We start from the raw sequence: 54,743 nt of genomic DNA, 5'->3' as shown, positions 1-54,743 counted from the left end.
GGGTTCACCACCAGCGCGGATTTCACCGATCCCGATCGGATCATATCCGCCGCCGCCTGAATGCCAAACGTGGCCGAGGAACAGGCGACATTCATATCAAAGCCAAAGCCCTTGATCCCCAGCGCCTGCTGAATTTCGATCGCAATCGCCGGATAGGCACGTTCGTGGTTCGAGGCGGCGCAGATTACCAGATCCACATCCTCGGGTGCGCGCCCGGCTTGCGCCAGTGCCTTTTTGCAAGCATCCACGGCCATCTCGGTCATGATGCCGGGTTCATCATCACTGCGCTGACGCAGCAACGGGTGCATCACGTCGGGGTCAAGTACTCCGGTCTTGTCCATCACATAGCGGTTGTGGATGCCCGAGGCCTTGACGATGAATTCTTCCGAGGAATGTTGCAGCGGTTCCATGTCACCTGCGGCAATCGCGTCGGCATGCTCGGCATTGACCTTGTCGGCATAGGCGTTGAAGGCGGTGACGAGTTCTGCGTTGGTGATGATGTTCTCTGGCGTGAATACACCGGTGCCTGTGATTGCTGGCGTGTGCATATGTGAACCTGCGTTTTTCGGATTTGCTCAAAATGCCGCCAATATCCGGTCAGTTCAAGAGAGATTGACCCAAGGGAATGCCAAAGTTGGCGTCCGTATGCGCTTCAATTCTTGAATAGTTCATTTTTTGAAGTATATGCGGTCGCGAGGTCTTTAAGGGATTCGGTCCATGACATTCGATGACAGTGCGCTGGTAAAACGGCTCAGTCCTGAAATGCAGGCCATGATGGGCGTGTATGCCTTGTACTGGAAGCTTGAAGAAAGCTTTGACTCGTTGGAAATCGAGCTGACCCATCAGGAATGCCACATGTTGATCAAGCTAGACCAGCCCAAGCGCATGGGGGTTCTGGCGTCGGATATGCTGACGGTGCCCTCCACGATCACCTCTACGGCGGACGCGTTGGAAGCATCGGGGTATCTATCGCGGCAACGCGACCCTGAAGATCGCCGCGCCTGGTTGTTGGTGCTGACCGACAAGGGGCTTGAAATGCGTCAGGCCCTGGTGGCCGAAGCGGGTGCTTTGTTTCACCGCGCGTCGGGGTTGGATGCTGATGAGACGGCAGAATTTGCGCGTCTGGCCCGGAAAATCCGGGAAAACATATTGAAAACGGGAATACCCGAGGGGTTGAAGAAATGAAATTGATCTCTGTTTTGGGCATTGCCCTTGCCCTGCTGGCCACCTCTGCCACGGCGCAAGAGACGGCCAAACCAGTCAAGCTGATGGTTGTGCAGGAAACTACACCGGGGTTTTCGCGTCAGTTCTTTGGTCGTGTGGCTGCGCGCCAAACGGTCGATCTGGCGTTTCAGGTGGCTGGGCAGATCATGGACATGCCCGTGACCGAGGGGTTCGTGATCCCCAAGGACGAGTTGATTGCCGAGCTAGACCGTGAGCCGTTCCAGCGCCGCTATGACCGGGCTGTGTTGCAAAAAGAACAAGCCGATCGAACGCTGGCACGCTTGTCCCGTTTGCGCGGTACGGCGGCCAGTCAGGTTGCTGTGGATGACGCCGAAACAGCGGCACAACTAGCCGATATCGCTGTGCGCGATGCGCTTTATGATCTGGAACAGGCGACGCTGACCGCGCCCTTTGACGCGCTGGTCTCAAGCCGCGCGGTGGAATCCTTTACAACCGTATCGGCCGGAACCCCCATCGTTCGTATCCACGACATGTCCGAGCTGCGGATCGAAGTGGATGTGCCCGAAATTCTGTTTCAACGCTCGGGCCAGCAGGATGACATCACCATCACCGCCAAATTCCCTGTCAGCGATGAGGTGTTCCCGCTGCAAATCCGCGAGTTTGATGCTGAATCTTCGAGCGTTGGTCAAACCTTCCGCATTCAGTTCGGCCTGTCCCCGCCGGAAGGGCTGCAGATTCTGCCGGGGTCTTCAGTGACGGTGAACGTGCAGGTACAGGATCAACGCACAGGCATCGTGGTCCCGGCGACCGCGATTGTGGCGGATGCCGAAGGAACGCTTGGCATTTTCGTCTTCACGCCGACAGGGGCCGATGAAGGCACGATCACGCGAGTACCGGTGACGATCGAACCCACGGAAAGTGGGGATGTGCGCGTTCTGAGCGGGCTTAACAATGGCGATGAGGTCGTGGTCGCAGGCGGTGGAGCATTGACCGACGGGCAGACGGTGCGCCGTTTTGCCGGTTTTGCGAATTAAAGAGGGCAGGGTCATGAACATCGCGCGCGCATCCATTGATCGGCCGATCTATACGTGGCTGATCATTCTGATCGCTCTGTTTGGCGGCATCTGGGGGTTCCTGTCGCTGGGTCGGCTGGAAGACCCGGCCTTTACGATCAAGAACGCGGTCATCGCCACGCAATATCCCGGTGCCACTGCCGAACAAGTGGCGCTTGAGGTCTCGGAACCTCTGGAATCGGCGATCCAGCAGATGGGAGAGGTCAAAACCATTACTTCGGTCAACCAACCGGGGTTCTCGCTGATCGAAGTTGAGGTGAAGTCTACCTATGACGGAACCGAATTGCCCGAAATCTGGACCAAGCTGCGCGCTAAGGTCCGCGATGCGGCTCGCGCGTTGCCGTCAGGTGTCAGCCAGCCGCTGGTGAATGACGGGTTTGGTGACGTGTTCGGGCTGTTCTATGCGGTCACCGCGGATGGATTCTCGGATGCTGAAAAGCACGAGTTGTCGACCTTTCTGAGGCGCGAATTGCTGACCGTGGAGGGCGTAGCGGATGTCGAGGTGATGGGCCTGCCGGAAGAAGCTATTTTCGTGGAGCCCGACCTAGCCATCTCGGTCAATCAGAATGTGCCGTTGCAGGCGATCAACGATGCCATCGTCAATGCGGATTCGGTGAATGCATCGGGTTCGCTGCGGTCAGACAATGACCGTACCACGGTCCTGACTGCTGAAGGGTCCGATACGGTTTCGGCCATCGCGGGGCTGTCGGTTGGCTCGCAAGGGCAGGTGATCAACCTGTTTGATATGTCCAATGTCTATCGCGGGCGCCAAACCGACCCCGAGGTCATCATCCGCTTTAACGGCGCCGAGGCGTTCACGCTGGGCATCGCGGGCCTGTCGACCGAGAACATTGTCGAGGTCGGCAAGCGCGCCGATGCGAAATTTGCCGAACTGGACGGGCAGATTCCCTATGGTGTCGAAATCCTGCCGATCTATCAGCAACATGTTGTGGTCGAGCAGGCCTCGAACGATTTTCTGGTGAACCTGGCTTTGTCGGTGGCGATTGTAGTGACGGTTCTGGCCATCTTCATGGGCTGGCGCGCCGCGATTGTGGTGGGCTCGACCCTGCTGCTGACCGTGGTGGGAACGCTGCTGTTCATGGCCATCTTCTCGATCGAGATGGAGCGGATTTCGCTAGGCGCGTTGATCATCGCCATGGGGATGCTGGTCGACAATGCCATCGTCGTGGCCGAGGGGATGCAGATCGCCATGCTGCGCGGCAAAAACGCGCGCGATGCGGCGGATGAGGCTGCGTCCAAAACACAAATCCCGCTGTTGGGTGCGACGATCATCGGTATCATGGCGTTTGCTGGTATCGGTCTCAGCCCGGACGCATCGGGTGAGTTCCTGTTCTCGCTGTTTGCGGTCATCGCGATCTCATTGCTGCTGAGTTGGATTCTGGCACTGACGGTGACGCCCATGCTGGGGCACTATTTCTTCAAACAGGGTAAAGAAGGCGCGGTGGATGCTTATGGCGGACTGATGTTCCGTATCTACGGGACCGTCCTGCGCTGGGCTTTGCGGTTCCGTTGGCTGGTGATCGCCGCCTTGGTGGGGGTGACGGTGGCCTGTTTCGCCGGGTTCGGTCTGGTCAAGCAGCAATTCTTTCCGGATTCGAACACGCCACTGTTCCTTGTGCATTATAAATTGCCGCAAGGTACTCCAATTTCCCGCACCGCTGATGATATAGCCGTGTTTGAGGAATGGCTGACCAACAGGGATGAAGTCGTGTCGGTCGCAACTTTTGTCGGACAGGGCGCGACCCGGTTTTTGCTGACCTATTCGGCCGAAAAGCCGAACCCCAGCTATGGTCACCTGATCATCCGAACCGAAACCCTTGAAGACATCCCGCAACTGCGCGCGGATCTGGAAGAATTCGGCTCGGCCCAGTTCCCTGAGGGTGAGTTTCGCACCCGCCGTTTGATCTTTGGTCCGGGTGGCGGCGATCCGATCCAGGCGCGGTTCTCGGGCAGCGATCCGGTGGTTCTGCGGCAACTGGCGGACGAGGCCGTGCAAAGAATGCGCGCCGCGTCCGAGAATGCCCTGCACGTTCATCACAACTGGCGCGAAAAAGAGCTGGCGGTTCAACCGATCTACGCGACCGAGCGCGCCCAAACCGCCGGTGTCAGTCGCGAAGACATCGCAGCCACGTTGCAATTTTCAACTGATGGCATCACCGGCGGGGTGTTCCGTGAACGCGATCGCCTGATCCCGATCATCCTGCGCCGCGCAGCGGATGGCGATTACTCGATCGTGGATCAGGTGGTGTACTCGGACCAGTCAGAACGCTTTGTTCCGATCGAGCAGATGGTGGACGGGTTCGAATACAAGGCCTTGAACACGCTGGTACATCGGCGGGATCGGGTCCTGACCATCACTGTTGGTGCAGATATCCCGGCAGGGTTCACGGCGGCTCAGGTCCATTCCGAAGTCCGGGCGGCCATCGAAGACATGGATTTGCCCGCCGGATACCGGATGGAATGGGGTGGTGAATTTGAAAATGCCGGTGAGGCCAATGAAAGCCTTGGACGGCAACTGCCCTTGAGCCTGCTGATCATGGTCTTGATCTCGGTGCTGATCTTCAACGCGATCCGGCAGCCGATCATCATCTGGCTGCTGGTGCCGATGTCGGTAAATGGGGTAGTCATCGGGTTGCTGGGCACCGGGTTACCATTTACCTTTACGGCGCTGCTTGGGCTGCTGAGCTTGTCGGGGATGCTGATAAAAAACGGCATCGTTCTGGTGGAAGAGATCGACCTGGTTCGCGCAACCGGTAAGGGACTGCACGAGTCGATCGTCGAAGCCTCGGTCTCGCGTTTGCGCCCGGTGATGCTGGCGGCGATAACGACCATTCTAGGGATGGCACCGCTGTTGACGGATGCGTTCTTCAAATCGATGGCGGTGACGATCATGGGAGGGTTGGCCTTTGCCACGATCCTGACCATGGTGGCCGCGCCCGTGTTCTACATGGTGTTCTTCCTGCCGGAATACCGGCGCAAATCAGCGCCGCAACCTGTTGTTTAAATGAAAAACCCCCGGTCAGAGACCGGGGGTTTTGCTTTTTTCTGTAACCGGGTGGTGGGGTTAACCCTGCAGGGATTTGACCTCGACATCGCCCTCGGCCTGCGCCTTGATCGCCAAAGCTGCGGCATGGCTAGCGGCCGCAGTGGTGAAATAGGGGATCTTGTCATACAGCGCGATGGAGCGGATGGACTTGCTGTCTTCGACCGCCTGTGCGCCTTCGGTGGTGTTCATTAGCAGCTGCACCTGACCGTCTTTGAGCATATCGGCCACGTCGGGTCGGCCTTCATAGACCTTGTTTACCACGTCGCAGTCGACGCCTTGCTCTGCCAGCCAGGCTTGCGTGCCGCGCGTTGCAACCAGTGAGAAACCCTGTTCGGTCAGCACCTGCGCCGCCTCAAGCATTGCGGGTGTCTTGTCGGCATCCTTGATCGAGATAAATGCGCGGCCCTCGGACGGCAGCACCATACCAGCGCCCATCTGCGCCTTGAGGAAGGCGCGCGGGAAGTCGCGGTCCCAGCCCATGACCTCGCCGGTCGAGCGCATTTCGGGGCCCAGAATGGTATCAACGCCGGGGAAGCGGGCGAAGGGCAGCACGGCCTCTTTCACCGAGAACCACGGCATGTCCGGGTCGGCCAACGTCATCTGGTCGGCAATCTTGGTGTCCTGACCTTCCTTGTACGCGGGGCGCATCGGGAAGGTTGAGAGCTTCTCACCAGCCATGATACGCGCTGCGATGGACGCAATCGCGCTGTCGGTCGCCTTGGCGACGAAGGGCACGGTGCGTGAGGCGCGCGGGTTCACTTCGATCAGGTAGATCTCATCGTCTTTGATCGCGAACTGAACATTCATCAGACCGACCACGTTCAGAGCCTTAGCCAATTTGAACGCCTGATCCTTGATCTGATCGAGGATCTCCTTGGACAGCGAGTAGGGCGGCAGAGAACAGGCCGAGTCGCCCGAATGCACGCCGGCCTCTTCGATATGCTGCATGATACCTGCCACGTGCACATCGGTGCCGTCGCACAGCGCGTCCACGTCCAACTCAACCGCGCCCGCCAGATAGCTGTCCAGAAGAACGGGGCTGTCGCCCGAGACGACGACGGCCTCGTTGATATAGCGCCGCAGCTGATCCATATCGCGCACGATTTCCATGGCGCGCCCGCCCAGAACGTATGAGGGGCGGATGACCAGCGGGAAGCCGATCTCGTCTGCAATCTCAAGCGCCTGTTCGTCGGTCGAGGCGATGCCGTTCTTGGGCTGTTTCAGGCCTAGTTCGTTGACCAGCGCCTGGAAGCGTTCGCGGTCTTCGGCAAGGTCGATGGCGTCGGGCGTGGTGCCGAGGATCGGAATGCCTTCGGCCTCAAGCGCGTTGGCTAGTTTCAGCGGGGTCTGACCGCCGAACTGAACGATCACACCGTGCAGCGTGCCGTTTTCCTGCTCTTTCGTCAGGATCTCCATGACGTGTTCGAAGGTCAGCGGCTCAAAGTACAGGCGGTCCGAGGTGTCATAGTCGGTGCTGACGGTCTCGGGGTTGCAGTTGACCATAATGGTCTCATAGCCCTGTTCGGTCAGCGCGAAACAAGCGTGGCAGCAGCAATAATCGAACTCGATCCCCTGACCGATCCGGTTGGGGCCACCGCCGAGGATGACAACCTTTTTACGGTCGCTTGGGCGGGCTTCGCATTCGACCTCGCCCATCATGGGGGCCTCATAGGTCGAGTACATATAGGGTGTCTGCGCCTCGAACTCGGCGGCGCAGGTGTCGATACGCTTAAACACGGCGGTGACGCCTAAGTTGAGACGGGCACGGCGGACATTGCTCTCATCTCGGCCGGTCAGGCTGCCCAGACGGGCATCGGTGAAGCCCAGCATTTTCAGCTTGCGAATACCGTCCTCGGTGACGGGCAGGCCATCTTTGCGCACCTGACGCTCGGCTTCGATGATCTCGCGGATGCGGGCCAGGAACCACGGGTCGAACTTGGTGACGCCGAAAATCTCGTCGTCGGTCAGACCATGGCGCATGGCCTGCGCGATGGTGCGCAGGCGATCCGGTGTCTGCTGGCTGATGGCCTTGATCACAGCGGCTTTGTCGTCGGCTTCATCCCATAGACCAACGTTCAGACCGGGGATTTCAATCTCATCAAAGCCGGTCAGGCCCGATTCCATCGAGGCCAGCGCCTTTTGCATCGATTCGTGGATCGTGCGGCCGATGGACATGGCCTCACCCACCGACTTCATCGCGGTGGTCAGGTAGGGTTCCGAGCCGGGGAATTTCTCGAAGGCGAATTTCGGGATCTTGGTGACCACATAGTCAATGGTCGGTTCGAAGGACGCAGGCGTGACCTTGGTGATGTCGTTGTCCAGCTCGTCCAGCGTATAACCCACGGCCAGTTTCGCGGCGATTTTCGCAATCGGGAAACCGGTCGCCTTGGACGCCAGCGCAGACGAGCGCGACACGCGCGGGTTCATCTCGATCACGACCATGCGGCCATCGACGGGGTTGATCGCCCATTGCACGTTCGATCCGCCGGTCTCGACCCCGATCTCGCGCAGCACGGCAATCGAGTGGTTGCGCATGATCTGGTATTCTTTGTCGGTCAGCGTCAGGGCCGGGGCCACGGTGATCGAGTCGCCCGTGTGCACGCCCATGGGATCGACGTTTTCGATGGAACAGACGATGATGGCATTGTCGGCGGTGTCGCGCACCACCTCCATCTCATATTCTTTCCAGCCCAGCAGGCTTTCGTCGATCAGGATCTGACCCACGGGGGACGCATCCATGCCTGTGCGGCAGATATGAATGTAATCCTCGCGGTTATAGGCCACGCCGCCGCCGGTGCCGCCCAATGTAAAGGCGGGGCGGATGATGGCGGGCAGACCGACGGTCTCCAGTGTCTCAAGCGCCAGCGCTACGCCCGCGTCCAGATCTTTTTTGCCGTCCGCGTCCTTGGGGGCGGTTACAATCTCGGCTTTGGGGTTTTCGATGCCCAGCCTGTCCATCGCCTCGCGGAACAGTGCGCGGTCTTCGGCCATCTCGATGGCGTCACGCTTGGCACCGATCATCTCGACGCCGAACTTGTCCAGCACGCCCATCTCTTCCAGCGCCAGCGAAGTGTTCAGCCCGGTCTGTCCGCCCATGGTAGGAAGCAGGGCGTCGGGGCGCTCTTTCTCGATGATCTTGGCAACAACTTCGGGGGTGATCGGCTCGATATAGGTGGCGTCGGCCAGACCTGGGTCGGTCATGATCGTGGCGGGGTTCGAGTTCACCAGAATGACCCGGTAACCTTCTTCGCGCAGCGCTTTACATGCCTGAGCGCCGGAATAGTCGAACTCGCATGCCTGACCGATGACAATGGGCCCCGCCCCGATGATCATGATCGACTTGATGTCGGTTCTTCTCGGCATGGCCACGTTCCTTCAATTGTTCGCGAGTCAGGGCACCCCCAAGCGCCCAAATTGTCCTGCGTTATAGGGACAGCGCGAAAAGGTTCAAGGGGTATCGGAAACAGGGGTGAAATTGCCGCTTTCCCCTCTTTCCCTCGGCACCGTATTCTCTATACCGCGCAGCACGGCAAATGAGGATGCAGGTGCGTATTCGTTTCGATCAGGGCCCGGCCGGGCAGGGGACCACTTTTGACCGGCCCACGCAGGTGATCCGCGCCGACCGCGCGGAAGATGTGCCCCACGCGTTGGAGGCGCTGGATTCCGCGCGCGCGGATGGTGCGTGGTTGGCCGGTTATGCCAGCTATGAGCTTGGTTATGCGCTGGAGCCGAGGTTGTCCGCGCGGATGCCCGAGGGCCGCCGCCTGCCATTGCTGTGCTTTGGCGTCTTCGACACGCCAGCCCAAAGCGACCTGCCTGCGCCTGCGGGTGGAGTGACCGGTTTCGCGCCTCGCTGGGACGAGGCGCGCTATACCCAAGCCTTCGCGCGCGTGCATGAGGCCATCGGCGCGGGCGATATCTATCAGGCCAACCTGACCTTTCCGATTGACCTGATGGTCGAAGGCACCAGCGCCGCTTTGTATGCCGCGTTGGCGGCAGGTCAGCCCGTGGGCCACGGCGCGCTTGTGCAGCAGGACGGTTTGCCTGACTTGCTCAGCCGCTCGCCCGAGCTGTTTTTCCGTACCGATGCCGACCGTTTGATCGAAACGCGCCCGATGAAAGGCACCCAACCGCGCAGCGAGGATTTGGCCGAAGACGCCCGCCGCCGCGATTTCCTGTCGAGTGACGCAAAGAACCGGGCCGAGAACCTGATGATCGTCGACCTGCTGCGCAACGATATCAGCCGTGTGGCGCTGCCCGGTTCGGTCAACGTGCCCGAACTGTTCAAGGTTGAAACTTATGCGACCGTGCATCAGATGATCTCGCTGGTGCAGGCGCAGCTGCATCTGGGGGCCGAGCTTTCGGACATTCTGATGGCGCTTTTCCCCTGCGGCTCGATCACGGGTGCGCCCAAAATCCGCGCGATGGAGATTCTATCCGACCTCGAACCTTGGCCGCGCGACATCTATTGCGGCGCGATTGGCTGGGCCGCGCCGGATGGGCGGTCGGAGTTTAACGTGGCCATCCGCACGCTGATGGTCGAGGGCGGCAAAGCCACCCTGAATGTGGGCGGCGGCGTGGTCTGGGACAGCACTGCCCCATCCGAATATGAGGAGGCGCTATGGAAAGCCCGCTTCGCCCGCCAGATGACCCTGACTTTCGCTTGATCGAAACGCTGGCCTTCCGGCCGGGGCAGGGGTTTGTGCGCCGTGATCGCCATCTGGCGCGCATGGCGCGATCGGCTGAGGCGTTGGGAGTGCCGTTTGATCGGGCCCGCGCCGTGGCCGCTTTGGAAGATGTCGCGGGTCCATCCGCTCTGCGTTGCCGGCTGACGCTAGATATGGCAGGCGCTGTGGAGGTGACGACCGGTGCGCTGCTCGAGAACCCGCCGTTCTGGCGTGTGGCAATCGCGGATCAGCGTTTGCGGGCCTCGGATGTGTGGTTGCAGCACAAGACCACACAACGCGCGCTTTATGATGACGCCCGCGCATCGCTGCCACCGGGAATTGACGAACTGCTGTTCCTGAATGAACGCGACGAACTGTGCGAGGGCACGATCAGCAATCTGTTTCTGCACATGCCTGATGGACGCGGCCTGACGCCCGCACTGTCCTGCGGCGTGCTGCCCGGCATACTGCGCGAAGAGGCGCTGAAAAATAAACAGGTTACTGACGCCGTGTTATCCTTGACCGACCTGAAGGATGCGACAGAAATATATGTCGGAAATTCCTTACGAGGCCTGATCCGGGCGGAGTTGGTAGAACTGTGAGCAAACAATTCGAGTGGGCCGAGAGCGCGCCTCAAACGCTGCGGCTGCGTGTCGAGTTCGGACTGTTCTTCATCGCTGTCCCGGTGCTGATCGCGGTATTCTTTCCGCCCAGTTGGATGTTCCCGTCGCTGTTCAGTTTCACCGCACTTGGCATCTTACTGCTGCACTATACACCGGGCTTTGAATGGGCCGAACTGCGATACAACCATGGCAACTGGTCCTGGACCGAGGTTGCCCTGTTTGCCGTTGCGATGACTCTGTTTTGCGTGGCGGTCGTGATGATCGCCCGCCCCGAGGCCGCCTTTTTTCTGCTGCGCGAACGGCCCGAGATCCTGCTGATGATCTGGGTCTTCTACCCTTTCATCTCGGCCCTACCGCAAGAGCTTCTGTTTCGGTCGCTGTTCTTCCGCCGCTATCATACAATCCTGCCGGGCGAGCGCGCGGCCTATCTGCTGAACGCCGCGCTGTTTTCGCTGGCGCATCTGATGTACTGGAGCTTGATCGTCGCTGTCATGACATTTGCGGGTGGGCTACTGTTCACTTGGGCCTATCGCAAACGCGGCTCATTTTTCTATGCGGTGCTGTTGCATGCGATTGCGGGCAATATCATCTTTGCGGTCGGTCTGGGCATCTATTTCTACTCGGGCAACGTGCAAAGGCCGTTTTGAGCGGGATACCTGCCTTGACTTTCGCGGCCCGACGGGGTGTATCGGCGCGACGAATTCTGCGCCCGAAGGGATATGATCCATGCACGCCTATCGCAGCCACACCTGCGCCGCTCTGACCGCCGCCAATGTCGGTGAAACCGTCCGCCTGTCTGGCTGGGTGCATCGGGTCCGCGACCACGGTGGCGTGCTGTTCATCGACCTGCGCGATCACTTTGGTGTGACGCAAGTTCTGTGCGACGGCGACAGCGCGGCCTTTGCCGAGTTGGAAAAAGTACGCTCCGAATGGTGTATCCGCATCGACGGAACCGTCAAAGCGCGTGACCCCGAACTGGTGAACCCAAAACTGCCCACAGGCGAGGTTGAGGTCTACGTGCGCGAGCTGGAAGTTCTGGGCGCGGCCGACGAACTGCCGCTGATGGTATTCGGCGATCAGGAATACCCTGAGGAAACCCGCCTGCGCTATCGTTATCTGGACCTGCGCCGCGAGGTGATGCAGCAGAACATGACCCTGCGCTCGGACGTTGTCGCCTCGATGCGCCGCCGCATGTGGGATCAGGGCTTCCGCGAATACCAGACGCCGATCATCACGGCGTCCTCTCCCGAAGGCGCGCGCGACTTTTTGGTGCCCTCGCGCCTGCATCCGGGCAAGTTCTATGCGCTGCCGCAGGCCCCGCAGCAGTTCAAACAGCTGATCATGGTGTCGGGCTTTGACAAGTATTTCCAGATCGCACCGTGCTTCCGCGATGAAGACCCGCGGGCCGACCGCTCGCCTACCGATTTCTATCAGCTTGACCTTGAGATGTCCTTTGTCGAGCAGCAGGACGTGTTCGACACGATCCAACCGGTTCTGACCGGTGTTTTCGAAGAATTCGGTGGTGGCCGCAAAGTGGATCAGGAATGGCCGCAGATATCCTACAAGGACGCGGCCCTGTGGTACGGCAGCGACAAGCCCGACCTGCGGAACCCTATTAAAATGCAAGTGGTCTCCGACCACTTCCGCGGGTCTGGCTTCGCGATTTTCGCGAAGCTGTTGGAGCAGGAGGGTACCGAAATTCGCGCTATCCCGGCGCCGACCGGCGGCAGCCGCAAGTTCTGTGACCGTATGAATGCGTTTGCGCAGAAAGAGGGTCTGCCGGGAATGGGCTACATCTTCTGGCGCGATCAGGGCGATGGGATGGAAGCCGCAGGTCCACTGGCCAAAAACATAGGCCCCGAGCGCACCGAGGCGATCCGTCAGCAACTGGGCCTGGGTGTCGGGGACGCGGCGTTCTTCCTGGGTGGCAAGCCGAAGGCCTTTGAAAAGGTGGCTGGTAAAGCTCGTGACGTGATCGGTGATGAGCTGGGTCTTACCGAAAAAGACCGCTTTGCCTTTGCCTGGATCGTCGATTTCCCGATCTATGAGCAGGACGAAGAAACCGGCGCGATCGACTTTGAACATAACCCGTTCTCGATGCCGCAGGGCGGTATGGAGGCGCTAAACGGCAACCCTCTGGACGTGCGCGGCTATCAGTACGATCTGGCCTGTAACGGGTATGAGTTGGTATCGGGCGCGATCCGGAATCATAAGCCTGAGATCATGCTGAAAGCTTTTGAGCTGGCAGGCTATGGCGCGGATGAGGTGAAATCTCGCTTTGGTGCTTTGTTCAATGCGTTCCACTATGGCGCGCCGCCGCACGGTGGCTGTGCCGCGGGTATCGACCGGATCGTGATGCTGTTGGCTGATGAGGCCAACATCCGCGAGGTCATGATGTTCCCGATGAACCAGCGCGCCGAAGATCTGATGATGGACGCACCGTCCGACCCTAGCTCGGATCAGTTGATGGAGCTGGGATTGCGGATCATCCCGCAGGAATGACAAGAAAACCCGTCGCAACGCTTGCGGCGGGTTTTTTCTTTGGTCGGATGTTTCGCGAAGAGGTCAAAGCTGTCCGGTTTGCTCCAGTGGATCGTTGACCAAGGCTCGGGCGGCGCGAATGTTGCGGGCCGCCGTGCGGGTCTGGCAATAGATCCAAAGGCTCAGCAGCGTAGCCGTCGCGAAATAGGCTGTTGCCATCTCAGATCGCCTCACGCTGTTCCAGGCGAGCTTGAACGATCCCGGCGACCTGAGCGGCCAATGCGGTGACGGGCGTCCCTTCGGCGCGGGACGCGGCCAAGCGTTTGGCCGCGTCTGCCAGCACTTTGTCATCGGCATCGCGGGCAACCCCCCGCAGGAACTGGGCGGCATAGTCCAGCGTGCGGTGATCATTCGGGCCAGCCAGCACATCGGCGATATGGGCCATGTCATCCTGATAGGCCAGCGGATCGGGGTTAATGACCTGATCCCGGACAGCGTTCAAGCTGCTGGGGCGGCGATCCTCGGGCAGGTGCTGCAGCACCATGGATTGAAAGTAAGAAAGCGATTTCAGCGGCTTGGCCAGAAAACCGTCAGCCCCGACCTGCATGGCTGCGTTTTCGGTGTAGCTGTCGCCGGACATCGCCAGAATGGCCCCGATACGCGGCGATGCTTCGGTCAATTCGGCAATCAGCTCGGCCCCTGAGCCATCCGGCAGCCCCATATCGACCAAGATGACCGAGGGACGGTAGATCTGCAAATGCCGCCTTGCCGATTTCAGGCAATCCGCGCGTCGGATCCGGGCACCGGAATGCAGGCACATCAGTCGGATCGCGTCGCAAGCATAGCGGCTGTCTTCGACAACCAGAATGGTTTGTCCCAGCAAAGGCCGCATCGCCGTTGGCTGTGCGGCTGAGGTGAAGGGGCTCGAATCGTCCATGGCAGAACTCCTAATCAGCAGATGCCTCACGCTAGGAACTTCTGGCTAACACGACGTTAACGGCAATTTGGCGCACTTGTTCTTTGATTGAACTGCCCCCATAACCGCTGCAACGCAGAATAGAGGAGAGTTCTATGATCGGTCGCCTGAACCATGTTGCCATCGCCGTGCCTGACCTTGAGGCCGCGTCCGCGCAATATCGCAATGCATTGGGAGCCAAGGTCGGCGCGCCTCAGGACGAACCCGATCACGGCGTAACCGTGGTGTTCATCGAACTGCCAAACACCAAGATCGAACTACTGTACCCATTGGGCGATGATAGCCCGATCAACGGGTTTCTGGAAAAGAACCCGGCTGGTGGTATTCACCATGTCTGCTATGAGGTCGAAGATATCATCGCGGCCCGTGACCATCTGAAGGAAACCGGTGCGCGCGTGCTGGGCTCGGGTGAACCCAAGATTGGGGCCCATGGCAAGCCGGTGCTGTTTTTGCACCCCAAAGACTTTAACGGCTGTCTGGTCGAGCTAGAACAGGTCTAACCCAAGCGAGGCTGCCATGACGATCACTGCTGCATTGGTTCTGTTTGCCGTTATCTGGTTTCTGACATTGCTGGTCGTATTGCCGATCCGCATCAAGACACAGGGCGATCTGGGAGAGATCGTTCCGGGCACTCATGCGGGTGCGCCGGAAGTGCATCATATGAAGAAAAAGCTGTGGATCACCACCGGGTTGACGCTGGTGCTTTGGGCGATCATCGCGGGTATCATCATTTCGGGCGTCATCTCAGTGCGTGATTTCGACTGGTTGAACCAGCTTGAGCCGCGCGGTTGAGCCTCAGACGGACAGCCTGTGGTAGATATGGGTAAACGTGGCCACTCCGACAATCGGGATGACAAGGTTCACCAGCGGCACGGTCAGAGGAATGGCCATCAAAGTGCCCGCCAGCCAGATCGTGACCATATGTTTGCCCCGTAGCTTGCGCGCGCCTTCGCGCCCGATCCGCCGCATCGCGACCAAAGTGAAATATTCCCGACCCAGTAGAAACCCGTTCATGCCCCAAAAGATGAACGGGGCCAGCGGCGTGAAGATTACATAGAGGATCAGTGCCAGCAAGTTGGCGACGATCAACACCCCCATAAAGCTGAGCGCATCGCGCAACCCGTCACTGATGGCAATTCCGGGCACCTTTGGCAGGGTGGGATAGTGTTTGTCCTCGACCGCCTGCGCGACCTCTTCCAGAAACAGCGAGATGATGGCCGAGGCAACCGGCATCATCAGGAAGACCGGCAGAATCACCACCGCAAAAATACCGGAATAATTCAACACGTCGTTTAGCCACGGAACGGCTCCGACGAAGGGCAGTGTGATTTCGCCGCTGGACAGCCAGTTGATCAACCAGATCGCGCCTGCGCAGGCTGCGATCAGCAACACGATTGTCAGGCCCACGCCCCGGAACAGAACCGAACGGAATTTGGGATCTCCGATCTGTCCGATTGCCGCGAAAAATGCGTTGAGGATGATCATTCAGGAACCCATTCGGTCAGTGCGGCCACGTCCGGGCGGGGACGTTCTGGCGGGGCTGCGGATTCGGTGGCAATGTGGATCAGACCAGCGATCCGTTCATTGTCTTGCAGTCCAAAGGCGGTGCGGCAAAACTCGGCGTCATGTGACTGCCAACCCGACAGCCAGTTCGCGCCCCAGCCCGCCACTAAGGCTGCGTTCAGCAACGCCAGACACACCGCACCGGCGGAATAGGTCTGTTCAATCGCGGGGACTTTTTCGGATGGTTTTTGAACCTCGACCACTGCTACGGCCAGATGACCCATGTCGAACTGGCTGCATGCTTTGGCGATCTCTTCAGGCGATTTACCCAGCCGTTCGCCGCATTCCTGCGTCAGCGCTGACAAACGGGGCATCGCGCCGCTTTCCAGCACTATGAACCGCCACGGCTCCAGCTTGCCGTGATCGGGACTGCGGGCGGCGGCGGTCAGCAATGGGGTCAGTTCATCCCGCGTCGGGGCAGGAGCGATCAGTGTTTTCGCAGGGCGGGACCGGCGGGACAGCAGAAACTCAAATGCGGCCGGATTCTTCAAGGACATATGTTAACTTCCTTTACATGGGCTTTCTGTATCTGGTTGAGCCTCTGACGGGTTTCAAGTGCAAAGGGCTGGGCTTGGTGGATCAATTCCATCCCGGGGCCAGCCGTGCAACAGTGTTTTGGGATCGGAGGATGAGATGGCTAAACCTAAACTGCGCAATCTGCCGGATCTGAGCGATCTGACCGACGCAGGGGCCGAGATTGCGGTTAAGGTGACGCCTAAGGCAGCTTCGGACCGGATCACGCGGGATGGGAGCGTAGTGCGCATCCATGTGACCACTGCGCCCGAAGACGGCAAGGCGAACGAGGCTGTGCGCCGCATCCTCGCTGCGGCCATGGGGGTGGCCACGTCTTCGCTGACCCTGAAGCGCGGACATACGGCGCGGGACAAGGTCTTTGTCTACGATCCTTAATCCGGTGTTTCGTGGATTTGGTACACCCCCTCGGGCAAATCCAGGGCAGCGGCCAGATCGCGGACCTGTTCCGGCGACAGCGTGATTTTCTGGACCTGATCGGTTCGAGGATCAAACTGCTCTAGCGTCACGCATTCTGCGAAATTGTTGATCACCACATCCTCTTGCAAAGGCTTTTCGCCTTCGTCCACCAGCGTAATGACCGTCGAGTCGAATTCATGCTCAATCGAAAACATGATGGCAGAGTGCAGGGCGATGTTCCGCTTGGCAACCCGTACTATCGCATTCAACCGGTGGCAGTCCCAAGGGGTCTGCGCTATGGTCAGCCAAACGGCGTGACCGTTTCAAAGGATGATCCATGCACCGTTTGATGTACCTGTTATTTCCCGTGTTTCTGGCCGCCTGCGACGCCAATGCGCTGCGGGTTCAACCTGCCGAGGACTGGATACAGGGCGAGGGGGATTTCAGGGTCGAAGCCGCCACTTTCCAGCAGATCAGCCAAAGGGTCGGCGAACAGGCCAGGGTCGAATGTTTGCGACGTGCCAATGTCAAGAATTGCGACTTTACCACATTGGTCGATCTGGACCCGAAAGCCCCTGCCAACGCATTTCAAACACTGGATAAAAACGACCAGCCGGTGATCATTTTTACCCGCGCGATGATCGAATCCGCTCAGAACGCGGATGAGTTGGCCTTTGTGATGGGGCACGAAGCCTCCCATCACATCCTGCGTCATATTCCGCGCCAATCGGTGAATGCACGCGAAAGTGCCGAGATTTTCGGCGATCTGGCGCGATTGGCCGGTGCCGAAGGGGCCGCCGTGGAAGAGGCGCAGAAACTGGGCGCGCGGGTGGGGACGCAGGTCTATGTGCGTGACTTTGAACTTGAAGCTGATGAGCTTGGAACGATCATAACCTTTCGCGCCGGGTATAACCCTTTGATCGGTGCGAAATATTTCGACCGCCTGCCGGATCCCGAAGACAGTTTCCTCAGCACCCATCCCCCCAACGCCAAACGGGTCGAGGTGGTGAAGCAGACCGCCCGCGGGCTTGGGTTGACGCAATGACCGCAGTGAAAAAGCTGGGGGTGATCCTGACGGATCGGGGCTCGAAATACGCAGTATCCGGTGCGCCCGTGTCATCGCGGACCGAGGTCGACGCTGTGCTGCATGCGCTTAAGGCGGATAAATCATATGCCAAGGCCACACATAATACATGGGCGGCGGTACTGCCCACTGGGGCGCTCAAGGCGGATGATGGGGAAAGTGGCGCGGGGATGGTGATCCTTCGGATGATGGAACGGGCCGACGTGCAGAACCACGTCGTAATAGTCACCCGCTGGTATGGGGGCAAAAAGCTGGGCGGGGACCGCTTTCGGCGGGTGCAGGACGCAACGCGAACCTATCTGGATCAGATCGACACCGGGGCTTGACCTGTATCAAGGGCCTGCGCCGCCGCATCCGCTAACCTGATCGAAACGCATCAGGGAAAGGGTGCCATATGTCCAACAGAGAGACCCTGAAGCATCACGCGGGCCTCGTCGATCAGATGGCAACGCGAGTAGGCATCGACCTGGAAGACGCAGCGCTTCGGGGTGATGTCTCGATCGATGAGATATCCGAAGCGGTTCTGCGCTGCACAGGATGCGCCAATCCCGGACATTGCGAAGCGCTGCTGGCGCAAGTGGCGGTATCGCAGGACACGCCGGAATATTGCCGCAACAAAGGCCTGTTCGCCCAGATCAAGCCACGTAAGGGGCGGTGATGCAAACGCTTGGGGCTGTCATGACGCACCTACGGCTTGTCCTGCGCATGGGGCAGGCAACAGGCGCGGACGTGGTTTCAGCGCATCGGCAGGGCCGCTTGAGCCAGGAGGACTGGGCCAGCATGGTACGGGCCTGTCAGGGATGCGCTTGGGCCAGATGCTGCCCCGATTGGTTGGATCAAAACAAGGGCGCGACCCAGGCACCTCGAACCTGCCCGAACCGGGCCAGATTTGCCACGCTTAGGTCCGGGAAAACTCGAGAGGGTTGAGAATGAAAGATATTCTTGGGGACGTCGAAAAACACTTCTGGCTGACGCGATCCGTCGCGCGCTGCATGAACCTGTCCCTGACCGAGGCGATGACCGAAGGGCGTCTTAGCGCCGAACGCTACGCGGAAATGGTCACGAAATGTCGCGCTGCCGATTGCAGTGAGACCTGTGCGATGTGGTTGGCCGAACAGCAGGCCAAGGCGGACAAAGCGCCTGAGTTTTGCGTGAACGCGCAGGCTTTGAACGCGCTGAAACCCTAAAGTTTGGAATGCGAGCCGTCACATAGCGGCGGGTTGGCGCTGTGTTTGCATCCGCAAAAGAACACTTTCTTGTCTGCCTCTGCGGTGTATTTGACCGGCTCAATCCCCGTTCCCTTATGTGAACCGTCACAAAAAGGCTGACGCGAGGATTTACCACAGGCGCACCAGAAATAGTTTTTCCCCTCGGCCACTTCGACGGGATAGGGGGCTTTCTGAGAAATGATCGGTGCGTCTGACACGTGGCTTCTCCGGAGTTTGCTGATGTCTGCTGGTCAGACAGTTTAGCGTCCGATTTCCGTTCTGCCATGGCAGCATGGATTTGCCGTTTTCACATTCACGTGATCAGATTTGTTGCAAAAATGCCAGCGAAGTCGTATTTTGAGACTGGCCCCGAATTTCTGGGCAAAATCAGAAAATTATTAGAAGGAATGACGGACATGAAACTTAGATTTGCCGCCGTTGGTGCGTTTGCTTTGGTCGTTGCAGCCTGTTCTCAGCAGGAAGAACCAGCTCCGGTTTATATTACACCCGAATATGACAAGTTTGGTACGCCAAGCTGTCCGGCCGGAACCGCATTGGCCACGACTGAGGCAGGCCAGACTGTCTGTAACCCGGTCGCGCAATAACAAACCTTCAGGCGGCTCGCGCGCGGGCCGCCTGCTTTCAGATAGATGCCGCCCACTGGGCGGTTTTTTCTTGCCTGTAATTGCCGGTTTGGGTTTTTGTCTGCGAGAGCGCTGTGCAGGGAACACATGAAAAACTTTCTAATCCGTCTAAAACATCGCACAGTCTGGAGCTGGCAAGGGCTGGCCGCGACGTGGCGCGATGAGTACTCGTTTCGCGTATGGGGATGGGCCAACCTGATCTCGGTGGGGCTGGCAATTGGACTACCCCTCAGCGGCGGTATGCGCGCGTTGATTGTCATCATGGGAATTTTGGTTCTGGTCGCCGAACTATTCAACACGGCGATAGAACGGGCCGTGGATCACACATCTACAGACCACAACACTTTGGCCGGCCAAGCCAAAGACGCCGCCAGCGCAGCGGTTGCGCTGACGGCCATTGCCGCTGCGGTGGCATGGATGGCGGGTCTTGTGGCTATGCTCTGACGGTCGTCATTACTTGATTCGATACCGCCCGTACCCGCGGTGAGATCTGTGATACCGGACTCCTCGATAAGATCTTTGATGCCGGAACGCGTGTTTCTTCGGCACATAGTACCGATGGTAACGTTTCTTGCTGTGTTTGAACTTCGACCGGTGGTGCTTTTTGACCGGCTTGGCATGATGCACCTTGGCTTTCGCGACCGGCTTGTGGACCTTTTTCTTATACACTTTGGGCGCAACGAAGTGTTTGTGGACACGATGTTTGCCGCGATAGTGGATGCCAAAGGATTTCCCTCCGACCAGCGTGAACTGAGCCGTGCTGCTTGAGCGCACTTCTGCAAAAGCAGGCGCTGCAAATAGTTGTACCGCCAGGAGCGCGACGGCGCATTTCGTTGCGAAAGGACGCAATTTAGACATGGTAACCCTCCTTTTTGGACGTGTTTGGGTTCTGTCTAAATCTGGGGCCTGATGCGGGGGATCGCCAATAAACTTGGCTCACGCTTGCCCTATCGGTGGTTACATTGCCTCAGCGCAGCGTGCCCCACAGGTCATATTCCCCAGCCTCGTCCACCTCGACCGAGACGATGTCGCCGGGTTTGAGGTCTTCGAACCCTTCGTCGACGAACAGGTTGCCGTCAATTTCGGGGGCGTCGGCCTTGGTGCGGCAGATGGCAGCCTCGTCATCGACCTCATCCACGATCACGTCTAGCCTTTGTCCGACCTTTGCGGCCAGCTTCGCCTCGGATATCGCCTGCGCTTTTTCCATGAACCGTTCCCAGCGGTCCTGTTTGACTTCGGACGGGACATGATCGGGCAGGTCGTTCGAGCGCGCCCCGTCCACGTTTTCGTACTGAAAACAGCCAACGCGATCCAATTGAGCCTCGTCCATCCAATCCAGCAGGGTCTGGAACTCGGACTCGGTCTCGCCGGGATAGCCGACAATAAAGGTCGAGCGCAGGGTGATATCGGGGCAGGTCGCGCGCCATGCGGCGATCTCGTCCAGCGTTTTGGCAGCCGCCGCCGGGCGAGCCATGCGTTTCAAAACGTCTGGGTGGGCGTGCTGGAACGGAATATCCAGATAGGGCAGCACGTTGCAGCCCGCATCGGCCATCAGCGGAATCAACTCGCGCACATGCGGGTAGGGGTAGACGTAGTGCAGGCGCACCCACGCATCGAACTGCCCCAACTCTCGCGCCAGATCGGTGATGTGGCTGCGAACCTCGCGGTCTTTCCACGGGTTGACATCATACTTGCGATCCAGCCCATAGGCCGAGGTGTCTTGGCTGATCACCAGCAGTTCGCGCACGCCGTTTTCGACCAGCTTTTCGGCCTCACGCAGCACGGCGTGGGCGGGGCGGCTGGCCAGTTTGCCGCGCATGTCAGGGATGATGCAGAACTTACACTTGTGGTTACAGCCCTCGGATATTTTCAGATAGCTGTAGTGGCGCGGGGTCAGTTGCACGCTGGCGGCGGGCAGCAGGTCTACAAACGGGTCGGGATCGGGTGGAACGGCTTGATGTACGGCGTCCAGCACTTGTTCGTATTGATGCGGCCCGGTGACGGCCATGATGCGGGGGTGATGCTCGCGGATGTAATCCGGTTCGGCACCCAGACAGCCGGTGACAATGACCTTGCCGTTTTCCACTAGTGCCTCACCAATCGCGTCCAGCGACTCGGCCTTGGCGCTATCCAGAAACCCGCAGGTGTTCACGATCACGGCATCTGCGCCTGAATAATCGGGCGAAATCCCGTATCCTTCGGCACGCAGGCGCGTCAGAATACGCTCACTATCCACCAAAGCCTTGGGGCAGCCCAAAGACACCATACCAATGGTGGGCTGGTTCGGACGGGGCGTGTCGGTGATCCGGGCGGCAGGCGCCAGGTCGGGGCGGAGGTTCGGCGGGTTCGTGGTCATGGCGCGGCATATAGTGGGGAACGCTTCCCCTTGCAAATGGCCGCTGGGCTTAGAATGATAATTTCAACGCATAACAAAAAGCAAAGAGCGGTAAAATGAAGTGGCTGGTGCGCATTCTCTTTCTCATCGTGGCCGTGATCGGGCTGGTTATCGGGGCTTTGCTGATGATGCCCGGCGACAAGCTGGCGCGTATCCTGGCCGAGCAGGTCAAGGCCGAAACGGGCCGGGATCTGACCCTGACAGGAGATGTGAAACTGTCATTCTGGCCAGTGCTAGGGATGGAGACCGGGCCTGTGACGTTCAGCAATGCCCCTTGGGCCGGGTCCGAGCCGATGCTCAGCGCGGATCATCTGGCCGTTGGTGTGGATGCGGCGGCGTTGATGTCAGGGGATTTGCGTATCCGGCGGGTGATTGCGGAAAACCCGACGCTGCGGTTGGAACTGTCTGACGGGCGCGGCAATTGGGAGTTTGGCGCGTCAGCGCCTGCGGCGGCGTCCTCGGGATCTGGCACCTCTGCCGCCCCGCAGGGGCAACCGGGTGTCGTAACGCTGGATAGGCTGGAATTAACAAATGCGCGTCTGCTCTATCTGGAAAACGGGGCGGTGACGTTCGATTTCTCGCAAGTCGACCTGTCGGCAAGCTGGCCCGAGGTCACAGCACCGTTGTTGCTGGAGGCGAAAATGGCGGTGCCAGGGGGCGCGGTTGAGGTGGATATGAAAATCCCAGATCTGCCCGCTTATGCAACCGGCGCGGCCACCCAGTTGGATCTGTTGCTGCGCGCGCCCGGGGGTGAAGTCGACTTTGACGGTCGCGTGAATCTTGCCGGAGAGATGGACGGCGACCTGCACCTTAAAACCCAAAATACCGAGACATTGCTGGCCGCTTTCGGACAGCCCGGTACAGCCGTGCCTTTGGGTCTGGGTCGCCGCGCGGAACTGGTCGGTCGTATGACCTATACGCAGGACGGGCGTCTGTCGGTGCGTGAATTGGTGGCGCAACTGGACGACAACCGCCTGACCGGCGAGGCGGATATCGTGATCTCGGACCCACCACAGATCACCGCGCGGTTTGACGCGGGCGATTTGGATCTGTCCCGATTCAACGAGTCTAATGGAGGCTCGGGCGGTGGTGGCGGCGGCGCTGCGCCAAGCCAATCCGATGGCTGGTCGACCACACCGATTGACGCCTCGGCGCTGGCTTTGGCGAATGGGCAAATCCAGCTGAAGGCGAATTCGATAGCAGTGCCCGACCTGACCCTTGGTCCCAGCGATCTGACCTTGAATCTGGACCGGTCACGCGCGGTGTTGCAGATGAACCCGGCCACATTGTTCTCGGGTCAGTTGACCGGTCAGGTCGTCGCGAATAACCGCAACGGGCTGTCTGTCGGTGGCAACATGAAGGCAGACGGGATCGACATCCAACAGGCCCTGATGACGCTGGCCGATATTGACCGATTGTCCGGCACGGGCACCGGTTCGTTCGAGTTTCTGGGCGTTGGGCAAAGCGAGGATCAGATCATGCGTTCACTCAGCGGCAAGGGTCGCGTGGATGTGGGGCAGGGGGTGATCAACGGGTTCGACCTGGACCGCCTGATGGGGCGGGGCGAAGGGTCAGGCGGCACTACTGTGTTCAACAGTCTTGCCGCTAGTTTCACCATTGATCAGGGTGTTCTCAGGAATGATGACCTGCTGATGTCACTGGATAATTTCCGTGCCGATGGCGCCGGTCGCGTCGGCTTGGGCGAGCGCAATATCGACTATCTGTTCACCCCCACAGCGTTGCGGGCAAATTCTGGTCAGGGCCTGTCGGTGCCGGTGCGCATTGTTGGACCGTGGAGTAATCCATCGATCAAACCCGACCTCAGTAAAGTGATCGAAGCGGCCGCCGAAGGCAAAATCAAAGAACTTGAGGACGACGCCAAACAACAGGTGCTGGACAAGGTCAGCGACGAGCTTGGGACTGCCGTGACAGACACCGAAAGCATCGAGAATGCGGTGAAGAACAAATTGCAGGAAGAGGCCACGAAAGGGCTGCTGAAATTGCTGGGCGCGGATTGAGCGGCGGGGCGCAAGACGCGCCCCAAGGCTCTAGATTGTCTGATCGTAGTCGCCCACGCCGGGTTCTGTACGGATGACAGCGTCGATATCGGCAAATATCGCGCGCATTTCATCCTCGCTTTCGCTGCTTTCGCAGACCACGACCAGATTGGGCGTGTTCGAGGATGCCCGCACCAGACCCCAGCTGCCATTGTCCAGAATGACCCGAGCGCCATTGACTGTGACGACCTCTTTGATCGCGCGTCCGGCAAAGGAATCTCCCGCCTCGGATTTGGCCACCAGCTTGTCGACCAGACGGGCGAGTATGTCATATTTCTCGGTATCTGCCGCATAGGGCGACATGGTGGGCGTCGACCAAGTCTTGGGCAGGGCCTTGCGCAAATCGGACATACTCTGATCGGGGTTGCGGTCCATCAGTTTGCAGATCTCAACCGCCACGCGCATGCCGCAGTCATAGCCACGCCCGATCGGTTCAGCCAGAAAGTAGTGGCCCGACTTCTCGAACCCGGCCAGCGCATTGATTTCCTTGACCCGGCGCTTCATGTGGCTGTGTCCGGTTTTCCAGTAATCTGCCTTGACCCCACGGGCCTGCAACTGCGGATCACTTGCGAACAGACCGGTTGATTTCACATCAGCCACAAAGGTCGCGTTCGGGTACAGTTTGGCCAGATCGCGGGCCATGATCACACCGACCTTGTCGGCGAAAATCTCTTCACCTTCATCATCGACAACACCACACCGGTCGCCGTCGCCGTCAAACCCCAGCGCCAGGTCGGCACCGCTGGATTTCACGCTGTCGGACATGTCGTGCAACATCTCCATCGCTTCGGGGTTCGGGTTGTAGTTGGGGAACGTGTAGTCCAGCCGGGTGTGGCTGGGCACAACCTCGACCCCCATTCGTTCGAATATCTTGGGCGCAAAGGCCGAGGCGGTGCCGTTCCCGGTGGCGCAGACCACTTTCAGCGGGCGAGACATTTTGAAATCGCCGACCAGATCGTCGATATAAGCCTCTTTCACGCCGTCCACGAACTCATACGAGCCACCCTCATGGGGTTGTCCTTCGCCATTCAGGACGATGTCGCGCAACTCGGACATCTCATCAGGGCCATGGGTCAGAGGACGCTCAAACCCCATCTTGACCCCGGTCCAGCCGTTGGGATTGTGGCTGGCAGTGACCATAGCAACCGCCGGCACGTCCAGATGAAACTGCGCGAAATAGGCCATGGGGCTGAGCGCTGGGCCGATATCCTTGACCTGAATGCCGGCCTGCATCAGCCCCAGGATCAGTGCGTTCTTGATGGCCAGCGAATAGTCGCGGTAGTCGTTTCCCACCGCGATCACCGGTGCAATTCCGCGCCTGCGCATCTGCGTCCCAAGCCCCAGACCCAGCGCGGTCATGCCGGGCAGGTTGATTTCCTCGGGGTATTTCCACCTGGCGTCATATTCACGGAAACCCGTGGGTTTGATCATGGCATCGCGCAGAAAGCTCCAGGTGTTCGGGGTCACCTCGGGGATTGGTTTGGTCATAGAAAATCTCAATCGTTAAATCTGAATGGGGTTTGCCTTGGCCAGCGCATCAAAGCGCATCAAAGTGTCAATAAGTTGCGGCATCTGGTCAAGATAGATCATATTGGGGCCGTCAGATGGCGCATTGTCAGGGTCCTGATGGGTTTCAATGAACACAGCTCCGACACCCAATGACACTGCCGCACGCGCCATGACCGGCGCAAACTCCCGCTGACCGCCAGAGGACCCACCTTTGCCACCTGGTTGCTGTACCGAATGCGTTGCGTCCATCACGACCGGGTAGCCCGTTTTCGCCATTTGCGGCAGGCCGCGCATATCAGCAACCAGTGTGTTGTATCCAAAAGATGTGCCGCGTTCCGTCAGGAGGATATTCGTGTTTCCCGTGCTTTCGATCTTGTCAACGATGTTGCCCATTTCCCAAGGCGCAAGAAACTGACCTTTCTTGACGTTAACGGCTTTCCCGGTTTCACCAGCAGCCAGTAACATATCCGTCTGGCGGCAGAGAAAGGCGGGAATCTGCAAGACGTCTACGGCCTCGGCCGCTAGGGCACATTGGGATTCAGTATGAACATCAGTCAGAACAGGAATACCCATCGAGTGGCGAATATCGCTCAGAACTTTCAATCCAGCGTCAATACCCAGGCCACGGACACCGGACAAGGAAGTACGGTTAGCTTTGTCATATGACGCCTTGAAAACGTACTGTGCTCCGGCCGCATCGCAGGCCTCTTTCATTTTGCCGGCGATCATCTGGGCATGATCGGCGCTTTCAAGCTGACATGGACCGGCAATGATTGTCAGAGGCAGATCATTGCCGACCGTGAGATCGGAGATTTTTACATGTTTCATGTGTCTTACGAGGATACCTGTTCACGAAGGACCGACGCGGTAAGCGAGATCAACAGGTAGATACCAGCAAACAACAGGAATGCCAAAATCGTATTTTCGAATTTCCTCGGATAGGTCGGATCCTGGCTGGGAACCGGGTTCACTGAGACGGTCAGATACCGCACCTTGCGGTTGGCCTCGGTCCGGGTGGTTTCCATTTGCTGCATGGCTGCTTGCAGCATCATGTCCCGTGCGGCTAGATCAGCCTGCGCAGTCTGGATTCGCAAGGTCAGACGCACCAGCGAGTTTTCGCCAGCCGAGACATCCAACATCTCGGCGTTCAGCTCCTCCAGCACTTCTTCGAAGCGCGCAATTTCGGCGCGTACACCGTCTACTTTGGCCTGATTGGGCCGCAGATTGTCTAAAAGCGAAGCCAGTTGCAGTTCTTTATCCTGCAATTGCGCCTCAAGCGTGTTTATTCGGCCGCGTAGGCCGGCAAGCACGTTTTCTGGGTCTAGCAGAGCGCCTTGCAGCTGCGCTTCGATCAGGGCTTCCTGCGCTTTGTTGCGTGCCTCCTGCGCCAGTTCGAAACTGGCCACGGCGTCGCGCATCTGGTCTTCGCGTTTCAGTTCGGACAGTCCGTTGATGGTGTCTTCGGCATAGGACAGCAACCTGTCCGAGATCGCGACTGCGATATCAGGTGTGGGCGCGGCGACCTCCATGCGGATGATGCCGTCGCTGGGGTCATAGCCGATGGTGATCATCCGCATGTACAGCTTGTGGGTCTCTTCCAGACTTGCGTCGGGCGACAGACGCTGGATCGGATCAATCCAGTCCTGTTTGAATATCTCGGAAAACCCCATATCGCGCTCAAGCCGTAGCAGAGCGTCCTTGGATTCCAGAAATTCCTGCGTGGCAACCGAATCCTGCGCGGTTGCGTATTGGGTGCCCGCCAAGAAACCTCCGAATGAGGCTCCGCCGCCATCCGCTTGAAGTATGGAGAAGGCCGAATCGCTGGCATACATCGGCGTTGCAAAGCGATAGAAATAAGTCCCGACCACAAGCGTCGGCAGCAATACAAACACTGCCAAACGCGCAAACAGAGCAAACAGTTTGCGTCTGCGGCGGCGCGCGATGTCCTTCTGAATTTGCCCGATCTCATAGTTGCGCCGTTCCGCGGGGCTCATCTCGGGGCCGGGCAGAGTTTCGGGCGATTGCAGAATGGGCTGAGGCAGTTGGATCGTCACCTTGTCTTTGGTTTCATCTTCGACACGCTTTTTCTCGGCGGCAAGGTCCAGCAGACTGCTGCGTTCGAATGGGTCGATACCCTTTTTGCGCAACAAGCGCACAGCATCATAATCCGAGTCCGCCTCGATCCCGTTTTTCTGCGCCAGCTTTCGCGCAATGCGAAGCTGCCGACCGGTTAGCCCCTCAGCCTTGATCTTTTCCAGCTCAGAGGTCTGTGCATCATTGGCCGCCTCGGGTGGTTGCGTCGCTTTGCGAATGCGTGAGATCGCGTCGGCGCGGGCCTCGGCATCTGCCGGACCCTGACGTTTGCGTCGCCAGTTGTATATTCTAGCCTTGGGTTTGGTAGTCATACAGTTGTTTTGCCTCTTCCAAGGAGTCGAACACATGAAGTTGCCCATCGACAAGGACAGCGGCCTTCTGTGCAAATTTTTCTAACACGGTCGGGTTGTGCGACACGATCACCAATGTCGTCGTCCGAAGCCTTTCTTGCAGGATATCCCCTGCTTTTCTGTTAAATTCGACATCCGTCGTGGCGGGCATGCCCTCGTCAATCAGGTACATGTCGAAGTCCAGCGCCAGCATCAGCGCAAAAGTAAACCGCCCCCGCATCCCCGAGGAATAGGTCGCCATCGGTTGATCGAAATACTCGCCCAGACCACATAGCCACTTGCAATAGGCTTCGACATAGTCGGGGTCCATACCATAGATCTTGGCGATATAACGCGCGTTTTCCAGTGCCGACAGTTTGTTGGCCACGCCACCCGTAAACCCCATTGGAAAGGACACCCGGCAGGATTTGCGGATGACGCCTTCATCCGGCTTTTCCAACCCCGCCATCATGTTGATCAACGTGGTTTTGCCCGTCCCGTTCGGGGCGAGAATGCCGATTGAGGTGCCAAGTTCGACCCGGAACGAGACCCGGTCCAGGATTACCTTGCGGCGTGTCCCGGTCCAAAAGGACTTACTGACATTCTCGAACTCAAGCATTTTGGGCCTGTCTGCTTATTCTTCCCGCAGCCGGACGGCGTGATCTCATGACTCATGTCCGGCCATGTTGGCGGCATTATGTCCAGTTTTGCACATGATGATCAATCCGCGCTGCCGCAGGCTGTTGTTATTGTGACTTTTCCATCTGTTGGTTCTCGCCACTGCGGTGACTATCTTTGTTGCCAGGTGTCAACCACTGTGCTTCAGGAAACCTTGCGATCTGATGAATTCCCTCGAAAAAGACATCGCCGCCTGCCGAATCTGCGCCGACAGGTTTGCCGCAACCGAAACGGCGCATGAACCACGCCCGGTCGTCTGGTTTCGGCAAGGTACCCCGATCCTGATCGCAGGGCAGGCGCCGGGCGCGCGGGTTCATGCCTCGGGCCGTCCGTTTACGGACCCCTCGGGGGATCGTCTGCGCGACTGGTTGGGGATCGGGGAAGACGTGTTTTATGACCGCGCTCGTGTCTCGATCGTGCCGATGGCCTTTTGCTTTCCGGGCTATGACGCGCGCAAGGCCGATCTGCCGCCGCCACCGATCTGCGGGCAGACGTGGCATGACAAGGTGATGCGGACGCTGGGTGATGTGCCGCTGACTGTGTTGGTCGGGGGGCATGCGCATAAATACCACCTCAAGGCGCGCGGGTCCGTGACCGAGACGGTACGCAACTGGCAGGACCATGCGCCGCGCGTCTTTTCCTTGCCTCATCCGTCGTGGCGGAATACGGCATGGATGAAGAAAAACCCGTGGTTCGAGGCCGACCTTCTGCCGGTCCTGCGCGCACGGGTGCAAGAGGTTCTGAATGACTGACATGACCGCTCTGGACTCGGCCCATTCCGGGATGGAGGCCGCGCCGCAGGACGATGCCGCCCGGTTGCGGTTCTTTGTGCGGCTGGCCGATAGCGAACTGTTCCTGCTTCTGACCGAAGAGGCAAAGGGCGAAAACATCTCGCCCGAGTTGTTTGACGTGGCCGATGGCCGCTTTGTTCTGGCGTTCGACCGCGAGGATCGTTTGGCGCGCTTTGCTGAACGCCCTGTTCCCTACGTCGCCCTGTCAGGGCGGGTGTTGTCGAATATGTTGGCCGGGCAGGGCATCGGATTGGGCTTGAATCTTGAGGTCGCACCGTCCTCGATGCTGATCCCGTCCGAGGCGCTGGGCTGGTTGGCGACCACCTTGCAGCACGCGCCGGAAGAGGTGCAGCAGCACTTGTCGGAATTCCTGCCCCCAGTCGGTTTGCCCGACGATCTACTGACGGCTTTGGATGCCAAACTGGCAACGGCCGTTGGTCTGGCGCAATCCGCCTATCTGGTCGGCACCAAGACATCTGAGGGGGGGACCGGCCACCTTCTGGGTTTTGTCGGCGCGGTTGAAGGGGCGGAAGCGGCCTTGGCCAAGGCCGCGTCCGAAGCGCTGACTTTTTCAGGGATCGAGGCGGGCGCAATGGATGTGGGTTTTTTTGCAGCCCACGACGCTGCCGCGTCCGCTCTGGCGCGGGTGGGGCTACGGTTCGATTTACCGCAGCCGGAAACCTCTAAGTTCCAGCGGATCGCGCCGGGCAGTGACCCGGAAAAGCCACCGATCCTCAGATAAATAGGGCCTCACCAGATCCCGGCGAGGCCCGACAGGTTTATTCCGCAGCAGCTTCCAGCTTGTCCTGCGTACGGGTTTCAAAGTCGCTGGCTTCGTGGCGCTCATGAAGCTGCAAGTGCTTTTCGCCAAAGGGGCGGTTCACCATGCGTCCGCGCAGAACGGCCGGGCGTGCGTCGATCGATTTGGCCCAACGCATGACATTCTTGTAGGATTCGACGTCCAGGAATTCGGCCGCATCATAAAGGCGACCCAGAACCAGTTGCCCATACCAGGGCCAGATGGCCATGTCGGCAATGGTATAGTCTTCACCAGCAATATAGGTGTTCTCGGCCAATTGCTTGTCCAGAACATCAAGCTGACGCTTGGTTTCCATTGTAAAGCGGTCGATCGGGTATTCGAATTTCTCGGGCGCATAGGCGTAGAAATGGCCAAATCCGCCGCCCAGATAGGGCGCGCTGCCCATCTGCCAGAACACCCAGTTCATCACCTCGGTCCGCTCGGGTCCTGACTTGGGCAGGAAGGCGTCAAACTTTTCGGCCAGATGGAACAGGATCGAGGCGCTTTCGAAGACGCGCACTGGCTTGTCGCCGGATCGGTCCCACAGCGCAGGGATTTTCGAGTTTGGGTTGGCTTCGACAAAGCCCGACCCGAACTGATCGCCTTCGCCGATATTGATCAGCCACGCATTATACTCGGCTTCTTCATGACCCAGGGCCAGCAATTCTTCCAGCAGTACCGTGACCTTCACGCCGTTTGGCGTGGCCAGTGAATACAGCTGCAGGGGATGGCGTCCGACAGGCAAATCCTTATCGTGGGTCGCACCGGCGATGGGGCGGTTGATATTGGCAAACTGCCCGCCATTCTGACTGTCCCATGTCCAGACCTTCGGGGGGGTATAGGTCGATTGCTCGCTCATCTCTTGCCTTTCTCAGCAAATCTGGGGTGAATTGTCCGTCCGTCACAACAGCTAATATTGCAAAGCGCCGAGTCCAACCCCGGTTGTTGGCTTCTTTCTGTAACATTCGGCAGGAATAGTCTCACGTTTCTTCATTCGACGTCACAGGCCCGCGAGCAGGACTGCTCTGTCGGCTGGAATCACCTATTGTCTGAGCAGACCCGGAACACGGGTGCCCCTTAAACCTGAGGACAAAAGGACGACCTATATGAAACGTTTTGCCCTAACCGTTGCAGCGACCCTGGCTTTCGCTGTTCCCGCTTTTGCCGGTGATCAGTATGTAGACGGTACCGGATTCGCTGTATCGGGTTACGATGTTGTAGCCTACCGCAGCCTGGATCAGGCCCCGGTTGGTCAGTCCCAGCCAGAAGGTGTGCGTGGCCGTTCCGACATCACCGCAGAATATAACGGTGCGACATGGGCGTTCTCGACTGAAGAGAACCGCGACAAGTTTCTGGAAAACCCCGCCTATTACGCACCGGAATATGACGGGCACTGTGCCTATGGTGTTTCGCGCGGCGGTAAGGTTCCGGCAAACCCGAACCTGTGGCGCATCGTTGATGACAAGCTGTACCTGAACATCACCGATGTAGTTGTTGGGTTCTTTGAAGAAGACATTCCAGGCAACATCAACCTGGCTGAAGGTAACTGGCCGGGGATCGAGCCTGCGAAAGCATCGACTGCAGTCATTCCGAAATTCACTTCGAAAGGCCCGATCTCGAACTAAGGGTCCACTCACAGAAAAGCCCGGCTGTTACTCGCCGGGCTTTTTTCGTTTTGATTAGCTTGCCAGGCAGAATTCGTCTCGCATCTGCTGGTCAGCATCGAAACGGATACGCACGCTTTTGGCGCCGGGGAATTTACGATCGCGGATCGTGTCAGGCACCACAACCTCACCACCGCCGGTTTCCTTGGCCTGAAAGCTCAGCACTTCGGTTTCGGTACGGCGTGCACCAGCCAGAACCGAAGTAGGCAAAGCCACCCGGTTTTGCCCCTGCCGAACGGGCGAGGACACGAAATAGGTCAGGTTACGGCCATGAAAGCCGACCGCCTCGGGGATGTGATCGGAATCGCCAATCTGGTCAGCGGTGCAAGTCTCGTCTGCGCCGCCGGCACTTTGCGGAAGCGCTTTGTTCAAAAGCGTCCGGCAGGCATCGATATCGGTAATATCCAGCGAGATGACCCGCTTGCGCAATTTCGGACGTCGTGGTTTGCCGGGCTGCGCGCCCTTGCTGACCAAACCTTCCAGCCGCAACAGGTCATAGGCTTCTTTCGCACGGGTAAATTCCGAGCTGTCGCCCCTGGTTCGATCGGAATGCACATTGAACGCAATGTTGCGCCACGCTTGTCTGATATCCTCAGAACCGGCGGTCTGATCTAGGCCAAGGGCGGCCAGCGCCGCAGCGCGGGCCTTCATCTTTTCAACAACTTCCATACCCAAAACACTCGTTAAAACAACAACGTGCTCTTAGTGTTGGGATGGCCGCATTTTTGTCAAATTTGATGGTTTTTTGAGGCTAAACGTAGAACAATCCCGCCATGCACTGCGGGATTGTTCTGGTGAATGTGCTTGTGAGAGCCGACTTTTCGCTCAGGCCACGTTTTGCAGATCGGCTTTAGGCGTAATGCCCAAGGCGAAACAAACGTCGCGAGTCAATTCGGGGCGATTCAGCGTGTAGAAATGCAGCTTGTCCACACCGCCCTCGATCAAATCCGAGCAGAGCTCGGTGCACAGTGCGGTTGCCAGCAAGTCTTCGCGGTCGTCGCGGATCGCCTTGTCAAAAGCCTGTTCAACCCACGCAGGGATACGTGTGCCGCAGCGTTTGGCAAAACTGCGCGCACCCTTCCAGTTTTCGATGGGCAGGATGCCCGGCACGATGGGCTTATCGATGCCCGCCTTGGCGCACGCATCGCGGAAGCGAAAGAACGTCTCGGCTTCGAAAAAGAACTGTGTCAGCGCCTCGTCGGCTCCCGCGTCCAGCTTGGCTTTCAGCCAGTCAATGTCCGTACGGGCGCATTGGGCCTCGGGGTGGATGTCGGGATAGGCGCCCACGCGGATGTTGAAGTTTCCAGTGTCAGCCAGTGCCTTGATCAGCTCAACCGAATTGGCAAAACCTTCCGGGTGAGGCACGAACTTTTCCTGTCCTTTGGGGGGATCGCCGCGCAAGGCCACGATGTCCCGCACGCCTGCTTTTGCAAAGGAATCGGCGATTTTCAGGGTTTCTTCGCGCGTGGCATCCACACAGGTCAGGTGCGCGGCAACCGGCAGGCCGGATGATTTGTGCAAGGTGGCGACCGCGTCGCGAGTCAGCTCACGTGTTGTGCCGCCTGCGCCGTAGGTGACCGAGACGAATCGGGGCTCAAGTGGGGCGAGCGTTTGAACCGTATCCCAAAGGCGGAACGAAGCTTCGAGCGTTTGGGGCGGGAAGAACTCGAATGAAATCTCAGGTTGGGTCATCATGGCCTCGCATATTCCAGTTGTGGGTCTTGTGCCATGTGACGCATTGTGAGACAAACTCATATTCCTCAAGAACAACATGAGCTCCATTGAATGCATATCGAATTTCGGCACCTGCGCACAATCAAGGCGATTCATGAGTGCGGCGGGTTGGCCCGCGCGGCGGATCAGTTGAATATCACTCAGTCGGCGCTGAGCCATCAGATCAAAGGTCTTGAGGATCAGGCCGGCGTGGAATTGTTCCTGCGCCGCTCCAAACCGATGAAACTGTCTGCGGCGGGGCTGCGCCTGTTGCGGCTGGCCGAACAGATTCTGCCGCAGGTCGAAGCGACGCAGCAGGAGTTCACCTCGCTGCGCGATGGGCGCACGGGTCGGATGCATATCGCCATCGAGTGCCACGCCTGTTTCGAATGGCTTTTCCCGGTGCTGGAATCCTTTCGCAAATCCTGGGGCGATGTGGATGTCGATATCCGCCCCGGTCTGGCTTTTGACGCGCTGCCCGCGCTGCAAAAGGAAGAGGTTGATCTGGTTGTGTCCTCGGACCCTGAAGACCTACCGGGGGTCGAGTTCATCAAGCTTTTCGACTATGATGCGGTGTTTGTTGCGGCCTCGGCCCACCCATTGGCGCAGAAGGAGTTCATCGAGGCCGAGGATTTTCGCGGCCAGACCCTGATCACCTATCCGGTCGAGCGCACTCGGCTGGATGTGTTCAGCCAATTGCTGATCCCGGCGCGGGTGGAACCGGCCGCTATTCGGCAGGTGGAACTGACGGCGGTCATCCTGTTGCTGGTCGCCTCGAACCGGGGGATTTCGGTGCTGCCCGACTGGGTGGTGCGCGAGGTTAAGTACAATTCGGACTATGTGACCCGCCCGCTGACCCGCGATGGGATCACCCGCAGCCTCTATGCGGCGGTGCGATCCGAAGACCTTGAAAAACCCTATGTTCAGGAACTGATCGATCTGGCCGGGACCGAGGCGCGCAAGCTGCAATCGCAATAGGCGCGAAACGCGGGTCTGCTATGCGCATCAAGCCCCTTGGCAAGGGCGCATTGCATCAGTATACGCGCGGTTTGACCGAACAGGAGCCTTGGGACAATGGTAGGCAGTGCTAACCTCAACATCATGATCAAAGCCGCGCGCAAGGCGGGGCGGTCTCTGGTCAAGGACTTTCGTGAAGTCGAGAACCTGCAAGTCTCGATGAAAGGCGCGGGTGACTTTGTCTCCAAAGCCGATATTGCTGCTGAAAACATCCTGAAAGAGGAACTGCTGGGTGCCCGCCCGACCTATGGCTGGCTGGGTGAAGAAGGCGGCGGGCAGGCGGGTGAAGACCCGACACGCCGCTGGATCGTTGACCCGCTGGACGGCACCACCAACTTCCTGCACGGGCTGCCGCATTGGGCGATTTCTATCGCTCTGGAACACAAGGGCAAGATCGTTGCCGGCGTGATCTATGACCCCGCCAAGGATGAGATGTTCTTTGCCGAAAAAGGTGAGGGCGCGTGGATGAACGACACCCGCATCCGCGTTTCGGGCCGCCACCGCATGATCGAGTCCATTTTCTCGACCGGTTTGCCCTTTGGCGGACGTTCTGATTTGCCTGCGACCCTTCAGGATCTGGCGCGGATCATGCCCACTTGCGCAGGCGTGCGCCGCTGGGGCGCTGCGGCGCTGGATATGGCCTATGTGGCTGCAGGTCGTTACGAGGGCTTCTGGGAACGCCGCCTGAACGCGTGGGACGTGGCTGCTGGTATCATCATCGTGAAAGAAGCCGGTGGCTTTGTGCAGGGTCTGAACCCCGAAGGTAGCGTCTTGGAAGATGGCGAGGTTATCTGTTCGAATGAACCGATCTTCGACCAGTTCTCGAAGGTGATCCGGGGCTGACTTGCAGAACCCTGAGACGAACAAGCGCGCCCTGTCCGAGGCGCGCTTTTTTGTTGTCGGCAGCACAGGCGATCAAGGCCGCCAATGTCGTGCAAGGATATGCATCTACCGGCGCGGGATTCGGGGGATGCGGGATTGTGACAGTTTGTATGTATGCTCGGGGTGCGGCGGGTGGCCATGTGTTCGGTTCCAATACCGCGTACCGCCCCGCCGCGCCCAAAGCGGGATGCACAAAAGCAGACCGACAAAGAACCCGCCGGTATGAGCCCAATAGGCAACGCCGCCTTCGTCCGGGTTGCTGGCAAGGCTGCCCAGGAATTGCATCCCCAGCCAGACCCCCAGCATGACGAAGGCCGGGATGGTGAAAACCCGCACATAGACGATCAGGATCAGCAGAATATCCACGCGGGCCTTAGGGAACATCAACAGGTATCCCCCCATGACCCCGGCGATTGCACCAGAGGCCCCGATGGTCGGCACCACTGATCCCGGGGCCGTCAGGACGTGGATCAGGCCTGCTCCGATACCGGCCATCGTATAGAAAAGCAAAAAGGGCAGGTGGCCCATCTCGTCTTCCAGATTGTCGCCGAATATCCAAAGGAACAGCATGTTCCCTGCCAGATGCATCCAGCCGCCGTGAAGGAACATTGAGGTGAACAGCGTCTCATACGCGACCCCGTCTTCGATCCGGGCCGGGATGACCGCGTAGTCGAAATAAAGCCGGTTGAGCAACCGCGCATCATCCATGATGCCCACATAGCTGAGGAAAATCAGAATGTTCACGGCCATCAGCAGATAGACGACGTATGGGGAGCGCCCCGAGGGGTTATGGTCACGGATCGGAAACATGGCGCGACGCTGGGCTTTCGGGCGGGCAAGGTCAAGGTACGTTTACGCAGCATACGGCATGGTGGCGAGGTGTGTGACGAAGACTTGAACGAGCCCAAGGGTTGACGCAGCCTGTCTGCGCGTCACCATAGACACATGAAACACATCGCCTCAGCTTTTGTCGTGCTGGTCGCAGGCACCATCGCTGCCCATTCACAGGACTGTCCCGCCGCTCCGGATCACTCGGACGGGGTGGCCGGGATTATCTCTCAAATTCAACAGGCCGAGACCGAGCGCGCCGCGCAGGTTTTGTCGGGCAAGCTTTGGGAGTTTTGGACAGATGCACCGGATAGCAAGGCACAAGTCGCGCTGGACAGGGGGATGACACGTCGTAGTCAAAGCGATCTGCTGGGCGCAATCGAAGACTTCAACTCGCTGATAGATTACTGCCCATCTTATGCCGAAGGATATAACCAGCGCGCCTTCGCCTATTTTCTGGGCCGGGATTATCAGGCCGCTCTGCCGGATCTGGATCGGGCAATCGAACTGTCGCCCAATCATGTGGCAGCAATCAGTGGGCGTGCACTGACTTTGTTAGGGCTTGGGCGGATCGACGAAGCTCGCGAGGCTTTGGAACAGGCGCTGGAGCTGAACCCGTGGCTCTCTGAACGCCACTTGATGGACCCCGGAGGGCCGTTGGCACCGCAAGGCCAAGACATCTGAAATACAAAACCCCCGACCAAACAGGCCGGGGGTTTTCGATCTTGGGACTTAGCCGACAAGACCGTTATCGGCGCGTTTGATCGCAATGACCGACGAGCGCGGCGTGCCGCCGTCGGGCCAGTTGCTGCCGGGGTGCTGGATGCCGACAAACATGGTCCGCAGGTCTGTGGACCACGCCAGACCGGTCACCTCACAGCCGTTCGGGCCAGTCATGAAGCGTGCAATCTCACCGGTCACGGGATCACCAACCAGCATCTGGTTGTTGCCGTTGCCTGCGAAATCTTCCTCGTTGTCGTCATTCCCGTCTGTCTGGATCCAGATCAGACCGGTCGAATCGATCACCATACCGTCGGGCGAGTTGAACAGGTTGCCCTCGTTCACGTTGGGCGAACCGGCGCGGTCATCGGAATGCACGGTGGGGTTGCCTGCCATGACGTACAGGTCCCAATCGAACGCTTGGGCGGCGTGGTCGTCATTGGCCGGACGCCAGCGAACGATCTGACCATACTTGTTGGCTTCACGCGGGTTGGCCGCGTTGACCGAGGTATCATCACCACCGGCGTTTGGCTTGACGCCGCGGTTCTTGTTGTTGGTCAGGCAGCAATAGGCCTCGACCGCGACCGGGCTGGAGGCGACCCATTCGGGGCGGTCCATGGTGGTGCCGCCCGCTTTGGAGGCGGCCATGCGGGTAAAGATGCGAATCTCGGCATCGTCCATTCCGGTGGTTTCCGGGGTCAGAGCCAGCCATTCACCCTTCATGTCGTCGTTGAACTTGGCGACATAAAGCGTGCCGTCGTTCAGCAGGCTCTCGGTTTCACCACCGGGCTGATAGGTGCCGTTCGAGACGAACTTGTACAGGTATTCACCACGTTCATCGTCGCCCATGTAGACAACCACGCGACCGTCGGCAGCCAGGGTGACTTCGGCGTTCTCGTGCTTGAAACGACCCAGACCAGTGTGTTTGACAGGGGTGCTGTCAGGCTTGATTGGGTCAATCTCGACGATCCAGCCTGCGCGATGCGGCTCGTTGGGGTTCTTCGAGGTGTCAAAGCGCGGGTCAAAGAACTCGTAACCGTTCCAGCTTTCGGCCTTGATACCGTAGCGCGCCATACCGTCCGAGACCTTCTGGTCATAGGCGGCATTTTCATCCGACGAGCCGAAGTAGCCATTGAAGTTCTCTTCGCAGGTCAGATAGGTGCCCCAGGGCGTCTTGCCCGCACCACAGTTGTTCATGGTGCCCAACGAGGTGGTGCCGGTCGGATCAGCCTCGGTTTTCAGCAGGTCATGACCGGCTGCGGGGCCAACGATTTTCATCGGAGTGTTATGATGAATACGGCGGTTGAAGGGGCTGTCTTTGACAACAGACCAGCCCTCAGGGCCTTCGGTGATTTCCATGACTGTCACGCCTTGGATGTTCTGCAGCTTCAGAACATCACCTGCGTTTGCCGGAACACCTTCCGCAGCGGCCGGCAGGTTGATCTTGCGGTTGGGGTATTCGTGGTTGATCGCGATCAGTTCGTGACCCTGGAACGAGAACGTTTCCATCCCGTCAGTGTTCTCACCAAAGATACGGTCGGATTTTTCGACCGAACCACCATCGGCGATGTCATAGCCGTCGGCATCCGAGAACAGCGGATCGCCCCAGCGCATCATGACTTTCCATTCGTACCCTTCGGGGACGTGAACGGTGCCGTCGGTCTGGGCTGCGATCGGGGTAAAGGCAAAGCGCGACGCGTCAGCGGCTTGTGCCGAGGTCGAGCTGAGCAGACCTGTGCCCATTGCGGCAGCGCCCGATCCAAAGGCCACCACACCGGCCAGAAAACCACGGCGGGAAATGGCGCTTTCGACCACGCGGTCAAAGTCGTTTTCCTCGGGGCGGGGGAAGTGCAGCTCGTCCCAGTCGTCTGCGGAAAGTGTGGTGTTGTCGACGTCTTTCATGGATGGCTCCTGGCTAAAATGAAAGTTGATGAACGGCATTTAAGAGGTCTTTGTGACAGGTTCTTAACAGCGCCAATAAAGCCGCTGTATTTCGACCTGAAAGTAGACTCATTTTTGATGCGCTGAAACGCGCCAAAGCCCTGTCTGCGAGACGCAAGCAGGGTTTTCAGTCATCAAAGCGGATTGATCACATCGTCGTGATTGGGTTAGCGCAGCCGCTGCCCATCAGCATTGAACCGATACGCTTTTTCGGGCGCGAACCCAAGACGCAGGTCTTGGCCTTCGGATATTGCGTGTTGCCCGAACAAGCGCGCCGTCACCGAATGGTTCTGAACGGTCGCAATGACGTTGGTATCACCGCCCAGCTTTTCGACATGGCTGACCTGCGCTGACAGTGGGCCGTCGTCAGATAGGAACAGGTCTTCGGGGCGAATACCAAGGGTGTCTGACCCCTGATCCAGCAGGCTTTCGGGCAGGAAGTTCATCGAAGGAGATCCAAGGAATCCCGCAACAAACTGGTTGGCGGGGTTGTTATACAGCTCCATCGGTGAGCCGATCTGTTCCACCCGGCCATCGCGCAGAACTACGATCTTGTCGGCCAGTGTCATCGCCTCGGTCTGGTCGTGGGTGACATAGATCATCGAGGCATCCAGTGCCCGGTGAAGGTTTGCAATCTCAATACGTGTGTTCATCCGCAGCGCCGCGTCGAGGTTCGAGAGCGGCTCGTCAAACAGAAACAGTTTCGGCTCACGCACGATAGCCCGCCCGATGGCGACGCGTTGGCGCTGACCGCCGGACAGCTCAGATGGATAGCGGTCCAGATATTCCTCAAGGTTCAGCATCCGGCTGGCGCTGGCGACGCGCTCCTCGATCACCGCTTTGGGCTGCTTCTCCTGTTTCAGCGCCAGTGTCATGTTCCCGCGCACGTTCAGATGGGGATAGAGCGCATAGCTTTGGAATACCATCGCGATGCCACGTTTCGACGGCGGCACAAGATTGACGGTCTGGCCGTCGATATTGATCTCACCCGAGGACGCATCCTCCAACCCTGCGATCACCCGCAGCAGGGTGGATTTGCCACAGCCCGAGGGGCCGACGAAAACGACAAACTCGCCTTCTTCGACCTCAAGCGAGATGTCTTTGAGGACATGCACCTCGCCAAAGGATTTGTTCACATTGGTCAAGGTCAGAGCAGTCATGTTGCGGACTCCTTAAGCGAAACGGGCTGGCCAATGCGGATGCTTTCATCGGCGGCCAGACAAATGGCGAGGGATTGGACGGCGTCATTCATGTGGCGCGTCAGGTCGATATCGTTTGCGATGGCGCGCAGCATATACGCCTGCTCGGCGTCACAAAGCTCTTGATGGCCGGGCTCATCGGGCATCTCAACCGTACGGTCACCGCCCGGCGTGTGGATCAGTAGACCACCAACCTTGGTGTGGCCATCGATATTCGCCGACGCGCCTTTGTTGCCGTCGGTGATCGAGACCGAGCCGTTGGGCGAGACGATATCTTTCACGAAAAATGCGGTTTCGGACATCATCGGGCCCCATCCGGCCTCGTACCAGCCGACCGAGCCGTCCTCGAAAATCACCTGAAACTGGCCGTAATTATACATGTCGTCGGCGATCTCATCGGACAGGCGCAGGCCCATGCCATGCACGCGGACGGGCTGCGCATCGGTGATCTGGCACATCACATCCACATAATGCACACCACAATCCACGATGGGGGATGTGGTCTGCATCAGCGCCTTATGCGTCTCCCACTCAGCGCCTGAGGATTGCTGGTTCAGGTTCAGGCGGAACACATACGGCCCGCCCAGGTCCCGCGCCTCGGCAATCAGGCGCATCCAAGAGGGGTGATGGCGCAGGATATATCCGACGACCAGTTTGCGGTTCAGGCGAGTGGCGGTTTCGACCACGCGCCGTGCATCGGCCACGTTGGTGGCCAGCGGCTTTTCGACAAACACATGCGCGCCAGCCTCCATTGCGGCGCAGGCGAAATCGGCGTGGCTGTCGGAATAGGTGGCGACGACCACCAAATCGGGTTTGGTCTCGGCCAGCGCGGTGTGGAAATCCGAATAGGCGGGGTATTGGCCCAGCTCGGGGTGATCCACGTGGCCCGAGCGGTTCACCAGCCCCACGATCTGCGCGTCCGCGTTGTTGTGATGAGCCAGCGCGTGGCTGAGACCCATATTGCCAAGGCCAGCGATCAGAACTTTGGTCATTTGACAGCTCCCGAAGTGATGCCGCGGATCAGTTGGCGCGAGAAGATGACATACAGAACCAGCACTGGCAGGATCGCCATCGACAGGGCCGACAGAACCGCGTTCCAGTCGGTGACGAACTGTCCGATAAAGACCTGACTGCCCAGCGTGAGCGTCTTGGTTTCTTCAGCCGGGGCGAGGATCAGCGGGAACCACAGATCATTCCAGATCGGGATCATGTTGAACACGGCCACGGTCGCCATCGCGGGCCTGACCAGAGGCAGAACCAGCCGGAAAAAGATCGTATATTCCGACAGCCCGTCGATACGGCCCGCGTTTTTCAGATCATCACTGACCTGTCGCATGAACTCCGACAGGATGAACACGGCCAACGGCAGCCCTTGCGCGGTGTAAACCAGGATCAGCGCCCAAAGCGTGTTCACCAGCCCGGTGGCCACCATCATCTCAAGGATCGCCACAGTGCCGATGCGTATCGGGATCATGATCCCCAGCGCCAGATAAAGCCCCATCAGCAGGTTGCCCTTGAACTGATATTCCGACAGCGCATAGGCCGCCATGGCCCCGAACAGCAGGATGAAAAACAGCGATGCGACGGTGACGATCATAGAGTTCTGGAAGTAGAGGAAGAAATCCCCCTGCTTCATTACCGTCTCATATCCGATCATGGAAAAACTGTCGGCATTCGGTAGCGCCAGCGGCTCGCGGAAGATCGCGCGGCGGGATTTGAAGCTGTTGATGATGATCACAAAAACCGGGAACAGGGCGATCAGCGTGTAAAGGATCAGCGCCCCGTGCATCGCGGCGGTATTCAGCGGGTTATGACGTGCTTTGTTCATCGCTGGCCCCTCACAGTTGATACCGGCGCATCCGGGTCTGGATGCCGAACAGGTATATGCAGACGCCCACAAGGATGATCGCGAACATGGCCCCGGCGATGGCGGAACCCATATGCGGGTCGCCCAATTGCAGTTGGAACCCAAAGAAGGTGCGGTACATGAAGGTGCCTAAGATATCGGTCGAGAAATCCGGCCCCGCCAGCGCGCCTTGGGCGGCATAGATCAGGTCGAACGCGTTGAAATTGCCCACGAAAGTCAGGATCGAGATGATCCCGATCGAGGGCAGGATCAGCGGTAGTTTGATCTTCCAGAAGGCCGAGGCCCCGGTGATGCCGTCGATCTCTCCGGCTTCAAGGATTTCCTCGGGGATGGTCAGCAGGGCGGCATAGATCAGCATCATCGGGATGCCCACAAATTGCCAGACCGAGATCAGCGCCAGCGTGGTGAGCGCATATTCCTCTTTCCCCAGCCACGGCGCAAACAGGGATTTCAGGCCCACGGCATCCAGCATCGACGGCGCGATGCCCCAGATGGGTGACAGGATCAGTTTCCATGCAAAGCCCACGATCACAAAGCTCAGGATCGTTGGGATGAATATCGCCGACCGATAGAGCGCCGAGAACCGCAGGCGCGGGTGGCTGAGCAGGGCTGCCAGTGCGATCCCGATGGGGTTTTGAACAAGCATATGGATCAGGAAGAACCAGAAGTTGTTGCCCAAAGCGTTCCAGAACTGCTCGGACCAGATGGGATCGAAAAACAGCGTTTGAAAGTTCTGCAAGCCCACGAACACGCGGCTCTGATCCACTTCGGAATAGAGCGCCAGCCGCAGCGTGTTGAACAGCGGGAAGATCATCACCGCCGTATAGACCAGCACAGCAGGGGCCAGAAACACGACGATATGCCAGCGGAAGCGGGGGCGGTTCATGGGTCAGCTTTCAAAGGGGTGTCAGGGGGTACTCGGGCGGGATGAGCCGCCCGAGTAGGGGGCAGTTTACTGGTGCGGCGCGTACCAGGAGGCTAGGCCTTCCTGCAACTCGGCGCCCAGTTCTTCGGGCGATTTGGCGCCCTTGATGGCGGCGACCGATGCGCCCCAGGTCTCATTCTCGAGGTTCGGCGTGCCGCGCGACAGGATTTGATAGGTCGAGCGGATGGTCGATTCACACTCATCCCGCCAGCCGACGATTTCCTTAGCCAGCGGGTCCTGCAGTTCAACCGGTGTGCTGGACAGCGGGAAGAAGCCGGGCAGGGCGTTGCCAAAGATTTCCGCGAATTCGGGGCTTGCGACCCAGGCCAAGAAGGTTTCGGCTGCTTCGGGGTTCTCGGTCGCGGCGTTCATGCCGATGCCGATATCGGTGTGGTCCGAGATATAGCAAGTATCGCCCGCGTTGCGGACCGGGGGCTTGAATGCGCCCATCTCGAAATCGGCTTGCGTGTTGAAGCCCGAGATTTCCCACGATCCGGCGGGATAAATCGCCGCGCGGCCCAGTGTGAAGATGTTCTGACTGTCGGGATAGGTCTGTGCCTCATACCCGTCGCCCATATACTCGCCCCAACGGGCCAGTGTTGCGTAAGGTGCGGTCCAGGCCTCATCCGTCAGCTTCTGCTCACCTTTGATAAGCGCTTGACGGCCTTCTTCACCTTTCCAGTAGTTCGGGCCGATGTTGTTGTAACCCATTGTGGCGGCTTCCCACTGGTCATTGGTGCCCATCGCGATCGGGATATAGGTGCCGTCTTCCTTGATCTTGTCCAGCGCGGCAAAGAACTCATCCTCGGTGGTGGGCACGTCGATGCCTAGCTCGTTGAAGGCGTCCTTGTTGTAGATGAAGCCGTGGATCACCGAGGCCATCGGAACGCAGAAGCTGACCGCGCCGTCATCGGTCTGCCACGCGGATTTGGCGACGTCCGAGAAATTGCTCATGGCTTCAACGCCCGAAAGGTCCGTCAGGTGTCCTGCCTCATACAACGCCAGCGAAGCATCGAAGGGGCGACAAGTGATCAGATCACCGGCCGAGCCCGCATCCAGTTTCGAGTTCAGAACAGCGTTGTATTCGGCGGGCGCCGATGGGGTGAACTGGACCTTGATGCCGGGGTTGGCGGCCTCGAATGCAGGGATGATCTGGTCTTGCCACAGGGTCAGGTCATCGTTGCGCCAGCTTTCGATGGTGATCGTCACGTCTTCGGCCAAGGCCGATGTTGCCACCAAGGTTGTGCCCAGCAGGGCCAGTTTCAGGCTTTTGTGTTTCATTTCAGTCTCCAAGTTGGTTAGCGGTTGTTATCTGTTGTAAGAACGGTGCTGAGGTTTCCGCCCGAGTTGCCCAGTTGGGTCATGGCCTCGGGCAATGACAGGCCGAGCGCCGCGATCAGGATCGCTGGTTTGACCTCACCCTTGGCTGTGTCCAGCGCGGATTGCGCGACAGCGGTGTCTACATTTGCAATACGCGCTACGATCCCTGCGGCGCGGGCGCGCAACTTGTCATTGTCGGCGCGCAGGTTGACCATCATGCCGCCATGCACATGCCCCAACTTTAGCGCCATAAGGGATGACAGCATGTTCAGGGCTATCTTCTGCGCCGTACCAGCCCCCATGCGGGTCGAGCCCGAGATCAACTCCGGCGGCGTGGCCAGCAGGATCGGGATGTCCGCATTCAGCAGCAGGGGGCTGCCTGCATTGTTGGCGATGCCGATCACCTTGGCACCTTTGGACTGTGCGATGGTGCTGGCGATTAGGGTGTAGGGTGTCGATCCACTGGCCGACACAGCGATGACAATGTCATGCGGGCGCAAGTCTTGCAACGCGTCGGCAAGGCCCGCATCCGCGTCTTCTGCTGCGCCGGGCATTTCAACCCCGGTGGGCAGGCCTCCTGCCATGTGAATGCGCAACCGCGAGGGTGAGATCGAAAACGTGCCGCCCAGCTCTTGGGCATCTGCGGCGGCCATCAATCCTGACGAGCCCGCCGCCACATAGTGCAGCACCCCGTCCGTACGCAAAGTCTCTGCCATTGCCAGCGCAGCCTGCGCGATGCTGTCGACGGCCCCCTCAACCGCCTGCGCCGCAGCGATTTGACCGGCGGCCAAGGCGCGGGCGGAGCCTGCCAGATCGCTCGGGTCAAGTCGTGCGGCATCAGTGTGCAGTTGTTCAGTCGACGGCAGCGTCAAGAGAATCCCCCTTACAGTTCCTTTACAATACCTATCTAATACCACCTGTCCATAACTTTCTTATTGCGACCGAGATGAAGGATTTTTTCGCATAAATCTCTCCAAAATCCCTGATCATCGCAGGTTTGATCTTTTCTGATGGCAAAAGGTATTATAATGGTATTGTCATGAGTGAGTCTGAAAACCACGCAGTTTTGGCCGTTGATGGCGGTGGAACCCGATGCCGGGTTGCCTGCGATGTGGATGGTGAAGTCCATGCGGTCGAAACAGGTGCGGCCAATGTCTCAACCGATTTTGAGGGTGGTGCCGACCAGATCAGGACGGGCGTCGCGCGTTTGGCCGAACGTCTCGGACGGCCCGCCGCTGACCTGTTCGATTGGCCCGCTTTCGTAGGCTTGGCCGGAGTGACTGGGGATGCGGTAGCTGGGCGCTTGCAGGCTGTTCTGAATTTGACGAATGCCCGGGTGGAAGATGATCGGCCAGCCGCCGTCCGAGGGGCCTTGGGCGCGACAGACGGCCTTGTCGCGCATTGCGGCACGGGCTCATTCCTTGCGCTCCAGACTCGTGGTCGCATGCGGTTTGCTGGGGGATGGGGGTCAGTCCTTGGGGATGAGGCTTCAGCCCAATGGGTCGGACGTCGCGCCTTGGCCGAAGCGTTGAATGTTGCAGATGGTGTTCAGGAAAGCTCGGGCCTGACCCGGGCCCTGTCTGATCGGTTGGGTGGTACCGCAGGCATTGTTGCATTTGCAGGCCAAGCGTCGCCGGGAGAGTTTGGCACGTTGGCGCCGCAGGTTACGTCGGCGGCGGTCGATGGAGATATCGTTGCCCGGAAAGTCCTGCAAACAGGTGCGGATTACCTTACGGATATGGCCGCCCGTTTGGGTTGGAAACCCGATCTGACGCTATGTCTGACCGGGGGAATTGCACCGCACTACGCCGACTACCTGCCCGGCGAAATGCAAGAGGCAATCCGCCCGCCGCAGGGGGAGCCGCTGGCAGGTGCGTTGGCTTTGGCAAAGGAGGTGGCAGATGAGCATCGCTGAATTCCTGCGCGCCGATGCATGGCTAAGCCCTGAAAACGGCCCTCGATACGTACAGCTGCGCCGCCGGTTGCAAGAGGGGATCGACACCGGTGTGCTGGCCCCCAATGCGTCGCTGCCGTCAGAACGGGAATTGGTGGAAATCACCGACCTGTCCCGCGTCACCGTACGCAAAGCAATCCAGGAGCTAGTGCAAGAAGGCGTGATCGAACAGCGTCAGGGGTCGGGTTCGTTCATCCGCGAGCGCGTGCCTCGGGTCGAGCAATCGCTGACCCATCTGACATCATTCACCGAAGATATGTCGAGCCGGGGGATGCAGACCACCTCTAAATGGTTGGAACGTGGCGTGTTCGCCGCAACACCACACGAGGTGGCCGCGCTGAACCTGTCGGACGGCGCGCAAATCGCCCGTATCTATCGTCTGCGCGAGGCGGATGGCCGCCCGCTGGCGCTGGAAAAAGCGGCCTTGCCCTTGGACATCCTGCCAAACCCGATCGAGGTGACGACCTCGCTCTACGAGGTGCTGGATGGGTTGGGTCATCGTCCGGTACGGGCGGTTCAGAAGATCTCGGCGCTTAATCTGGCAGCGCGCGAGGCCGAGTTGCTGGACGTGCCTGAAGGGGCGGCGGGGCTGAATATCGAACGTCTCTCATTTCTCAAAAACGGTCGGGTCGCAGAGCTGACCCGCTCGCTCTATCGCGGTGACGCCTATGATTTCGTCGCCGAGCTACGGCTATAGCCGGAAGGATCAAAGGCCGATGTCTGAACATACATCCAAGATGCGTCAGGAAATTCTGGAAATTCCCGATGCGGTCGACCGACTGCTGGGCAGTGGCGCGGCCAATATTCAAAACGCCGCAGGGCTGGTCCGCGACGCCGATCCGCGGTTTATGATCACCGTGGCGCGCGGGTCGTCGGACCATGCGTGCAGCTATCTGAAATATGCCAGTGAGTTGCTCCTTGGTCTGCCTGTGGCCTCGGTCGGGCCGTCGGTCAGTTCAATCTACGGGGCCGATCTGATGGCGCGGGGGGCGGTCTGTGTGTCCGTGTCGCAGTCCGGCCAAAGCCCTGACATCGTCGGGTTGACGCGGTCGTTGCGGTCTTCGGGCGCGGTGGCACTGGCGATCACAAACAATTCAACCTCGCGTCTGGCGGAAACTGCTGACGCGGTGCTGCCGCTGCACGCCGGTCCTGAACTGAGCGTTGCGGCGACCAAGACCTTCGTAACCTCGCTTGTCGCGGGTCTGTGGATGCTGGCCGAGGTCAAAGGGGATGCCGACTTGCTGGCGGCTATCCGGGCTCTGCCCGCCCAATTGGACCGCGCAGCCCGTTGCGACTGGTCCGCAGCGGCGTCGGCGATTACGGGTCGGTCTCTGTTTACGCTGGGCCGGGGGCCGTCCTTTGCGGTGTCGGGCGAGGCGGCATTAAAGATCAAGGAGACCTGCCAGATTCACGCTGAAAGCTATTCGGCTGCCGAAGTGCTGCACGGCCCCGTCTCGATCGTTGAAGAGGGGTTCCCTGCAATCATTTTCGCTGCTCAGGATGCGGCGGAGGAGACAACCGCACAGGCTGCTGATGCTTTGGCTGAAAAAGGCGCGGTGGTGTTTGCGACGACGGATCGGGTCACGCGAGCGCAGTCTTTGCCGGCCGAGCGCACGGATCACTGGATTACCGATCCGATCACGGCGGTCACCGCCTTCTACAGCATGGTCGAATCGGTTGCCAGTATGCGAGGAATCGACCCTGACGCGCCGCGCCACCTCAAGAAAGTGACCGAGACGGTATGACAACGGACAGGGTGATCTTTCGAAACGGGGCAATCTTTGATGGCAAGCGGTTGCTGTATGATCATGCGTTGATCTTTGACGGCGATGCCACCGGGAGGATTGTGTCCGATGCGAATATAGCGACCGGTGACTATGTCGATCTGAACGGAGACATCGTCAGCCCCGGTTATGTAGACTTGCAGGTGAATGGTGGCGATGGGGTCATGCTGAATGACGTCCCCTCGGTCGAAACGATCCGGCGCATCGCGCAGGCTCATCGCCGGTTGGGGGTCGCCGCGCTGCTGCCGACTTTGATCACGGATACGGCCAATAAGACCCGTGCCGCGATTGATGCTGCCATTCACGCCGTCAATGAGGGCGTGCCGGGCGTCGCCGGGTTACATCTGGAGGGGCCTCACCTGTCGGTTGCGCGCAAAGGGGCGCATGATGGCGATCTGATCTGTCCGATGTCTGATGCAGACCTCGCTGCCTTGATAGAGGCGGCGGGTCATCTGCCCTGTCTCAAAGTGACTGTGGCGCCCGAATCAGTCTCAGAGCAGCAGGTTCGCGCGCTAAGCGATGCGGGTGTACTGGTATCGTTGGGGCATACTGATGCGGATTTCGCCACCTGCCAGCGCTATGCCGCCGCTGGTGCGCGATGTGTGACCCATCTGTTCAACGCCATGAGCCAGTTGGGCAACCGCGAACCCGGATTGGTCGGCGCGGCGTTGTCGAATGGTGGGTTTTCGGCCGGGCTGATTGCTGATGGCATCCATGTCCACCCGCAGGTCATGCGGGCGGCGTGGGCGGCTAAAACCGGACCGGGGCAAATCTATCTGGTCAGCGACGCGATGGCGGTTGCAGGAACGGATCAATCCGAGTTTCGTCTGGAAGGGCGCAGGATCACCCGCACTGACGGGCGGCTGACGCTGGAAGACGGGACGCTGGCTGGCGCGGATCTGGATTTGACGACTGCCATCCGGGTGCTGGTCACGCAAGTGGGCGTGCCTTTGCCTGCGGCGCTGGTCGCTGCCACCACCTATCCTGCACAGTTGATCGGGCGAATGCCGGGCGCTGCCATCACCCGCGACAGCATGATCCGCATCAGCGGAACGCTCGACAAGTGCGCGTGGCTGTAGGCAGTCGCGCCCTTTTTCTGCCGCACCGGGAGGGAGATTATTTTCCAGGAATGATTTTGAAATCCGGCACCGAACGGCGCTTGACGCCATCTGACGCATCGCTTAAACCGACCTCCGCTGAGCGGGCGTCGTATACTGGCTATTACCTCAGCCTTCCAAGCTGATGAAGCGGGTTCGATTCCCGCCGCCCGCTCCAAATCAGCCCTTACATTCTGCGTCAAAAGGCCCGTTTGAGGCTGCATTTCTGCCGTGCAGCTTGACCCCACCTGCACTGACCGCCAAGAAGCGCATTAGTAAGTTTGAACACGACGTAGGGCCCAGTCATGGCAAGAAACGCCTCAGCCAGTCCATCCGCAAAAGCTGCGCCCGGCGCTAGCGAAGAGCGCGCGCGATCCCGGAAAATAGGCGTTCTGGCCTCTCTTTGGCCCTTCATGAAGCCGTACCGCCTGTTGATGATCGGGGCGACGCTGGCATTGATCCTCACGGCCAGTATGACGCTGACCCTGCCACTGGCCGTGCGCCGAGTGGTCGATAATTTCCGCATCGAAGATGGCGAGCTGCTGGATTGGTATTTTCTGGCCGCGCTGGGCATTGCTGGAATTTTGGCCATCGGTACAGGCATCCGCTATGCGCTGGTGACGCGGCTGGGTGAGCGCGTGGTGGCCGATATTCGCAAGGCCGTCTTCGATCGCGTCATCGGGATGAGCCCCGAATTCTACGAACGGATTATGACCGGAGAAGTTCTAAGCCGGATCACCACAGACACCACGTTGATCCAGTCGGTGCTGGGTTCGTCCGTGTCGATTGCGCTGCGCAACATGTTGATGTTTGTCGGCGGATTGGTGCTGATGTTGCTGACCTCGGCCAAGCTGACAGCGATGGTCCTTCTGCTGATCCCGCTGGTCGTAGTACCGATTCTGGTTCTGGGTCGCCGTCTGCGGGTCATCAGCCGCGAAAATCAGGACTGGATCGCCGCCTCATCCGGCAATGCAGGCGAGGCACTGAGTGCGGTTCAGACCGTTCAGGCGTTTACCCACGAACAGGCAAGCCGCGCTCAGTTCGGTGAGATGACAGAAACTTCGTACGAAGTTTCTCTGCGCCGAATCCAGACTCGTGCGGTGCTGACGGTGATCGTGATTTTTCTGGTCTTCTCCGGCATCGTGGGCGTTTTGTGGATGGGGGCGAATGACGTCCGTAATGGCGTGATGACTGAGGGCGTTTTAATCCAGTTCGTGATCTATTCAATCATCATGGCAGGCTCGGTCGCGGCCCTGTCCGAGATCTGGAGCGAACTTCAGCGCGCCGCGGGGGCGACCGAACGCCTGGTTGAATTGCTGAATGCACAAGACACGGTGAACGATCCAACGGCGGCCAAAGCGCTGCCTGCACCCGTGCGTGGCGAAATCAGGTTTGAAAACGTAACCTTCCGTTATCCTGCGCGCCCTGATGTTGTTGCGCTGGACCAGATGTCGTTGACCGTAAGTCCTGGCGAAACAGTTGCCTTTGTCGGTCCTTCTGGTGCAGGCAAAACGACTGTCATTCAGATGATCCAGCGGTTTTATGACCCAGACGCTGGTGGCGTTAGTCTGGACGGTGTCGACCTGCGCAACCTGAACCGGGCTGAATTCCGCCGCCACATGGCGCTGGTGCCGCAGGACCCGACGATCTTTGCCGCATCGGCCCGCGAGAACATTCGCTTTGGTCGTCTGGATGCAACAGATGCCGAGGTCGAGGCCGCCGCCCGCGCCGCTGCCGCGCATGATTTCATCTCGGTGTTACCAGAAGGCTATGACAGTTTTGTCGGCGAGCGCGGGGTGATGCTGTCGGGCGGTCAGAAACAGCGCATCGCCATCGCGCGCGCCATCCTGCGCGATGCACCGGTTCTGCTGCTGGACGAGGCGACCTCGGCGCTGGATGCAGAAAGTGAGCGCGCGGTGCAGGGGGCCGTGGATCAGATGCGCGCCGGACGAACCACTCTGATCGTGGCGCACCGTCTGGCCACCGTCAAAAAGGCCGACCGTATCGTGGTGATGGAGGCAGGCCAAATTGTGGCACAGGGCACCCATGACGACCTGGTAGCACAAGATGGGCTATATGCACGTCTGGCGCGACTTCAGTTCACAGACGGGGTCGCGGCTGAATAGGCTGACGCGAGGGAAAGGCCTAACCGCCGCAGCGTCATTTTGTTTTTCTGACTCTGTGCCGCTAAGCCCTTGCTTGAACCAGCGCGGTTTTGCACCCATCCTACTGTGGAATAATCCGCGCGAAGCGTGCGGCACAATAGGGAGGAGACGCATGGCCTTTGAGGGGATCGACGACAAGGTAAAACTTGAACAAGAAATGCCGTGGGAGGATCGGGATATCCCGGTCACGTTCCACCAGATGCTGTCTCGTACAGCGGCCCGGTATCCGAATAGCAGCGCGGTTAGTTTCCAACTGTTTTCCGGCCCTACGGACAAGGCCGAGACGCTGACATGGTCGGGTTTGCTGGGCAAGGTCAATCAGGCCGCCAACCTGTTTCGGTCGCTGGGCGTCGGGGAAAAGGATGTGGTCGCGTATATCCTGCCCAATTGCAACGAAACGCTGATCACCATGATGGGTGGCGCAGTTGCGGGGATCGTCAACCCGATCAATCCGCTGCTGGAGCCTGAACAGATTGCGGCCATTTTACGGGAAACCGGTGCCAAGGTGGTTGTGACGCTCAAGTCCTTCCCCAAGACCGATGTGGCGCAAAAAGTGGAAGAGGCCGTGCGCCATGCACCCAAGGTCAACACCATCCTTGAGATTGACCTGAATCGCTATCTGACGCCGCCCAAGTCATGGATCGTTCCTTTCCTGCGTCCCAAAATGGGCGACAAGGAACATCTGGCTCACGCGGATTACAAAAGCTTCAACGCTGAACTGGCCAAGCAACCAACCACGCTGACATTTGAAGACAGCATAGAAGACCGCGTTGCCTGCTATTTCCATACCGGCGGCACAACGGGCATGCCCAAAGTGGCGCAGCACAAGTACTCGGGCCTGATCTATAACGGTTGGCTGGGCGACACGCTGCTGTTCTCGGAAGAGGACGTGGTCATGTGCCCGCTGCCGATGTTCCATGTGTTCGCCGTGCACGTGATCATGATGGCAGCCGTATCTTCGGGCGCGCATGTGATCTTCCCGACACCACAGGGCTATCGTGGTGATGGTGTCTTTGACAATTTCTGGAAGCTGATCGAGCGCTGGAAGGTGACGTTCATCATCACCGTGCCTACCGCGATTGCCGCCAAGATGCAGCGCCCCGTGGATGCCGATATCTCAACCGTCAAAACCGCGTTCTCGGGCTCAGCCCCCTTGCCCGTGGAGCTGTTCCGTAGATTTGAAGAGGCCACAGGTGTCACCATTGTCGAAGGGTACGGCCTGACCGAAGCGACATGCCTTGTGTCTTGCAACCCGGTGGATGGTGAGAAAAAGATCGGCTCGATCGGGATTCCGTTCCCCTATACGGACGTCAAAATATTGACCGACGGACCGGATGGACCAGTGGAGTCTGCGGCCAACGAAATCGGTGAAATTTGCGTTTCCAATCCCGGCGTTTATGCGGGCAATACCTATACCGAATCGGAAAAGAACGTCGACCTCTACCACTTTGACTCATATCTGCGCACAGGCGATCTGGGGCGGTTCGATGAGGATGGCTATCTGTGGATCACCGGACGTGCCAAGGATCTGATCATCCGGGGTGGACACAACATCGATCCCGCTGAAATTGAAGAGGCCCTTCTGGGCCATGACGCGGTCGCCTTCGCTGGGGCCATCGGTCAGCCCGATGCCTACGCAGGCGAGGTGCCTTGCGCCTTTGTCGAGCTGGTTGACGGTGCCTCGGTCACCGAGCAGGAGTTGATGGAATACTGCGACGTTCACGTCCACGAACGTGCCGCGCAGCCCAAGCATATGACCATTCTCGATGAATTGCCGAAAACCGCGGTGGGCAAAGTGTTCAAGCCTGAACTGCGGAAACAGGCGATCACCCGCATCTACAATGGCGCGCTGGAAAAGGCGGGCGTGGATGCGCGGGTCGTCTCGGTGCTCGATGATAAAAAGCGTGGTCTTGTTGCACAGCTTGACGCGAACGGCTCCTCAGAGGACGATGTCAGCAAAGTGCTGGGCGCATTCACCCGGCCATGGGAATGGGCTGCCTGATCGCGGAGGGGACATGGATTATGAACGCCTGATTGATGAAGAAACTTGGGCGTTCATAAGCAGGACCGCCGAAAGCTATCCCGATGATGCGGTCGATCTTTCGATCCAGGATCAGCGCGGGGTCTATGACGCGATGTGTCGTGACTTTCGGCAGCCGCGCCCGATGGGGGTCGAGGCTGAGGACAAGCACGCCGACGGCGTGCTTGTTCGCGTCTATACTGCCGGTGATCCGACGCGGACGGTGGTTTATCTGCATGGCGGTGGTTTTGTTGTCGGTGGGCTGGACAGCCATGACGACGTTTGCGCCGAGATTTGTGCGCAGACGGGATATCGGGTGGTGGCGGTAGACTATCGCCTTTGCCCTGAACATGTGCACCCCGCGCAGTTTCAGGACGCATGGACGGCAGTGAACTGGGCCGCGAAGGAATATGGTAACGCGCTGGTATTGGCGGGGGACAGTGCAGGAGGCAATCTGGCTGCTGCCGTCACCCATCATGCACGGAGTCGGCTGGATACGATTTTGGGGCAGGTTCTGATCTATCCCGGTTTGGGTGGTGATCGGACCAAGGGATCGTATCTGGAACATGCCCACGCGCCGCTTTTGACGCTGGATGATATCGTTTTCTACGAAAAGGTGCGGTGCAGCGGAGAACCTCCTCAGAGCGATCCGACTTACGCGCCGTTGCAGGACAGCGATTTCTCGAACCTGCCTCCGACCGTGGTTGTGACTGCTGATTGCGACCCGCTGCGCGATGACGGGCCCGACTATTGCGCCCAGATCACGCAGGCCGGAGGGGTTGCCCATTGCATCAACGAACCAGGCCTTGTGCATGGCTATCTGCGGGCGCGCACCTCGGTTAAACGCGCCGCAGACAGTTTTGAGCGGATATCCGTCGCTATTGAGGCATTGGGCCAACAGATCTGGCCCTACGATTGATTACTTCAAGAACGGCTTGGCTTTCATCGTCTCGGCGATTGGTGCGCCCATCCGGTTCAGGATCGTGGGTGCCAGTTGCAACTGGTCGATCACCGTATCAGCCTCGGGGCCTTTGGCATCGCCGAAATAATACAGTGCTGTTTCCTGTTGCAGTGGTCCGCGCCCGCCGTGATGACCTCGTTCATCCTGCCCGTGGTCGGCGGTGACGATCACTTCATAGCCCAACTGCCGCCAGCGGGGGATGAATGGGGCCAGCATCTCGTCTGCGACGAAACAGGCGTGGTCCATTTCCTCGCAATCATGGAAGAACCGGTGCCCCATGCTGTCCAGGGTACAGGCGTGTAGAATGCCGTAATCCAGTCCGAAGCGCAGGCACAGGTTGGTCAGGGTGGCATAGAGATCGACATCGGACGGCGTCATCTGGTTCGCCTTGCCGTAGCCGGTCATTGTGTGGAACCGACCGTGATTGATTGTGGTGCTGTCCGGCTCGTCATATTCCACGTCCCGCACATAGTCGAAGGGATGGCGGTTGAAGAACTGCGACCAATAGCTGTGGGTGACAGCTCCGGTGACGC

General features: G+C 59.0%; 57 protein-coding genes and 1 tRNA gene (2 of these 58 running past the window's edge). 32 read left to right on the top strand and 26 right to left on the bottom strand.

The features are described 5' to 3' along the window. Positions 1–548: the beginning of a beta-ketoacyl-ACP synthase III gene (locus tag ACR0C5_RS07150; RefSeq protein WP_480875588.1), read on the bottom strand. Its footprint begins 577 nt before the window's first position; the window shows 548 of its 1,125 coding nt (coding positions 1–548); it begins with the start codon at positions 546–548; the stop codon falls past the left edge of the window. Between the two features lie 169 nt (positions 549–717). Here ACR0C5_RS07150 and ACR0C5_RS07145 point away from each other — a divergent pair, with 169 nt between their 5' ends. From ACR0C5_RS07145 to ACR0C5_RS07135, 3 genes are read left to right on the top strand one after another with little or no spacing between them, the layout of a single operon-like run. Beyond that, positions 718–1,185 carry a MarR family winged helix-turn-helix transcriptional regulator gene (locus tag ACR0C5_RS07145; protein ID WP_170783850.1) on the top strand — a complete coding sequence of 156 codons (468 nt, stop codon included), beginning with the start codon at positions 718–720 and terminating at the stop codon, positions 1,183–1,185. Then, positions 1,182–2,219 (top strand): efflux RND transporter periplasmic adaptor subunit, encoded by a 1,038-nt coding sequence (locus ACR0C5_RS07140; RefSeq protein ID WP_480875584.1) that lies wholly within the window; start codon positions 1,182–1,184, stop codon positions 2,217–2,219. Before ACR0C5_RS07145 ends, ACR0C5_RS07140 begins: the two co-directional genes overlap by 4 nt. A 13-nt stretch (positions 2,220–2,232) precedes the next feature. Beyond that, positions 2,233–5,283: an efflux RND transporter permease subunit gene (locus ACR0C5_RS07135; RefSeq protein WP_480875581.1), complete on the top strand. Its 3,051-nt coding sequence runs from the start codon at positions 2,233–2,235 to the stop codon at positions 5,281–5,283. A 60-nt stretch (positions 5,284–5,343) separates the two neighbouring features. Here the strand turns inward: ACR0C5_RS07135 and carB are convergent, their stop codons facing one another. Next, a complete protein-coding gene (gene carB / locus ACR0C5_RS07130) occupies positions 5,344–8,688 on the bottom strand; it encodes a carbamoyl-phosphate synthase large subunit (protein ID WP_480875579.1) in 3,345 nt (1,114 codons plus the stop codon). Between the two features lie 176 nt (positions 8,689–8,864). On the opposite strand from carB, the gene ACR0C5_RS07125 reads away from it, so the two are divergent. The 4 genes from ACR0C5_RS07125 (at position 8,865) to aspS (ending at position 13,117) form a co-directional block, all read left to right on the top strand. Beyond that, positions 8,865–9,992, top strand: coding sequence for an aminodeoxychorismate synthase component I (locus ACR0C5_RS07125; protein ID WP_480875577.1), 1,128 nt, complete (start codon positions 8,865–8,867; stop codon positions 9,990–9,992). After that, positions 9,947–10,594, top strand: coding sequence for an aminotransferase class IV family protein (locus ACR0C5_RS07120; protein ID WP_480503279.1), 648 nt, complete (start codon positions 9,947–9,949; stop codon positions 10,592–10,594). The genes ACR0C5_RS07125 and ACR0C5_RS07120 overlap by 46 nt, the downstream gene beginning before the upstream one ends. Beyond that, positions 10,591–11,262, top strand: a complete 672-nt coding sequence (locus ACR0C5_RS07115; protein ID WP_480875574.1) for a CPBP family intramembrane glutamic endopeptidase — start codon at positions 10,591–10,593, stop codon at positions 11,260–11,262. Before ACR0C5_RS07120 ends, ACR0C5_RS07115 begins: the two co-directional genes overlap by 4 nt. Positions 11,263–11,341: 79 nt before the next feature. After that, positions 11,342–13,117 (top strand): aspartate--tRNA ligase, encoded by a 1,776-nt coding sequence (aspS, locus tag ACR0C5_RS07110; protein ID WP_480875573.1) that lies wholly within the window; start codon positions 11,342–11,344, stop codon positions 13,115–13,117. 63 nt (positions 13,118–13,180) lie between these two features. Here aspS and ACR0C5_RS07105 read toward each other — a convergent pair whose 3' ends face one another. Both ACR0C5_RS07105 and ACR0C5_RS07100 read right to left on the bottom strand, forming a co-directional pair. After that, the gene (locus ACR0C5_RS07105) at positions 13,181–13,315 is read right to left on the bottom strand and encodes a hypothetical protein (protein WP_480875571.1); all 135 of its coding nucleotides are present in this window, start codon (positions 13,313–13,315) and stop codon (positions 13,181–13,183) included. A gap of 1 nt (position 13,316) precedes the next feature. After that, complete coding sequence (locus ACR0C5_RS07100) at positions 13,317–14,033, bottom strand: response regulator (RefSeq protein WP_480875568.1); 717 nt, start codon at positions 14,031–14,033, stop codon at positions 13,317–13,319. 134 nt (positions 14,034–14,167) lie between these two features. Between ACR0C5_RS07100 and mce the strand changes: the two genes are divergently transcribed. After that, positions 14,168–14,572, top strand: coding sequence for a methylmalonyl-CoA epimerase (mce, locus tag ACR0C5_RS07095; protein WP_170352375.1), 405 nt, complete (start codon positions 14,168–14,170; stop codon positions 14,570–14,572). Positions 14,573–14,588: 16 nt separating this feature from the next. Next, positions 14,589–14,864, top strand: a complete 276-nt coding sequence (locus ACR0C5_RS07090) for a DUF1467 family protein (protein ID WP_480875565.1) — start codon at positions 14,589–14,591, stop codon at positions 14,862–14,864. Positions 14,865–14,867: 3 nt separating this feature from the next. Here the strand turns inward: ACR0C5_RS07090 and ACR0C5_RS07085 are convergent, their stop codons facing one another. After that, entirely contained in the window at positions 14,868–15,557 is a 690-nt protein-coding gene (locus tag ACR0C5_RS07085; RefSeq protein WP_170783871.1) for an EI24 domain-containing protein, read from the bottom strand. Next, positions 15,554–16,132: a nitroreductase family protein gene (locus ACR0C5_RS07080; protein ID WP_170788196.1), complete on the bottom strand. Its 579-nt coding sequence runs from the start codon at positions 16,130–16,132 to the stop codon at positions 15,554–15,556. The genes ACR0C5_RS07085 and ACR0C5_RS07080 overlap by 4 nt, the downstream gene beginning before the upstream one ends. Before the next feature lie 136 nt (positions 16,133–16,268). On the opposite strand from ACR0C5_RS07080, the gene ACR0C5_RS07075 reads away from it, so the two are divergent. Next, a complete protein-coding gene (locus ACR0C5_RS07075) occupies positions 16,269–16,544 on the top strand; it encodes a DUF167 domain-containing protein (RefSeq protein WP_170788197.1) in 276 nt (91 codons plus the stop codon). Here ACR0C5_RS07075 and ACR0C5_RS07070 read toward each other — a convergent pair. Beyond that, a complete protein-coding gene (locus ACR0C5_RS07070) occupies positions 16,541–16,780 on the bottom strand; it encodes a hypothetical protein (RefSeq protein WP_170769820.1) in 240 nt (79 codons plus the stop codon). The genes ACR0C5_RS07075 and ACR0C5_RS07070 overlap by 4 nt on opposite strands. A gap of 122 nt (positions 16,781–16,902) precedes the next feature. Here ACR0C5_RS07070 and ACR0C5_RS07065 point away from each other — a divergent pair, with 122 nt between their 5' ends. From ACR0C5_RS07065 to ACR0C5_RS07045, 5 genes are all read left to right on the top strand, one after another. Continuing rightward, entirely contained in the window at positions 16,903–17,610 is a 708-nt protein-coding gene (locus ACR0C5_RS07065; protein ID WP_170788198.1) for a M48 family metallopeptidase, read from the top strand. After that, the gene (locus tag ACR0C5_RS07060; RefSeq protein ID WP_170783879.1) at positions 17,607–17,975 is read left to right on the top strand and encodes a YigZ family protein; all 369 of its coding nucleotides are present in this window, start codon (positions 17,607–17,609) and stop codon (positions 17,973–17,975) included. The genes ACR0C5_RS07065 and ACR0C5_RS07060 overlap by 4 nt, the downstream gene beginning before the upstream one ends. A 68-nt stretch (positions 17,976–18,043) precedes the next feature. After that, positions 18,044–18,307 carry a DUF6455 family protein gene (locus ACR0C5_RS07055; protein WP_170769064.1) on the top strand — a complete coding sequence of 88 codons (264 nt, stop codon included), beginning with the start codon at positions 18,044–18,046 and terminating at the stop codon, positions 18,305–18,307. Further along, a complete protein-coding gene (locus tag ACR0C5_RS07050) occupies positions 18,307–18,576 on the top strand; it encodes a DUF6455 family protein (RefSeq protein WP_269149751.1) in 270 nt (89 codons plus the stop codon). The genes ACR0C5_RS07055 and ACR0C5_RS07050 overlap by 1 nt, the downstream gene beginning before the upstream one ends. 2 nt (positions 18,577–18,578) lie before the next feature. Beyond that, positions 18,579–18,836, top strand: a complete 258-nt coding sequence (locus tag ACR0C5_RS07045; protein ID WP_480549251.1) for a DUF6455 family protein — start codon at positions 18,579–18,581, stop codon at positions 18,834–18,836. Here ACR0C5_RS07045 and ACR0C5_RS07040 read toward each other — a convergent pair. Continuing rightward, on the bottom strand, positions 18,833–19,075 hold the full coding sequence (locus tag ACR0C5_RS07040) for a CDGSH iron-sulfur domain-containing protein (RefSeq protein WP_480875558.1): 243 nt from the start codon (positions 19,073–19,075) through the stop codon (positions 18,833–18,835). The two genes, ACR0C5_RS07045 and ACR0C5_RS07040, sit on opposite strands and share 4 nt — an antisense overlap. Before the next feature lie 198 nt (positions 19,076–19,273). Here ACR0C5_RS07040 and ACR0C5_RS07035 point away from each other — a divergent pair, with 198 nt between their 5' ends. Next, complete coding sequence (locus tag ACR0C5_RS07035) at positions 19,274–19,462, top strand: hypothetical protein (protein ID WP_170769067.1); 189 nt, start codon at positions 19,274–19,276, stop codon at positions 19,460–19,462. 126 nt (positions 19,463–19,588) lie between these two features. Continuing rightward, positions 19,589–19,945: a diacylglycerol kinase gene (locus ACR0C5_RS07030; protein WP_170769068.1), complete on the top strand. Its 357-nt coding sequence runs from the start codon at positions 19,589–19,591 to the stop codon at positions 19,943–19,945. 9 nt (positions 19,946–19,954) lie between these two features. Here the strand turns inward: ACR0C5_RS07030 and ACR0C5_RS07025 are convergent, their stop codons facing one another. Together ACR0C5_RS07025 and rimO are read right to left on the bottom strand one after the other, a co-directional pair. Then, positions 19,955–20,359 (bottom strand): hypothetical protein, encoded by a 405-nt coding sequence (locus ACR0C5_RS07025; protein ID WP_170783885.1) that lies wholly within the window; start codon positions 20,357–20,359, stop codon positions 19,955–19,957. A gap of 109 nt (positions 20,360–20,468) precedes the next feature. Further along, positions 20,469–21,857 (bottom strand): 30S ribosomal protein S12 methylthiotransferase RimO, encoded by a 1,389-nt coding sequence (gene rimO / locus ACR0C5_RS07020; RefSeq protein WP_480875555.1) that lies wholly within the window; start codon positions 21,855–21,857, stop codon positions 20,469–20,471. A gap of 95 nt (positions 21,858–21,952) precedes the next feature. Here rimO and ACR0C5_RS07015 point away from each other — a divergent pair, with 95 nt between their 5' ends. After that, positions 21,953–23,914, top strand: a complete 1,962-nt coding sequence (locus tag ACR0C5_RS07015; RefSeq protein WP_170769071.1) for an AsmA family protein — start codon at positions 21,953–21,955, stop codon at positions 23,912–23,914. Between the two features lie 30 nt (positions 23,915–23,944). Here ACR0C5_RS07015 and ACR0C5_RS07010 read toward each other — a convergent pair whose 3' ends face one another. The 4 genes from ACR0C5_RS07010 to ACR0C5_RS06995 are packed head-to-tail and all read right to left on the bottom strand — an operon-like array spanning position 23,945 to position 28,504. Beyond that, entirely contained in the window at positions 23,945–25,441 is a 1,497-nt protein-coding gene (locus ACR0C5_RS07010) for a phosphomannomutase/phosphoglucomutase (RefSeq protein WP_170788203.1), read from the bottom strand. Positions 25,442–25,456: 15 nt separating this feature from the next. Next, positions 25,457–26,290: a 3-deoxy-8-phosphooctulonate synthase gene (gene kdsA, locus ACR0C5_RS07005; protein ID WP_480875552.1), complete on the bottom strand. Its 834-nt coding sequence runs from the start codon at positions 26,288–26,290 to the stop codon at positions 25,457–25,459. A 5-nt stretch (positions 26,291–26,295) separates the two neighbouring features. Next, a complete protein-coding gene (locus ACR0C5_RS07000; protein ID WP_480875550.1) occupies positions 26,296–27,867 on the bottom strand; it encodes a KpsE/RkpR family capsule polysaccharide export protein in 1,572 nt (523 codons plus the stop codon). Further along, complete coding sequence (locus tag ACR0C5_RS06995) at positions 27,845–28,504, bottom strand: ABC transporter ATP-binding protein (protein WP_170783898.1); 660 nt, start codon at positions 28,502–28,504, stop codon at positions 27,845–27,847. The genes ACR0C5_RS07000 and ACR0C5_RS06995 overlap by 23 nt, the downstream gene beginning before the upstream one ends. A gap of 223 nt (positions 28,505–28,727) precedes the next feature. Here ACR0C5_RS06995 and ACR0C5_RS06990 point away from each other — a divergent pair, with 223 nt between their 5' ends. Together ACR0C5_RS06990 and ACR0C5_RS06985 are read left to right on the top strand one after the other, a co-directional pair. After that, positions 28,728–29,315 (top strand): uracil-DNA glycosylase family protein, encoded by a 588-nt coding sequence (locus ACR0C5_RS06990; RefSeq protein WP_480875546.1) that lies wholly within the window; start codon positions 28,728–28,730, stop codon positions 29,313–29,315. Next, positions 29,308–30,096, top strand: coding sequence for an SseB family protein (locus ACR0C5_RS06985; protein ID WP_480875544.1), 789 nt, complete (start codon positions 29,308–29,310; stop codon positions 30,094–30,096). The genes ACR0C5_RS06990 and ACR0C5_RS06985 overlap by 8 nt, the downstream gene beginning before the upstream one ends. A 37-nt stretch (positions 30,097–30,133) precedes the next feature. Here the strand turns inward: ACR0C5_RS06985 and yghU are convergent, their stop codons facing one another. Continuing rightward, on the bottom strand, positions 30,134–31,012 hold the full coding sequence (gene yghU, locus ACR0C5_RS06980) for a glutathione-dependent disulfide-bond oxidoreductase (protein ID WP_480875540.1): 879 nt from the start codon (positions 31,010–31,012) through the stop codon (positions 30,134–30,136). Positions 31,013–31,259: 247 nt separating this feature from the next. On the opposite strand from yghU, the gene ACR0C5_RS06975 reads away from it, so the two are divergent. Continuing rightward, positions 31,260–31,778, top strand: coding sequence for a YHS domain-containing (seleno)protein (locus ACR0C5_RS06975; protein ID WP_170783904.1), 519 nt, complete (start codon positions 31,260–31,262; stop codon positions 31,776–31,778). 54 nt (positions 31,779–31,832) lie between these two features. Here the strand turns inward: ACR0C5_RS06975 and ACR0C5_RS06970 are convergent, their stop codons facing one another. Next, the gene (locus tag ACR0C5_RS06970; protein ID WP_480875537.1) at positions 31,833–32,486 is read right to left on the bottom strand and encodes a J domain-containing protein; all 654 of its coding nucleotides are present in this window, start codon (positions 32,484–32,486) and stop codon (positions 31,833–31,835) included. Positions 32,487–32,642: 156 nt separating this feature from the next. Next, on the bottom strand, positions 32,643–33,509 hold the full coding sequence (gene metF, locus ACR0C5_RS06965) for a methylenetetrahydrofolate reductase [NAD(P)H] (RefSeq protein WP_170769821.1): 867 nt from the start codon (positions 33,507–33,509) through the stop codon (positions 32,643–32,645). Positions 33,510–33,602: 93 nt separating this feature from the next. On the opposite strand from metF, the gene ACR0C5_RS06960 reads away from it, so the two are divergent. Then, positions 33,603–34,508, top strand: coding sequence for a LysR family transcriptional regulator (locus ACR0C5_RS06960; protein ID WP_480875534.1), 906 nt, complete (start codon positions 33,603–33,605; stop codon positions 34,506–34,508). Between the two features lie 96 nt (positions 34,509–34,604). Next, entirely contained in the window at positions 34,605–35,390 is a 786-nt protein-coding gene (locus ACR0C5_RS06955; protein ID WP_480875532.1) for an inositol monophosphatase family protein, read from the top strand. Positions 35,391–35,495: 105 nt separating this feature from the next. Here the strand turns inward: ACR0C5_RS06955 and ACR0C5_RS06950 are convergent, their stop codons facing one another. Then, on the bottom strand, positions 35,496–36,239 hold the full coding sequence (locus ACR0C5_RS06950; RefSeq protein WP_480875529.1) for a rhomboid family intramembrane serine protease: 744 nt from the start codon (positions 36,237–36,239) through the stop codon (positions 35,496–35,498). A 135-nt stretch (positions 36,240–36,374) separates the two neighbouring features. Between ACR0C5_RS06950 and ACR0C5_RS06945 the strand changes: the two genes are divergently transcribed. Beyond that, positions 36,375–36,941 (top strand): tetratricopeptide repeat protein, encoded by a 567-nt coding sequence (locus ACR0C5_RS06945; protein WP_170783913.1) that lies wholly within the window; start codon positions 36,375–36,377, stop codon positions 36,939–36,941. A 48-nt stretch (positions 36,942–36,989) separates the two neighbouring features. Here ACR0C5_RS06945 and ACR0C5_RS06940 read toward each other — a convergent pair whose 3' ends face one another. The 7 genes from ACR0C5_RS06940 to ACR0C5_RS06910 form a co-directional block, all read right to left on the bottom strand. Then, positions 36,990–38,879, bottom strand: coding sequence for a PhoX family protein (locus tag ACR0C5_RS06940; protein ID WP_480875526.1), 1,890 nt, complete (start codon positions 38,877–38,879; stop codon positions 36,990–36,992). Between the two features lie 206 nt (positions 38,880–39,085). After that, a complete protein-coding gene (locus tag ACR0C5_RS06935; protein WP_170783917.1) occupies positions 39,086–40,078 on the bottom strand; it encodes an ABC transporter ATP-binding protein in 993 nt (330 codons plus the stop codon). Then, positions 40,075–41,109 (bottom strand): Gfo/Idh/MocA family protein, encoded by a 1,035-nt coding sequence (locus ACR0C5_RS06930; RefSeq protein WP_480875524.1) that lies wholly within the window; start codon positions 41,107–41,109, stop codon positions 40,075–40,077. The genes ACR0C5_RS06935 and ACR0C5_RS06930 overlap by 4 nt, the downstream gene beginning before the upstream one ends. After that, positions 41,106–41,945 (bottom strand): carbohydrate ABC transporter permease, encoded by an 840-nt coding sequence (locus tag ACR0C5_RS06925; RefSeq protein ID WP_170352414.1) that lies wholly within the window; start codon positions 41,943–41,945, stop codon positions 41,106–41,108. Before ACR0C5_RS06925 ends, ACR0C5_RS06930 begins: the two co-directional genes overlap by 4 nt. 10 nt (positions 41,946–41,955) lie before the next feature. Next, a complete protein-coding gene (locus ACR0C5_RS06920; protein WP_170352415.1) occupies positions 41,956–42,870 on the bottom strand; it encodes a carbohydrate ABC transporter permease in 915 nt (304 codons plus the stop codon). A gap of 66 nt (positions 42,871–42,936) precedes the next feature. After that, complete coding sequence (locus ACR0C5_RS06915; RefSeq protein ID WP_480503253.1) at positions 42,937–44,190, bottom strand: ABC transporter substrate-binding protein; 1,254 nt, start codon at positions 44,188–44,190, stop codon at positions 42,937–42,939. 17 nt (positions 44,191–44,207) lie between these two features. Beyond that, the gene (locus ACR0C5_RS06910; protein ID WP_480875520.1) at positions 44,208–45,101 is read right to left on the bottom strand and encodes an N-acetylmuramic acid 6-phosphate etherase; all 894 of its coding nucleotides are present in this window, start codon (positions 45,099–45,101) and stop codon (positions 44,208–44,210) included. A 167-nt stretch (positions 45,102–45,268) separates the two neighbouring features. On the opposite strand from ACR0C5_RS06910, the gene ACR0C5_RS06905 reads away from it, so the two are divergent. From ACR0C5_RS06905 to ACR0C5_RS06870, 8 genes are all read left to right on the top strand, one after another. Continuing rightward, positions 45,269–46,144: a glucosamine kinase nucleotide-binding domain-containing protein gene (locus ACR0C5_RS06905; RefSeq protein ID WP_480875518.1), complete on the top strand. Its 876-nt coding sequence runs from the start codon at positions 45,269–45,271 to the stop codon at positions 46,142–46,144. Then, entirely contained in the window at positions 46,131–46,880 is a 750-nt protein-coding gene (locus ACR0C5_RS06900; RefSeq protein WP_170769091.1) for a GntR family transcriptional regulator, read from the top strand. The genes ACR0C5_RS06905 and ACR0C5_RS06900 overlap by 14 nt, the downstream gene beginning before the upstream one ends. A gap of 19 nt (positions 46,881–46,899) precedes the next feature. Then, entirely contained in the window at positions 46,900–47,928 is a 1,029-nt protein-coding gene (locus tag ACR0C5_RS06895) for an SIS domain-containing protein (RefSeq protein WP_170788221.1), read from the top strand. Further along, positions 47,925–49,046, top strand: coding sequence for an N-acetylglucosamine-6-phosphate deacetylase (gene nagA, locus ACR0C5_RS06890; RefSeq protein ID WP_480875515.1), 1,122 nt, complete (start codon positions 47,925–47,927; stop codon positions 49,044–49,046). The genes ACR0C5_RS06895 and nagA overlap by 4 nt, the downstream gene beginning before the upstream one ends. Positions 49,047–49,167: 121 nt before the next feature. Then, a tRNA-Gly gene (locus tag ACR0C5_RS06885) sits at positions 49,168–49,242 on the top strand. 127 nt (positions 49,243–49,369) lie between these two features. Then, the gene (locus ACR0C5_RS06880; RefSeq protein ID WP_480875512.1) at positions 49,370–51,190 is read left to right on the top strand and encodes an ABC transporter transmembrane domain-containing protein; all 1,821 of its coding nucleotides are present in this window, start codon (positions 49,370–49,372) and stop codon (positions 51,188–51,190) included. Between the two features lie 151 nt (positions 51,191–51,341). Further along, positions 51,342–53,231, top strand: coding sequence for an acyl-CoA synthetase (locus ACR0C5_RS06875; protein ID WP_480875509.1), 1,890 nt, complete (start codon positions 51,342–51,344; stop codon positions 53,229–53,231). A 13-nt stretch (positions 53,232–53,244) separates the two neighbouring features. Beyond that, entirely contained in the window at positions 53,245–54,168 is a 924-nt protein-coding gene (locus ACR0C5_RS06870; RefSeq protein WP_480875507.1) for an alpha/beta hydrolase, read from the top strand. On the opposite strand, the gene ACR0C5_RS06865 is transcribed toward ACR0C5_RS06870, so the two are convergent. Further along, positions 54,169–54,743, bottom strand: the 3' portion of a protein-coding gene (locus tag ACR0C5_RS06865) for an alkaline phosphatase family protein (RefSeq protein ID WP_170788226.1). Its footprint extends 262 nt past the window's final position; 575 of the gene's 837 nt are visible here — the last part of the coding sequence; its start codon lies off the right edge, out of view; it ends in the stop codon at positions 54,169–54,171.

It is taken from the genome of Ruegeria sp. N8, assembly GCF_056531325.1.
The sequence above is the reverse complement of the archived record's forward strand: the minus strand, read 5'-3'. Positions and strand labels throughout refer to the sequence as shown.

What these genes read in the sequence shown, in the direction of transcription:
- ACR0C5_RS07145 (WP_170783850.1), top strand. Translation starts at nt 718, where the DNA reads ATGACATTCGATGACAGTGCGCTGGTAAAACGGCTCAGTCCTGAAATG.
- ACR0C5_RS07140 (WP_480875584.1), top strand. Translation starts at nt 1,182, where the DNA reads ATGAAATTGATCTCTGTTTTGGGCATTGCCCTTGCCCTGCTGGCCACC.
- ACR0C5_RS07135 (WP_480875581.1), top strand. Translation starts at nt 2,233, where the DNA reads ATGAACATCGCGCGCGCATCCATTGATCGGCCGATCTATACGTGGCTG.
- carB (WP_480875579.1), bottom strand. Translation starts at nt 8,688, where the DNA reads ATGCCGAGAAGAACCGACATCAAGTCGATCATGATCATCGGGGCGGGG.
- ACR0C5_RS07125 (WP_480875577.1), top strand. Translation starts at nt 8,865, where the DNA reads ATGCAGGTGCGTATTCGTTTCGATCAGGGCCCGGCCGGGCAGGGGACC.
- ACR0C5_RS07120 (WP_480503279.1), top strand. Translation starts at nt 9,947, where the DNA reads ATGGAAAGCCCGCTTCGCCCGCCAGATGACCCTGACTTTCGCTTGATC.
- aspS (WP_480875573.1), top strand. Translation starts at nt 11,342, where the DNA reads ATGCACGCCTATCGCAGCCACACCTGCGCCGCTCTGACCGCCGCCAAT.
- ACR0C5_RS07105 (WP_480875571.1), bottom strand. Translation starts at nt 13,315, where the DNA reads ATGGCAACAGCCTATTTCGCGACGGCTACGCTGCTGAGCCTTTGGATC.
- ACR0C5_RS07100 (WP_480875568.1), bottom strand. Translation starts at nt 14,033, where the DNA reads ATGGACGATTCGAGCCCCTTCACCTCAGCCGCACAGCCAACGGCGATG.
- mce (WP_170352375.1), top strand. Translation starts at nt 14,168, where the DNA reads ATGATCGGTCGCCTGAACCATGTTGCCATCGCCGTGCCTGACCTTGAG.
- ACR0C5_RS07090 (WP_480875565.1), top strand. Translation starts at nt 14,589, where the DNA reads ATGACGATCACTGCTGCATTGGTTCTGTTTGCCGTTATCTGGTTTCTG.
- ACR0C5_RS07085 (WP_170783871.1), bottom strand. Translation starts at nt 15,557, where the DNA reads ATGATCATCCTCAACGCATTTTTCGCGGCAATCGGACAGATCGGAGAT.
- ACR0C5_RS07080 (WP_170788196.1), bottom strand. Translation starts at nt 16,132, where the DNA reads ATGTCCTTGAAGAATCCGGCCGCATTTGAGTTTCTGCTGTCCCGCCGG.
- ACR0C5_RS07075 (WP_170788197.1), top strand. Translation starts at nt 16,269, where the DNA reads ATGGCTAAACCTAAACTGCGCAATCTGCCGGATCTGAGCGATCTGACC.
- ACR0C5_RS07070 (WP_170769820.1), bottom strand. Translation starts at nt 16,780, where the DNA reads ATGTTTTCGATTGAGCATGAATTCGACTCGACGGTCATTACGCTGGTG.
- ACR0C5_RS07065 (WP_170788198.1), top strand. Translation starts at nt 16,903, where the DNA reads ATGCACCGTTTGATGTACCTGTTATTTCCCGTGTTTCTGGCCGCCTGC.
- ACR0C5_RS07060 (WP_170783879.1), top strand. Translation starts at nt 17,607, where the DNA reads ATGACCGCAGTGAAAAAGCTGGGGGTGATCCTGACGGATCGGGGCTCG.
- ACR0C5_RS07055 (WP_170769064.1), top strand. Translation starts at nt 18,044, where the DNA reads ATGTCCAACAGAGAGACCCTGAAGCATCACGCGGGCCTCGTCGATCAG.
- ACR0C5_RS07050 (WP_269149751.1), top strand. Translation starts at nt 18,307, where the DNA reads ATGCAAACGCTTGGGGCTGTCATGACGCACCTACGGCTTGTCCTGCGC.
- ACR0C5_RS07045 (WP_480549251.1), top strand. Translation starts at nt 18,579, where the DNA reads ATGAAAGATATTCTTGGGGACGTCGAAAAACACTTCTGGCTGACGCGA.
- ACR0C5_RS07035 (WP_170769067.1), top strand. Translation starts at nt 19,274, where the DNA reads ATGAAACTTAGATTTGCCGCCGTTGGTGCGTTTGCTTTGGTCGTTGCA.
- ACR0C5_RS07030 (WP_170769068.1), top strand. Translation starts at nt 19,589, where the DNA reads ATGAAAAACTTTCTAATCCGTCTAAAACATCGCACAGTCTGGAGCTGG.
- ACR0C5_RS07025 (WP_170783885.1), bottom strand. Translation starts at nt 20,359, where the DNA reads ATGTCTAAATTGCGTCCTTTCGCAACGAAATGCGCCGTCGCGCTCCTG.
- rimO (WP_480875555.1), bottom strand. Translation starts at nt 21,857, where the DNA reads ATGACCACGAACCCGCCGAACCTCCGCCCCGACCTGGCGCCTGCCGCC.
- ACR0C5_RS07015 (WP_170769071.1), top strand. Translation starts at nt 21,953, where the DNA reads ATGAAGTGGCTGGTGCGCATTCTCTTTCTCATCGTGGCCGTGATCGGG.
- ACR0C5_RS07010 (WP_170788203.1), bottom strand. Translation starts at nt 25,441, where the DNA reads ATGACCAAACCAATCCCCGAGGTGACCCCGAACACCTGGAGCTTTCTG.
- kdsA (WP_480875552.1), bottom strand. Translation starts at nt 26,290, where the DNA reads ATGAAACATGTAAAAATCTCCGATCTCACGGTCGGCAATGATCTGCCT.
- ACR0C5_RS07000 (WP_480875550.1), bottom strand. Translation starts at nt 27,867, where the DNA reads ATGACTACCAAACCCAAGGCTAGAATATACAACTGGCGACGCAAACGT.
- ACR0C5_RS06995 (WP_170783898.1), bottom strand. Translation starts at nt 28,504, where the DNA reads ATGCTTGAGTTCGAGAATGTCAGTAAGTCCTTTTGGACCGGGACACGC.
- ACR0C5_RS06990 (WP_480875546.1), top strand. Translation starts at nt 28,728, where the DNA reads ATGAATTCCCTCGAAAAAGACATCGCCGCCTGCCGAATCTGCGCCGAC.
- ACR0C5_RS06985 (WP_480875544.1), top strand. Translation starts at nt 29,308, where the DNA reads ATGACTGACATGACCGCTCTGGACTCGGCCCATTCCGGGATGGAGGCC.
- yghU (WP_480875540.1), bottom strand. Translation starts at nt 31,012, where the DNA reads ATGAGCGAGCAATCGACCTATACCCCCCCGAAGGTCTGGACATGGGAC.
- ACR0C5_RS06975 (WP_170783904.1), top strand. Translation starts at nt 31,260, where the DNA reads ATGAAACGTTTTGCCCTAACCGTTGCAGCGACCCTGGCTTTCGCTGTT.
- ACR0C5_RS06970 (WP_480875537.1), bottom strand. Translation starts at nt 32,486, where the DNA reads ATGGAAGTTGTTGAAAAGATGAAGGCCCGCGCTGCGGCGCTGGCCGCC.
- metF (WP_170769821.1), bottom strand. Translation starts at nt 33,509, where the DNA reads ATGACCCAACCTGAGATTTCATTCGAGTTCTTCCCGCCCCAAACGCTC.
- ACR0C5_RS06960 (WP_480875534.1), top strand. Translation starts at nt 33,603, where the DNA reads ATGCATATCGAATTTCGGCACCTGCGCACAATCAAGGCGATTCATGAG.
- ACR0C5_RS06955 (WP_480875532.1), top strand. Translation starts at nt 34,605, where the DNA reads ATGGTAGGCAGTGCTAACCTCAACATCATGATCAAAGCCGCGCGCAAG.
- ACR0C5_RS06950 (WP_480875529.1), bottom strand. Translation starts at nt 36,239, where the DNA reads ATGTTTCCGATCCGTGACCATAACCCCTCGGGGCGCTCCCCATACGTC.
- ACR0C5_RS06945 (WP_170783913.1), top strand. Translation starts at nt 36,375, where the DNA reads ATGAAACACATCGCCTCAGCTTTTGTCGTGCTGGTCGCAGGCACCATC.
- ACR0C5_RS06940 (WP_480875526.1), bottom strand. Translation starts at nt 38,879, where the DNA reads ATGAAAGACGTCGACAACACCACACTTTCCGCAGACGACTGGGACGAG.
- ACR0C5_RS06935 (WP_170783917.1), bottom strand. Translation starts at nt 40,078, where the DNA reads ATGACTGCTCTGACCTTGACCAATGTGAACAAATCCTTTGGCGAGGTG.
- ACR0C5_RS06930 (WP_480875524.1), bottom strand. Translation starts at nt 41,109, where the DNA reads ATGACCAAAGTTCTGATCGCTGGCCTTGGCAATATGGGTCTCAGCCAC.
- ACR0C5_RS06925 (WP_170352414.1), bottom strand. Translation starts at nt 41,945, where the DNA reads ATGAACAAAGCACGTCATAACCCGCTGAATACCGCCGCGATGCACGGG.
- ACR0C5_RS06920 (WP_170352415.1), bottom strand. Translation starts at nt 42,870, where the DNA reads ATGAACCGCCCCCGCTTCCGCTGGCATATCGTCGTGTTTCTGGCCCCT.
- ACR0C5_RS06915 (WP_480503253.1), bottom strand. Translation starts at nt 44,190, where the DNA reads ATGAAACACAAAAGCCTGAAACTGGCCCTGCTGGGCACAACCTTGGTG.
- ACR0C5_RS06905 (WP_480875518.1), top strand. Translation starts at nt 45,269, where the DNA reads ATGAGTGAGTCTGAAAACCACGCAGTTTTGGCCGTTGATGGCGGTGGA.
- ACR0C5_RS06900 (WP_170769091.1), top strand. Translation starts at nt 46,131, where the DNA reads ATGAGCATCGCTGAATTCCTGCGCGCCGATGCATGGCTAAGCCCTGAA.
- ACR0C5_RS06895 (WP_170788221.1), top strand. Translation starts at nt 46,900, where the DNA reads ATGTCTGAACATACATCCAAGATGCGTCAGGAAATTCTGGAAATTCCC.
- nagA (WP_480875515.1), top strand. Translation starts at nt 47,925, where the DNA reads ATGACAACGGACAGGGTGATCTTTCGAAACGGGGCAATCTTTGATGGC.
- ACR0C5_RS06880 (WP_480875512.1), top strand. Translation starts at nt 49,370, where the DNA reads ATGGCAAGAAACGCCTCAGCCAGTCCATCCGCAAAAGCTGCGCCCGGC.
- ACR0C5_RS06875 (WP_480875509.1), top strand. Translation starts at nt 51,342, where the DNA reads ATGGCCTTTGAGGGGATCGACGACAAGGTAAAACTTGAACAAGAAATG.
- ACR0C5_RS06870 (WP_480875507.1), top strand. Translation starts at nt 53,245, where the DNA reads ATGGATTATGAACGCCTGATTGATGAAGAAACTTGGGCGTTCATAAGC.